The organism is Mycobacterium sp. IS-3022 (genome assembly GCF_001500065.1).
Lineage (GTDB): Bacteria > Actinomycetota > Actinomycetes > Mycobacteriales > Mycobacteriaceae > Mycobacterium.
In genome coordinates this window covers 1-56,167 of the sequence record NZ_LQIN01000006.1, presented here as the reverse complement: position 1 = coordinate 56,167, position 56,167 = coordinate 1, and the positions used below count along the sequence as shown (strand labels likewise).

At 68.0% G+C, this 56,167-nt stretch carries 56 protein-coding genes, 1 tRNA gene, 1 other RNA gene and 2 pseudogenes (1 of these 60 cut by a window edge); 31 read left to right on the top strand and 29 right to left on the bottom strand.

What is annotated here, in order from left to right:
• Both AU188_RS06805 and AU188_RS06800 read right to left on the bottom strand, forming a co-directional pair.
• Positions 1–1,356 carry the 5' portion of an alpha/beta hydrolase gene (locus AU188_RS06805; RefSeq protein ID WP_216636172.1) on the bottom strand. The gene continues 162 nt to the left of window position 1, outside the view, so 1,356 of the gene's 1,518 nt are visible here — the first part of the coding sequence; the start codon lies at positions 1,354–1,356; its stop codon lies beyond the left edge, outside the window.
• Between the two features lie 45 nt (positions 1,357–1,401).
• Entirely contained in the window at positions 1,402–2,793 is a 1,392-nt protein-coding gene (locus AU188_RS06800; protein ID WP_059162977.1) for a WS/DGAT/MGAT family O-acyltransferase, read from the bottom strand.
• Positions 2,794–2,953: 160 nt separating this feature from the next.
• Between AU188_RS06800 and panB the strand changes: the two genes are divergently transcribed.
• On the top strand, positions 2,954–3,817 hold the full coding sequence (gene panB / locus AU188_RS06795) for a 3-methyl-2-oxobutanoate hydroxymethyltransferase (RefSeq protein ID WP_059162976.1): 864 nt from the start codon (positions 2,954–2,956) through the stop codon (positions 3,815–3,817).
• 70 nt (positions 3,818–3,887) lie between these two features.
• Here the strand turns inward: panB and AU188_RS06790 are convergent, their stop codons facing one another.
• Positions 3,888–4,667, bottom strand: coding sequence for an enoyl-CoA hydratase/isomerase family protein (locus AU188_RS06790; RefSeq protein WP_059162975.1), 780 nt, complete (start codon positions 4,665–4,667; stop codon positions 3,888–3,890).
• Positions 4,668–4,741: 74 nt separating this feature from the next.
• On the opposite strand from AU188_RS06790, the gene AU188_RS06785 reads away from it, so the two are divergent.
• Positions 4,742–6,214: a CYTH and CHAD domain-containing protein gene (locus AU188_RS06785; RefSeq protein WP_059162974.1), complete on the top strand. Its 1,473-nt coding sequence runs from the start codon at positions 4,742–4,744 to the stop codon at positions 6,212–6,214.
• Between the two features lie 13 nt (positions 6,215–6,227).
• On the opposite strand, the gene rnpB is transcribed toward AU188_RS06785, so the two are convergent.
• An RNA gene (gene rnpB, locus AU188_RS07200) (RNase P RNA component class A) lies at positions 6,228–6,633 on the bottom strand.
• A 60-nt stretch (positions 6,634–6,693) separates the two neighbouring features.
• On the opposite strand from rnpB, the gene AU188_RS06780 reads away from it, so the two are divergent.
• The 6 genes and pseudogenes from AU188_RS06780 (at position 6,694) to AU188_RS06760 (ending at position 9,238) form a co-directional block, all read left to right on the top strand.
• Positions 6,694–7,149 carry a helix-turn-helix transcriptional regulator gene (locus AU188_RS06780; protein WP_059162973.1) on the top strand — a complete coding sequence of 152 codons (456 nt, stop codon included), beginning with the start codon at positions 6,694–6,696 and terminating at the stop codon, positions 7,147–7,149.
• 10 nt (positions 7,150–7,159) lie between these two features.
• The gene (locus tag AU188_RS06775; protein WP_059163047.1) at positions 7,160–7,597 is read left to right on the top strand and encodes a VOC family protein; all 438 of its coding nucleotides are present in this window, start codon (positions 7,160–7,162) and stop codon (positions 7,595–7,597) included.
• A 106-nt stretch (positions 7,598–7,703) separates the two neighbouring features.
• Complete coding sequence (locus tag AU188_RS06770) at positions 7,704–8,075, top strand: methyltransferase family protein (RefSeq protein WP_286137336.1); 372 nt, start codon at positions 7,704–7,706, stop codon at positions 8,073–8,075.
• 96 nt (positions 8,076–8,171) lie between these two features.
• A pseudogene (locus tag AU188_RS25945) lies at positions 8,172–8,300 on the top strand (DivIVA domain-containing protein); the annotation flags it as partial.
• A 15-nt stretch (positions 8,301–8,315) separates the two neighbouring features.
• Positions 8,316–8,441, top strand: a pseudogene (locus AU188_RS25700) (DivIVA domain-containing protein); the annotation flags it as partial.
• Positions 8,442–8,521: 80 nt separating this feature from the next.
• Positions 8,522–9,238, top strand: a complete 717-nt coding sequence (locus AU188_RS06760; protein WP_059162972.1) for a 2OG-Fe(II) oxygenase — start codon at positions 8,522–8,524, stop codon at positions 9,236–9,238.
• A gap of 3 nt (positions 9,239–9,241) precedes the next feature.
• Here the strand turns inward: AU188_RS06760 and AU188_RS06755 are convergent, their stop codons facing one another.
• Together AU188_RS06755 and AU188_RS06750 are read right to left on the bottom strand one after the other, a co-directional pair.
• Positions 9,242–9,868 carry a class I SAM-dependent methyltransferase gene (locus tag AU188_RS06755; RefSeq protein ID WP_059162971.1) on the bottom strand — a complete coding sequence of 209 codons (627 nt, stop codon included), beginning with the start codon at positions 9,866–9,868 and terminating at the stop codon, positions 9,242–9,244.
• Positions 9,855–10,811: an NAD(P)/FAD-dependent oxidoreductase gene (locus AU188_RS06750; RefSeq protein ID WP_059162970.1), complete on the bottom strand. Its 957-nt coding sequence runs from the start codon at positions 10,809–10,811 to the stop codon at positions 9,855–9,857. The genes AU188_RS06755 and AU188_RS06750 overlap by 14 nt, the downstream gene beginning before the upstream one ends.
• 46 nt (positions 10,812–10,857) lie before the next feature.
• Here AU188_RS06750 and AU188_RS06745 point away from each other — a divergent pair, with 46 nt between their 5' ends.
• Positions 10,858–11,439, top strand: a complete 582-nt coding sequence (locus AU188_RS06745) for a helix-turn-helix domain-containing protein (protein ID WP_059162969.1) — start codon at positions 10,858–10,860, stop codon at positions 11,437–11,439.
• Here AU188_RS06745 and AU188_RS06740 read toward each other — a convergent pair.
• The 4 genes from AU188_RS06740 to cobC are packed head-to-tail and all read right to left on the bottom strand — an operon-like array spanning position 11,421 to position 15,390.
• Positions 11,421–12,515, bottom strand: a complete 1,095-nt coding sequence (locus AU188_RS06740; protein ID WP_059162968.1) for a bifunctional RNase H/acid phosphatase — start codon at positions 12,513–12,515, stop codon at positions 11,421–11,423. The two genes, AU188_RS06745 and AU188_RS06740, sit on opposite strands and share 19 nt — an antisense overlap.
• Positions 12,512–13,249, bottom strand: a complete 738-nt coding sequence (locus AU188_RS06735; protein ID WP_059162967.1) for a zinc ribbon domain-containing protein — start codon at positions 13,247–13,249, stop codon at positions 12,512–12,514. Before AU188_RS06735 ends, AU188_RS06740 begins: the two co-directional genes overlap by 4 nt.
• A 3-nt stretch (positions 13,250–13,252) precedes the next feature.
• The gene (locus AU188_RS06730) at positions 13,253–14,371 is read right to left on the bottom strand and encodes a Nif3-like dinuclear metal center hexameric protein (RefSeq protein ID WP_059162966.1); all 1,119 of its coding nucleotides are present in this window, start codon (positions 14,369–14,371) and stop codon (positions 13,253–13,255) included.
• Complete coding sequence (gene cobC, locus AU188_RS06725) at positions 14,368–15,390, bottom strand: Rv2231c family histidinol phosphate aminotransferase CobC (protein WP_059162965.1); 1,023 nt, start codon at positions 15,388–15,390, stop codon at positions 14,368–14,370. The genes AU188_RS06730 and cobC overlap by 4 nt, the downstream gene beginning before the upstream one ends.
• Before the next feature lie 64 nt (positions 15,391–15,454).
• Here cobC and AU188_RS06720 point away from each other — a divergent pair, with 64 nt between their 5' ends.
• From AU188_RS06720 to AU188_RS06710, 3 genes are read left to right on the top strand one after another with little or no spacing between them, the layout of a single operon-like run.
• Positions 15,455–16,126, top strand: coding sequence for an HAD hydrolase-like protein (locus AU188_RS06720; protein WP_059163045.1), 672 nt, complete (start codon positions 15,455–15,457; stop codon positions 16,124–16,126).
• Positions 16,119–16,613 carry a low molecular weight protein-tyrosine-phosphatase gene (locus tag AU188_RS06715; protein WP_059162964.1) on the top strand — a complete coding sequence of 165 codons (495 nt, stop codon included), beginning with the start codon at positions 16,119–16,121 and terminating at the stop codon, positions 16,611–16,613. The genes AU188_RS06720 and AU188_RS06715 overlap by 8 nt, the downstream gene beginning before the upstream one ends.
• Entirely contained in the window at positions 16,613–17,440 is an 828-nt protein-coding gene (locus tag AU188_RS06710) for an SURF1 family cytochrome oxidase biogenesis protein (RefSeq protein ID WP_059162963.1), read from the top strand. Before AU188_RS06715 ends, AU188_RS06710 begins: the two co-directional genes overlap by 1 nt.
• Here the strand turns inward: AU188_RS06710 and AU188_RS06705 are convergent.
• On the bottom strand, positions 17,394–18,368 hold the full coding sequence (locus tag AU188_RS06705) for a cobalamin biosynthesis protein (RefSeq protein ID WP_059162962.1): 975 nt from the start codon (positions 18,366–18,368) through the stop codon (positions 17,394–17,396). The genes AU188_RS06710 and AU188_RS06705 overlap by 47 nt on opposite strands.
• Positions 18,369–18,424: 56 nt before the next feature.
• Entirely contained in the window at positions 18,425–18,733 is a 309-nt protein-coding gene (locus tag AU188_RS25245; protein WP_156426598.1) for a hypothetical protein, read from the bottom strand.
• A gap of 164 nt (positions 18,734–18,897) precedes the next feature.
• Between AU188_RS25245 and AU188_RS06700 the strand changes: the two genes are divergently transcribed.
• Both AU188_RS06700 and AU188_RS06695 read left to right on the top strand, forming a co-directional pair.
• On the top strand, positions 18,898–19,572 hold the full coding sequence (locus AU188_RS06700) for a winged helix-turn-helix transcriptional regulator (protein WP_059162961.1): 675 nt from the start codon (positions 18,898–18,900) through the stop codon (positions 19,570–19,572).
• A gap of 104 nt (positions 19,573–19,676) precedes the next feature.
• A complete protein-coding gene (locus AU188_RS06695; RefSeq protein ID WP_059162960.1) occupies positions 19,677–20,384 on the top strand; it encodes a GAF and ANTAR domain-containing protein in 708 nt (235 codons plus the stop codon).
• 36 nt (positions 20,385–20,420) lie between these two features.
• Here the strand turns inward: AU188_RS06695 and AU188_RS25695 are convergent, their stop codons facing one another.
• The 5 genes from AU188_RS25695 to AU188_RS06670 form a co-directional block, all read right to left on the bottom strand.
• A complete protein-coding gene (locus tag AU188_RS25695; protein ID WP_286137335.1) occupies positions 20,421–20,633 on the bottom strand; it encodes a hypothetical protein in 213 nt (70 codons plus the stop codon).
• Between the two features lie 272 nt (positions 20,634–20,905).
• Positions 20,906–20,980, bottom strand: a tRNA-Val gene (locus AU188_RS06685).
• A gap of 45 nt (positions 20,981–21,025) precedes the next feature.
• Positions 21,026–21,490, bottom strand: a complete 465-nt coding sequence (locus tag AU188_RS06680; protein WP_059162958.1) for a peroxiredoxin — start codon at positions 21,488–21,490, stop codon at positions 21,026–21,028.
• A complete protein-coding gene (locus tag AU188_RS06675; RefSeq protein WP_059162957.1) occupies positions 21,487–21,915 on the bottom strand; it encodes a DUF3052 domain-containing protein in 429 nt (142 codons plus the stop codon). The genes AU188_RS06680 and AU188_RS06675 overlap by 4 nt, the downstream gene beginning before the upstream one ends.
• A 129-nt stretch (positions 21,916–22,044) precedes the next feature.
• Positions 22,045–22,572, bottom strand: coding sequence for an Rv2240c family protein (locus AU188_RS06670; protein WP_172799417.1), 528 nt, complete (start codon positions 22,570–22,572; stop codon positions 22,045–22,047).
• Between the two features lie 223 nt (positions 22,573–22,795).
• Here AU188_RS06670 and aceE point away from each other — a divergent pair, with 223 nt between their 5' ends.
• The 7 genes from aceE to AU188_RS06635 all read left to right on the top strand — a co-directional run bounded on the left by aceE (position 22,796) and on the right by AU188_RS06635 (position 32,356).
• On the top strand, positions 22,796–25,585 hold the full coding sequence (gene aceE / locus AU188_RS06665) for a pyruvate dehydrogenase (acetyl-transferring), homodimeric type (protein WP_059163043.1): 2,790 nt from the start codon (positions 22,796–22,798) through the stop codon (positions 25,583–25,585).
• A gap of 56 nt (positions 25,586–25,641) precedes the next feature.
• Positions 25,642–26,952 (top strand): PucR family transcriptional regulator, encoded by a 1,311-nt coding sequence (locus AU188_RS06660; RefSeq protein WP_059162956.1) that lies wholly within the window; start codon positions 25,642–25,644, stop codon positions 26,950–26,952.
• 118 nt (positions 26,953–27,070) lie between these two features.
• Positions 27,071–27,988: an ACP S-malonyltransferase gene (locus AU188_RS06655; protein ID WP_172799416.1), complete on the top strand. Its 918-nt coding sequence runs from the start codon at positions 27,071–27,073 to the stop codon at positions 27,986–27,988.
• 64 nt (positions 27,989–28,052) lie between these two features.
• Positions 28,053–28,355 carry a meromycolate extension acyl carrier protein AcpM gene (gene acpM, locus AU188_RS06650; protein ID WP_059098849.1) on the top strand — a complete coding sequence of 101 codons (303 nt, stop codon included), beginning with the start codon at positions 28,053–28,055 and terminating at the stop codon, positions 28,353–28,355.
• Positions 28,352–29,602, top strand: coding sequence for a 3-oxoacyl-ACP synthase KasA (kasA, locus tag AU188_RS06645; RefSeq protein WP_059162954.1), 1,251 nt, complete (start codon positions 28,352–28,354; stop codon positions 29,600–29,602). Before acpM ends, kasA begins: the two co-directional genes overlap by 4 nt.
• 23 nt (positions 29,603–29,625) lie before the next feature.
• Complete coding sequence (gene kasB, locus AU188_RS06640; protein ID WP_059162953.1) at positions 29,626–30,897, top strand: 3-oxoacyl-ACP synthase KasB; 1,272 nt, start codon at positions 29,626–29,628, stop codon at positions 30,895–30,897.
• 37 nt (positions 30,898–30,934) lie between these two features.
• A complete protein-coding gene (locus AU188_RS06635; RefSeq protein ID WP_059098846.1) occupies positions 30,935–32,356 on the top strand; it encodes an acyl-CoA carboxylase subunit beta in 1,422 nt (473 codons plus the stop codon).
• Here AU188_RS06635 and AU188_RS06630 read toward each other — a convergent pair whose 3' ends face one another.
• On the bottom strand, positions 32,357–33,106 hold the full coding sequence (locus tag AU188_RS06630; protein ID WP_059162952.1) for an SDR family oxidoreductase: 750 nt from the start codon (positions 33,104–33,106) through the stop codon (positions 32,357–32,359).
• 87 nt (positions 33,107–33,193) lie between these two features.
• Here AU188_RS06630 and AU188_RS06625 point away from each other — a divergent pair, with 87 nt between their 5' ends.
• Positions 33,194–34,075 (top strand): LysR family transcriptional regulator, encoded by an 882-nt coding sequence (locus tag AU188_RS06625; RefSeq protein WP_059162951.1) that lies wholly within the window; start codon positions 33,194–33,196, stop codon positions 34,073–34,075.
• Positions 34,076–34,111: 36 nt separating this feature from the next.
• Here AU188_RS06625 and AU188_RS06620 read toward each other — a convergent pair whose 3' ends face one another.
• Both AU188_RS06620 and AU188_RS06615 read right to left on the bottom strand, forming a co-directional pair.
• Positions 34,112–35,653 carry a glycerol-3-phosphate dehydrogenase/oxidase gene (locus AU188_RS06620; protein ID WP_059162950.1) on the bottom strand — a complete coding sequence of 514 codons (1,542 nt, stop codon included), beginning with the start codon at positions 35,651–35,653 and terminating at the stop codon, positions 34,112–34,114.
• On the bottom strand, positions 35,650–36,228 hold the full coding sequence (locus tag AU188_RS06615) for a TetR/AcrR family transcriptional regulator (protein WP_059162949.1): 579 nt from the start codon (positions 36,226–36,228) through the stop codon (positions 35,650–35,652). Before AU188_RS06615 ends, AU188_RS06620 begins: the two co-directional genes overlap by 4 nt.
• Positions 36,229–36,287: 59 nt before the next feature.
• Here AU188_RS06615 and AU188_RS06610 point away from each other — a divergent pair, with 59 nt between their 5' ends.
• The gene (locus tag AU188_RS06610; RefSeq protein WP_059163042.1) at positions 36,288–37,868 is read left to right on the top strand and encodes an FAD-binding oxidoreductase; all 1,581 of its coding nucleotides are present in this window, start codon (positions 36,288–36,290) and stop codon (positions 37,866–37,868) included.
• A complete protein-coding gene (locus AU188_RS06605) occupies positions 37,865–38,785 on the top strand; it encodes a diacylglycerol kinase (RefSeq protein ID WP_059162948.1) in 921 nt (306 codons plus the stop codon). Before AU188_RS06610 ends, AU188_RS06605 begins: the two co-directional genes overlap by 4 nt.
• Before the next feature lie 79 nt (positions 38,786–38,864).
• On the opposite strand, the gene AU188_RS06600 is transcribed toward AU188_RS06605, so the two are convergent.
• The 4 genes from AU188_RS06600 to AU188_RS06585 form a co-directional block, all read right to left on the bottom strand.
• Positions 38,865–39,377 (bottom strand): DUF3145 domain-containing protein, encoded by a 513-nt coding sequence (locus AU188_RS06600; RefSeq protein WP_059162947.1) that lies wholly within the window; start codon positions 39,375–39,377, stop codon positions 38,865–38,867.
• Between the two features lie 107 nt (positions 39,378–39,484).
• Positions 39,485–40,309 carry a serine hydrolase domain-containing protein gene (locus tag AU188_RS06595; protein WP_059162946.1) on the bottom strand — a complete coding sequence of 275 codons (825 nt, stop codon included), beginning with the start codon at positions 40,307–40,309 and terminating at the stop codon, positions 39,485–39,487.
• Positions 40,310–40,320: 11 nt separating this feature from the next.
• Positions 40,321–41,268: a homocysteine S-methyltransferase family protein gene (locus tag AU188_RS06590; RefSeq protein WP_059162945.1), complete on the bottom strand. Its 948-nt coding sequence runs from the start codon at positions 41,266–41,268 to the stop codon at positions 40,321–40,323.
• Entirely contained in the window at positions 41,265–42,344 is a 1,080-nt protein-coding gene (locus tag AU188_RS06585) for a class I SAM-dependent methyltransferase (RefSeq protein ID WP_059162944.1), read from the bottom strand. The genes AU188_RS06590 and AU188_RS06585 overlap by 4 nt, the downstream gene beginning before the upstream one ends.
• A gap of 123 nt (positions 42,345–42,467) precedes the next feature.
• On the opposite strand from AU188_RS06585, the gene AU188_RS06580 reads away from it, so the two are divergent.
• Both AU188_RS06580 and AU188_RS06575 read left to right on the top strand, forming a co-directional pair.
• Positions 42,468–43,553, top strand: a complete 1,086-nt coding sequence (locus AU188_RS06580) for an S-(hydroxymethyl)mycothiol dehydrogenase (RefSeq protein WP_059162943.1) — start codon at positions 42,468–42,470, stop codon at positions 43,551–43,553.
• Positions 43,550–44,179: an MBL fold metallo-hydrolase gene (locus AU188_RS06575; RefSeq protein ID WP_059162942.1), complete on the top strand. Its 630-nt coding sequence runs from the start codon at positions 43,550–43,552 to the stop codon at positions 44,177–44,179. Before AU188_RS06580 ends, AU188_RS06575 begins: the two co-directional genes overlap by 4 nt.
• A gap of 46 nt (positions 44,180–44,225) precedes the next feature.
• Here AU188_RS06575 and AU188_RS06570 read toward each other — a convergent pair whose 3' ends face one another.
• Complete coding sequence (locus AU188_RS06570; protein ID WP_059162941.1) at positions 44,226–44,969, bottom strand: SHOCT domain-containing protein; 744 nt, start codon at positions 44,967–44,969, stop codon at positions 44,226–44,228.
• 137 nt (positions 44,970–45,106) lie between these two features.
• Here AU188_RS06570 and AU188_RS06565 point away from each other — a divergent pair, with 137 nt between their 5' ends.
• Positions 45,107–46,192: a class I SAM-dependent methyltransferase gene (locus AU188_RS06565; protein WP_059162940.1), complete on the top strand. Its 1,086-nt coding sequence runs from the start codon at positions 45,107–45,109 to the stop codon at positions 46,190–46,192.
• Between the two features lie 35 nt (positions 46,193–46,227).
• Here the strand turns inward: AU188_RS06565 and AU188_RS06560 are convergent, their stop codons facing one another.
• From AU188_RS06560 to AU188_RS06545, 4 genes are all read right to left on the bottom strand, one after another.
• A complete protein-coding gene (locus AU188_RS06560) occupies positions 46,228–48,024 on the bottom strand; it encodes an Hsp70 family protein (protein WP_059162939.1) in 1,797 nt (598 codons plus the stop codon).
• Positions 48,025–48,087: 63 nt separating this feature from the next.
• Positions 48,088–49,173: an NAD(P)H-dependent amine dehydrogenase family protein gene (locus tag AU188_RS06555; RefSeq protein WP_082686529.1), complete on the bottom strand. Its 1,086-nt coding sequence runs from the start codon at positions 49,171–49,173 to the stop codon at positions 48,088–48,090.
• 94 nt (positions 49,174–49,267) lie between these two features.
• Positions 49,268–50,341, bottom strand: a complete 1,074-nt coding sequence (locus AU188_RS06550) for a glycoside hydrolase family 183 protein (RefSeq protein WP_059163040.1) — start codon at positions 50,339–50,341, stop codon at positions 49,268–49,270.
• Positions 50,342–50,407: 66 nt separating this feature from the next.
• Entirely contained in the window at positions 50,408–50,923 is a 516-nt protein-coding gene (locus AU188_RS06545; protein WP_286137333.1) for a hypothetical protein, read from the bottom strand.
• A gap of 168 nt (positions 50,924–51,091) precedes the next feature.
• Between AU188_RS06545 and AU188_RS06540 the strand changes: the two genes are divergently transcribed.
• The 4 genes from AU188_RS06540 to AU188_RS06525 are packed head-to-tail and all read left to right on the top strand — an operon-like array spanning position 51,092 to position 56,089.
• Positions 51,092–52,633: an ABC transporter substrate-binding protein gene (locus tag AU188_RS06540; protein ID WP_059163039.1), complete on the top strand. Its 1,542-nt coding sequence runs from the start codon at positions 51,092–51,094 to the stop codon at positions 52,631–52,633.
• On the top strand, positions 52,630–53,598 hold the full coding sequence (locus AU188_RS06535) for an ABC transporter permease (protein WP_059162937.1): 969 nt from the start codon (positions 52,630–52,632) through the stop codon (positions 53,596–53,598). The genes AU188_RS06540 and AU188_RS06535 overlap by 4 nt, the downstream gene beginning before the upstream one ends.
• A complete protein-coding gene (locus tag AU188_RS06530; protein ID WP_059162936.1) occupies positions 53,595–54,476 on the top strand; it encodes an ABC transporter permease in 882 nt (293 codons plus the stop codon). Before AU188_RS06535 ends, AU188_RS06530 begins: the two co-directional genes overlap by 4 nt.
• The gene (locus tag AU188_RS06525; protein ID WP_059162935.1) at positions 54,473–56,089 is read left to right on the top strand and encodes a dipeptide ABC transporter ATP-binding protein; all 1,617 of its coding nucleotides are present in this window, start codon (positions 54,473–54,475) and stop codon (positions 56,087–56,089) included. Before AU188_RS06530 ends, AU188_RS06525 begins: the two co-directional genes overlap by 4 nt.
• The last annotated feature ends 78 nt before the right edge of the window (positions 56,090–56,167 follow it).

The following is a 56,167-nucleotide window of genomic DNA, read 5'->3' as shown; positions in this document are numbered from 1 at the left end:
GGCCTGATACGGCGTTGCAGGGTCGTTGGTCGTCGACACCACGAGTGTCGGCGCCAGCCCGCTCACCTCGATCTCGTGCGGTTTGCTGGTGGGCGGCACCGGCCAGAAGGCGCACGTGCTCAGCGGGGCGTGTCCGGTGAACTCGCCGTAGCTCATGAACGGCGCGGCCTCCCGGACCCGCCGGTCCTCCTCGACGGCCTTGGCGCGGTCGGTGACCGCGGGCTTGTCGACGCAGTTCACCGCGACTCGCGCGTCGGTGGAGTTGTTGTAGTGGCCCTGCTCGTCGCGGCCCATGTACAGGTCGGCCAGCGCGAGCATGGTGTCGCCGGTGCCCCTCTTCATTTCGCTCAGCGCCTGGGTGAGATGGCGCCATAGGTTCGGCGAGTACAGCGGCAGGATGGTGCCCACGATCGCGTCGGAATAGCTGAGGCCGCGCGGGTCCCGCGTCTCGAGCGGTTGCTCCACCAGCGGGTCGACCAGGCTGTGGTAGACGTCGGTGGCCTTGGCCGGGTCGGTGCCCAGCGGACACGTCGGGCTCTTCGCGCAGTCGGCGGCGTAGTCGTTGAACGCGGTCTGGAACGCGGCGGCCTGCCGGACGTTGGCCTCGATCGGATCGGCGTTGGGGTCCACCGCGCCGTCGAGCACCATCGCCCGCACCTTGTCGGGGTAGTTCTCCGCGTAGGTGGCACCGATCCGGGTGCCGTACGAATAGCCCAGGTAGGTCAGCTTCTCGTCGCCGAGCGCCTCTCGCATCGCCTCGAGATCCTTGGCCACGTCGACGGTTCCGACGTTGGCGAGGAACTCCTCGCCCATCTTGTCCACACAGCGTTGGACGAACGCCTTGGTCTCCTTCTCGATCTCGGCGACGCCCTCCGGTGAGTAGTCGACCTGAGGTTCGGCCCGCAACCGGTCGTTGTCGGCGTCCGAGTTGCACCACAGTGCCGGGGTGGAGTTGGCGACGCCGCGGGGATCGAAGCCGACCAGATCGAAACGCTGGCGCACCGACTCGGGCAGCGAGCCGACCAGGCTCGCAGCGGCTTCCACGCCGGACTCCCCCGGCCCGCCGGGATTGATGATCAGGGAGCCGATCTTGTCGCCGGTCGCCTTGAACCGGATCATCGCGATGCGGGCGACGTCACCGTCGGGCTTGTCGTAATCCACCGGCACCGACAGCATCCCGCACTCGGCGCCCGCCGGAACCCGCGACTCGTCGGTCTTCTCGGTCTGGCACGCCCGCCATTCGATCGGGGTACCGGGCGCAGGCACCGCGACGACGGCGCGGCCGTCGACCAGCTGGCTGCAACCGGTGGCCGCGAACAACACAGTGGCCGCGAGGACCCCGATCTTGGCGTTCATGGCTCCACATGCTGCCATGACCACCCATCGGCGCTGGCTAGGCCACTATCGCGTGGCGGCCAGCAACTCGTCGAGCGCCGCGGAGAAGTCGTCGGCCATGTCCCACAGATCGGGCAGCAACTCCGGGCACGCCACGATGCCGACGTTCAGCGACCCGGTCAACGACATGACGGTGATGTTCAGCCCCGAGCCGTGGAAGATCGGCCCCAGCGGGTACATCGCCTTGGCCTCGCAGCCCAAGTAGTACAGCGGTACCTGAGGGCCCGGGACGTTGGAGACGACGAGGTTGTGCACCGGCCTGGCGCCGCTCAACCGGCTCGCGGCGTAGACCCGCATCGCGACACCGAACACCGCGGGGGCGGCGAACTGTGTCCAGTCCTGCAGCAGGGTGGCCCCGATGGCCGAACTGTGTTGTTTGGCAACAGAATTCGCTTCGGCGATGGATTTGAGTCGGGCCGCCGGGTCGTCGATGTGCGTCTCCAGGCGTGAAAACATGCCCGACACCTGGTTGCGGCCCGGCCGATCGGACTTGTCGTGCACCGAGACCGGCACCATCGCGACGAGCGAGTTCTCCGGCAATTCCCCACGGTCGGCCAGGAACTTGCGCAGCACACCGGACACCAGCGCCATCACCACGTCGTTGAGCTTGACCCCGAAATGGTTCTTCACGGTCTTGACGTCCTCGAGATCGAGCTTCGTGAACGCGATGTTGCGGTGCCCGGTCACGTTGGTGTTGAACGCCGTCCTCGGCGCGACGAACGGGGGTGCCATCGAAAGCCCGGAGCGGGCGCGGCGGACGGTGTCGACCACCGACGACAGCGTCATCGGCAGCGCGTTGACCAGCTTCAGCGGCCGGGTCGCGAACTTGACCGCACCGGTGACCGCGATCTCCAGGGAGTTCGCGTCGCCGGGACCGTCGACCGGATCGGGCGGCGGTGCGTCCGGCTCGGTGCTGCACAACTGGGACATCAGGCTGGCGCCGGTGACCCCGTCGACCCCGGCGTGGTGCACCTTGGTCATCACGACGAGCCGCCCGCAGGCCTGCGGATCGGTGCCCTCGACGTTCTCGATCACCCACTTCTCCCACAGCGGACGGGTGCGGTCGAGCGGCAGCGATGCGAGGTGGCCGCAGATCTCGGCGAGCTCGCGGCGGCCACCCGGCGCCGGCAGGCCGATGCGGTGTAGATGGCGGTCGACGTCGAAGTCCTTGTCTTCCACCCACACCGGATGGTCGAGGTTGAAGCGGCTGTCGGCCAGCTTCTCGCGGAACTCCGGCATCGCCTTGATCCGCTGGTTGAGCGCATCCTTGAAACGATCGAAGGTGTAACCGCCGGGCATCGTCGAGGTGTCGAGTTCGAGTATCGAACACACATGCAGCGGCTGCTGCGCGGTTTCGAGGTACAGGAAACTGGCGTCGAGCCCGCTGAGCCGTTGCATGCGCCGATGTTATGCCCGCCGACGGCCGGTGTGAGGAAATCCACTCAACAGGGCTTTCACTGTCTAGCGCGCGAAGTGGCAGACTGGGGGCGTCAGACGAACCCGGGGACCGATTTCGGCCTCGAGGATTCGACCCGACTCACCCGCTTGGGGGACATCGATGTCTGAGCAGACCGTCTACGGCGCTGCCACCGATAAGCCGCGCACTACTCCTGAATCGTCCGCACCGCGGACCAAAGTACGAACGCTGCATCTGCACAAATGGAAGGCCGAAGGCCACAAGTGGGCGATGCTCACCGCCTACGACTACTCGACCGCGCGCATCTTCGACGACGCCGGCATCCCGGTGCTGTTGGTCGGCGATTCGGCCGCCAACGTCGTCTACGGCTATGACACGACCGTGCCCGTGAGCATCGACGAGCTCATCCCGCTGGTGCGCGGTGTGGTGCGCGGCGCCCCGCACGCGCTGGTCGTGGCCGACCTGCCGTTCGGCAGCTACGAAGCCGGCGCTGCACAGGCGCTTTCCACGGCCACCCGGTTCTTGAAGGAGACCGGTGCGCACGCGGTCAAGCTCGAGGGCGGCGAGCGCGTGGCAGATCAGATCGCGACGCTGACTGCGGCCGGCATCCCGGTCATGGCGCACATCGGGTTCACACCGCAGAGCGTCAACGGGCTGGGCGGGTTCCGCGTCCAGGGCCGCGGCGACGCCGCCGAGCAAACCATTCACGACGCCATCGCCGTGCAGGAAGCGGGCGCCTTCTCCGTCGTGATGGAGATGGTGCCGGCCGAACTGGCCACCCAGATCACCGGCAAGCTGACGATCCCCACCATCGGAATCGGCGCGGGCCCGAACTGCGACGCGCAGGTGCTGGTCTGGCAGGACATGGCTGGCATGACCAACGGCAAGACCGCCAAGTTCGTCAAGCGCTTCGGCGATGTCGGCGGTGAACTCCGCCGTGCCGCAGAGCAATATGCCGACGAGGTGGCGGGCGGGGTGTTTCCCGCCGACGAGCACTCGTTCTAGCTCCTTTGCGCGAACAGACGCGAACTGCCCACTTTCGGCGCGAAAACAGGGCACTTCGCGCCAGCTCGCGCTACTGAAACTCCGGCTTGCGCTTGGCCAGAAAGGCGTCGACGCCCTCGACGCCGTCGCTGGAAACCGCGCGTTCGGCGATGAGCCGGCTCTCGAATTCCATCTGCTCCTCGAGCCCGTTCTTGAACGTCCCGAGCAGCAGCTGCTTGATGCCGCCGTTGGAACCGGCTGCGGTGGCGGCCATTTGATCGGCGAGCTTCGCGGCCCGGTCGGCCAACTCCGCGTCGGGAACCACCTCCGTGACCAAACCCCACGCCGATGCCTCCTGCGCGGAGAGAGTGCGGTTGGTCAGCATGAGCTCCTTGGTCTTGGTGATCCCGATGAGCCGTGGCAGGTAATACGACGCGCTGCCGTCGGGGCTCAAGCCCACCCGGGTGTAGGCCATCGTGAACGACGCGGACTCTGCGGCCAGCACCAGATCGCCCGTCACGGCGATCGAGAACCCCGCGCCCGCGGCGGTACCGTTGACCGCGGTGATCAGGATCGCGTTCATCCGTGCGAACGTCGAGATCGCGCGGTGCAGATCGTCGGCGACGCCCTTGATGTGAGCGCCCCGGTCCGGCGCTGACGCGAACGACTTCAAATCTCCACCGGCGCAGAAGAACCGGCCCGACCCGGTGAGCACGACGACCTTGGTCGTGTCGGTATCGCATTTCTTGGCGGCGCCGGCCAGCTCACGAGTCATGGTGCCGTTCATGCCGTTTGCCGCGTCCGGCCGGTTCAGCGTGATACGGGCGATCGCACCGGTCTGCTCGAAGGTCAGCGTTTCGTAATCGGTCACAGGTGGACCCTATCTTTCTCATCCTCGGGACCCTTCCCCCGTGTTCACCCGCGTGTGGCAATCTGTCTCGCACCATGGGCAAATCCAACGACAAGTCATCGCGGCATCTCGAGGTCGAGCGCAAGTTCGATGTCGTCGATTCGACCGTGTCACCGTCATTCGACGGTTTGTCGTCGGTGGTGCGCGTAGAACGCGCACCGGTGCACCGGCTGGAAGCCGTGTACTTCGACACCCCGGACCACGCGCTGGCGGCACGACGCATCACGCTGCGCCGCCGCACCGGTGGCGCGGACGCCGGCTGGCATCTCAAACTTCCGGCCGGTCCCGATGCCCGCACCGAGGTCAGAGAGCCCCTCGGCGAAGAGGATGAGGTGCCCGCGACGCTGCGTGACGTCGTGCTGTCCATCGTGCGCGACCGCCCGCTGGGGCCGGTCGCGCGCATCTCGACGCGGCGCACCGTCGACCTGCTCTACGGTCCCGACGGGACGCCGACCGCGGAATTCTGCGACGACGAGGTGACCGCTGCGGCCGAGCCGGGCGGCCCCGAGCAGAGGTGGCGCGAATGGGAACTCGAGCTGACCGACGGCGCCGACCGTGAACTGCTCGACCGGTTGTCCAACCGACTGATCGACGCGCGGGCCGCACCCGCGGCCAGCGGTTCCAAACTGGCCCGTGTCCTGGCCGAGTCGTCTCAACCCGAGGCGGTCCCGCGACCGGCCGACCCGGTGCACCGGGCGGTGGCCGAACAGGTGGAGGAGCTGATCGAGTGGGACCGTGCGGTGCGCGCCGACGTCGACGACTCGGTGCACCAGATGCGGGTGACGACGCGCAAGATTCGCAGCCTTCTGCAGTCGTCACGGGAGGCGTTCGGCATCTCCGACGACGCCTGGATCCTCGACGAACTCCGGCAGCTCGCCGCGATCCTCGGCGTGGCGCGCGACGCGGAAGTGCTGGCCGAACGCTACGAGCAGGCGCTCGATGAGCTGTCCGAGGAACTGGTCCGCGGCCCGGTGCGGGAAAGGCTGGTCGACGGCGCCAACCGACGCTATGCGGCCGGGCTGCGCCGGTCGCTGATCGCGATGCGCTCGCAGCGCTACTTCCGGCTTCTCGACGCGCTCGAAGGCCTCGTCGCCGCCGAACCGGCGCCGCGGGACGAAGAGGAGCGCGGCCAGGCGACAATCGACGCGGCCTACAAGCGGGTCCGCAAAGCGGCCAAGGCCGCCGCCGAGGCGGACGCCGAAAAGGATGAAGCACTGCATCGAATCCGCAAGGGCGCCAAGCGTCTTCGCTACACCGCCGCAGCGACCGGCGCGGCCAAGGTGTCGGATCGGGCCAAAGCCGTTCAGTCGCTGCTCGGCGACCATCAGGACAGCGTGGTCAGCCGGACTCATCTGGCCCAGCAGGCCGAAGCCGCGCACGCCGCAGGCGAAGACACGTTCACTTACGGCCTGCTCTACCAGCAGGAGGTCGAGGTCGCCCAACGCGCGCGCGAGCAGTTGGACGGCGCGTTGACGAAGCTGGCCAAGGCGGTGCGCAAGGCGCGGTGAGCGGCCGGCGAGGCGGATGAGTTGGCCTGTAAGCCGGATTCTGTCCCTCACCACCGCAGCTGACCGCGGCGGCGAGGTGGCGACCATCCATCTGGACACACCGTCGCCGGGTGCCTCGAGCGGCCTACCCGCAGGCTCGGGCGAGCAACCCTCGAACGCCTGCGCGGCCGCAACCGGGTTGCGGCCTTCTTGGCCTTGCTTCGGGTGGGGTTTGCCTAGCCACTCCGGTCACCCGGAATGCTGGTGCGCTCTTACCGCACCGTTTCACCCTTACCACCGTCACCGGTGGCGGTCTGTTTTCTGTGGCACTTTCCCGCGAGTCACCTCGGATTGCCGTTAGCAATCACCCTGCTCTGTGAAGTCCGGACTTTCCTCGAAACCGAGGCGAACCTCGACTCCGCGGCCGCCCGGCCAACTCATCCGCGCATACAACGTACTGCCAGTCGCCGCTGTTCCGCGAGTTCGACATACTTGTGCCCATGGCGCAGCTTCCTCCGGCGCGCTATCTCATGCGCGCCAAAGACCTGGTCGACGCGCGCTATGCCGAGCCCATCACCGTCGACGACCTGGCCGCCGCGGCCGGCTTGTCGCGGGCGCATTTCAGCCGGATGTTCACCCGAACCTTCGGCGAATCGCCGCATTCCTATCTGCAGACCCGGCGGCTGGAGCGGGCGGCGGCTCTGTTGCGGTACACGGACCGCTCGGTGGCCGATATCTGTGTGATGGTCGGGCTGGCCAGCGTCGGATCGTTCACCACCTCATTCGCCCGGGTGTACGGCAAGCCGCCGGCGGCCTACCGCGCCAGCCTGCCGCCGGCGGCCGTGCACGCCCGGGTGCCCAGCTGCATTCTCAAACGCGACACCCGCCAGCCCGCCGACAGTCGGGTCCGCAAGACAGCACACGGGGAGAAGACGGGCCCGCGACCGGCGTCGTAGCGTCGTGCTCATGTTGAGAATCGCGAGCGCCCAGATATGGGTTCACGACCAGGATGTGGCATTGAAGTTCTGGACCGAAAAGGTCGGAATGGAAGTGCGCCAGGATGTTTCGCTTCCCGATGGGAACACGCCGTTCCGGTGGCTGACGGTCGGCCCGCCAGGGCAGGACGACTTTTCGCTGGTCTTGATGGCCGTCCCCGGCGCGCCGGTGATGGACGAAGCCACCCGCCAGCAGGTGCTCGATCTCACCGCGAAGGGGTTCGCCGGCACGGTGTTCCTCACCACCGACGACTGCCGTCGCTCCTTCGAGGACCTGAGAACTCGCGGGGTGGAGTTCACCGAGGAGCCGCACCAGATGCCGTACGGCATTGATTCCGGCTTCCGCGACCCGTCCGGCAACAGCGTGCGGCTCACCCAATTGACGGACTTCCCCGCCCATACTGGCTGAGTGCGAAAACCGGCCGCCGCGATCAGCTCTGCGGCGTTCTTCGTGGTCGCACCCGGCAGCTTCGTCGGGCTCGGCCCGTGGCTGATCACCCGTTTCGGGGTGGCGTGTGGCACTGGGCGGCGTGTTGATCGTCGTCGGCCTGATCCCGCCCATCCACGCGTTCATCGAATTCGTAAGAGCCGGTGGCACTCCGATGCCCGTCGCGCCAACCGAACGACTGGTCGTGACGGGCTTCAACCGGTTCGTCCGCAACCCGATGTATGCCGGTCTCATCACGGCCATCCTCGGCCAGGCGGTGCTGTTCGCGAGCATGTGGCTCGTCGTCTACGCCGCGATCGCATGGGCCGTCACGGCGTCGTTCGTGCGCTGGTACGAAGAACCGACCCTGGTTCGCACCTATGGGCAGCAGTACGAGACCTACCGCGACAACGTGCCCGCGTGGCTTCCCCGGCTGACGCCGTGGACGCCACGGGCCTAGCGGTGGGACGATTCTCGAGTGGACCAGGATGACCCGGAGCACAGGATTTCCGAGTTGGAGCGCCAGCTGGCTGAGCCGCGCGTCGCCGCCGAGCCCATTGCCGGCCAGGACCGACTCACCGCCGAGCAGGTACACGATGTCGCGTTCTCCAAGCCGCCTGTCTTCAAGCGGGGCTACGACGAGGACGAGGTCGACGCCTTCTTGGAGCGTGTCGAGGCAACGCTGCGGGAGCCGACCGCCGTGGGTCGCCTCACTGCCGCCGATGTCCACGATGTGGCGTTCTCGAAGCCGCCGATCGGCAAGCGGCGATACAACGAGGACGAGGTCGATGCCTTTCTCGACCTCGTCAAGGTCGAGTTGATCCGTCGCGAGTAGGACCGGCACCACCGACTCCACCAATGGATGGATCCGTCTCACGAATCCACGATCCCGCGCGTCTACTCAATATGGCCGAGACCAAATGGCGAACTCGCGTGGACTCCGGCGACTGGGAGACCATCGCCGCTGACCTCGACGCAACCGGCGGCGCCCTGCTTCCCCGGCTGCTCACAAACGGTGAAGCTGCGGCGATCAGAAGCCTCTATCCCGCCGACGACATGTTCCGCGCGACCATCGACATGGCTCGATATCGCTTCGGGCAGGGCGAATACCGCTACTTCCGCCGGCCCTACCCCGAACCGGTCGAAGCGCTCAGGCAGGCGCTGTACCCGCGGCTGCTCCCGATCGCCCGCGACTGGTGGAGCAAGTTGGGCCGACCGGCCCCGTGGCCGGACAACCTCGACGACTGGATCGACCAGTGCCACGCCGCCGGCCAGACGAAATCAACGGCGCTCCTGCTCAAGTACGGCCCGGGCGACTGGAATGCTCTGCACCGAGACCTCTACGGCGACTTGGTGTTTCCGCTACAGGTCGTGATCAACCTCAGCGAACCGGGCGTCGACCACACCGGCGGGGAGTTCATGCTGGTCGAACAACGCGCCCGCGCCCAGTCCCGCGGCACCGCGACGCTGCTGCCGCACGGACACGGATACGCCTTCACCACGCGCGAGCGGCCCGTGCGGTCGACCCGCGGATGGTCCGCCGCGCCGGTCCGCCACGGTGTGTCGGTGGTGCGCTCGGGTGAGCGGTACACCCTTGGGCTGATCTTCCACGACGCGGCGTGACCGCTAGCGCCGACGCAACATGATCACGTTGTCGACCCACGTCGCTGTCTCGCCGTCCGGCGTCGTCACCTCTCGCGTCGGCGTGTCGATCCGAGCCGGCTCCCATTCGGCCTCGGGCAGATTCAGCTCCGCGACGACTTCGTCGGGCGGTGTGAACAGGTGGTGGTGGTCATCGAGCTGCGACGCCCACGGCGGCGGCCCGCTGTGATCGACGATCAGTAGAAGCCCGCCCGGTCGGACGGCCCGCGCGGCCGCTTGGAAGATCGCCGTCCGGTCGAGCGGAAAAGTGGAGTGCAGGAACTGCGCGTTCACCAGATCGAAGTCACCCTCCGGGAAGCTTTCCGACAGGTCGTGCTGTTGGAAGTCGATCCGGTCACCCACCCCACGCGCGGCCGCGTCTTCGGCGGCGCGTCGCAGCGCGGTGTCGGAGATGTCGACGGCGACCACCTTCCATCGGTGTTCGGCCAGCCACATCGCGTCACCGCCCTCGCCGCTGCCGAGATCCAGTGCGACGCCGGGCTTCAGGCCCGACGCAACGTCGACGAGACGAATGTTCGCCCGCCCGCTCCAGATGCGGTCCTGTTCGCTGTAGCGCTCTTCCCAATGCTGTTTGGCGTCAGGCGTTGACATGTCGGCTCCCTTCCGGAACATCAACTGGGTGATCGTCCTCGATCAGGCTCTGCACCACGGCGGCGGCCGCTGCCGAACCTCCCGCGACCGCGGCGGCCACCTGCGGCATCTGCACGCTGAGGTCACCGGCGGCGAAAACGCCCGACGCACTGGTGCGGTAGAGCGCATCGACGTAAACGGGATTCTGCGCAATCGGCGTCGGGTCGCCCTGCGCAGCGCCGAGTTGCTCGGCGAGCGACGAACGTTGATGCAGCGTCGTCGCGACCAGCAGACCCGTCCGGGCAAGGCGACTCCCGTCGGCGAACACCACGGCCTCCAAATCCCCGTCCCGCGCGGCGAGTTCGGCGACCGCCCCCTCATCGATCGAGATGCCCGCGGCGATCAGCCGACGCCGCTGCCCGTCGTCGAGATCGGCGGGCCCGTCGGTGAGCAGGACCACGTCGTCGCTCCACATGCGCAACAGCAGCGCCGAATGCACCGCACGCTCCCCACGCGCCAGAACGCCAAGCGGCTGGTCGCGAACCTCCCAGCCATGGCAGAACGGGCAGTGGAACACCGACCGGCCCCACAGCTCCGCCAGCCCCGGAAGCTCGGGGATCCGATACTCCATGCCGGTGGCCAACAGCACCCGCCGGGTCCGCTCGATCCGGCCGTCCGCGGTGCGCAGCTCGAAGCCTCCCCCGATGCGTTCACCGCTGACGACGTCACCGGACCGCACCTCGACGCTCGGATACGCCGATAGTTCCCGGCGCCCCAGTGCGTACAGCTGCGCCGGTGGCCGACCGTCGTGCCCCAGCAGTCCACCGATACCGTGCGCGGCCAGGTTGCTCTGCGCGCCGGAATCGATCACCAGCGTGCGCCGCCGAGCCCGGCCCAGCACCAGTCCGGCGCTCAGTCCAGCCGCACCGCCACCGACCACGACGCAATCCCAATCTGTGTCCATGCGTCCACCTTGCATCCACGCTTACGAGATGCCAAGCTTTCTTGCCATGCAGGCAAAAGCAGAAGAGAGCGTCGACGCGAAGGTGCGGCGCAGGCTGCGCGAACTACGCATGCAGCGCGGCCTGACCCTCGAAGAGGTAGCGGGCCGGTCGAACATCGACGTGTCGACGCTGAGCCGACTCGAATCCGGTAAGCGCCGCCTCGCTCTGGACCACCTGCCGAGGTTGGCCGCCGCGCTGTCGGTGAGCACCGACGAACTACTCCGCGCACCGGAAGCCGAGGATCCCCGGGTGCGCAGCGGATCTCACACCGCACACGGAATCACGTACTGGCCACTGACGCGCCAGGCCGCGGGCGGTCTGCACGCGTACAAGATCAGAATCAGCGCCCGGCGCCGCACCCCGCCCGCCGAACTGCCGGTGCATGAGGGCCAGGACTGGATGTACGTGCTGTCCGGTCAGCTCAGGCTGGTCCTCGGTGATCGCGACTTCACGGTCAAACCTGGTGAGGCGGTTGAGTTTTCCACCTGGACCCCGCACTGGTTCGGGGTGGTCGACGGGCCGGTTGAGGCGATCACGATCTTCGGGCCGCACGGCGAGCGGCTCCACCTTCACGACTCGTCAAGGTAGGCGGTCTGGTTGACCAGCCGCACCGAGGCGGCACCGTCGGGATAGAACTCCACGATCGAGAGCGACGCCAGGTCGAGATGAATCCGGTAGAGGATGCTCGCGCCGCCGTCGAGCGCCATGCGCAGAAGCGTCTTGATCGGCGTCACGTGCGAGACCACCAACACGGTGTCCCCGGCATGTTCGGCGATGATCCGGGCCCTCGCCCTGCCGACCCGCTCGGCGGCGGCGTCGAAACTCTCGCCCTGCGGCGGTGCCGTGGACGTGTCCCGCAGCCAGCGCCGGTGCAGCTCGGGATCCCGCTCGGCGGCTTCGGCGAACGTCAGCCCCTCCCACGCTCCGAAGTCGGTCTCGATCAGGTCGTCGTCGACGGACACGTCCAGGCCGAGCGCCTTGGCCGCCGCCGTCGCGGTGTCATACGCGCGCTGCAGCGGCGAGGTGATGACGGCGGCGATACCGCCTTTGCGCCCCAGATATTGCGCGGCCGCTTCGGCCTGGCGTCGCCCGAGGTCGGTCAGCGCCGGGTTGCCGCGGCCCGAATACCGCCGATGCACGGACAATTCGGTCTGACCGTGCCGCAGCAGCAGAAACCGGGTCGGTGCGCCCCGCGCCCCGGTCCACGCCACCGGGTTGGGAGCCTGCTGCGGCGTGGCGTGCGCTGGGCCGGTGAGTGATTCGGCCGAGGCGTCCATCGCCTCGTTCGCCAACCGGTCGGCGTGGCTGTTCTGCGCCCGCGGGACCCACGTGTACGTGACCCGGTCGAAGCGCGCGGCGAGGTCGCGGGCCTGCCGGTGCAGGGGGGCGAGGTCGGGATGCTTGACCTTCCAGCGCCCCGCCATCTGCTCCACCACGAGCTTGGAGTCCATGTACACGTCAACCTCGTTCGCGCCCAGACTGGCCGCCTCGCCGAGTCCGGCGATCAGTCCGCGATATTCGGCGACGTTGTTGGTGGCGCGGCCGATCGCCTCCTTGCTCTCGGCGAGCACCGCGGTACGGTCCGCCGACCAGACCACAGAGCCATAGCCGGCCGGCCCGGGATTGCCCCGCGAACCCCCGTCCGCTTCGACGACGACCCTCATGCGCCGAACCCCTTGACCCGCAACAGGATCGCTCCGCACTCCGGGCACCGCAGCACATCGTCCTCGGCTGCGGCCGAAATCCGCGCCAGCTCGCCCTTGTCGATCTCGATCCGGCACGCTCCGCATCGGCGGCCCTGCAACTGCCCGGCGCCCGCACCGCCGCGGGCACGCTGTCTTTCGTAGAGCGCAACGAGGTCGGAGTCGAGCGCGGCGACCAGTTCGTCGCGGCGCGACATGGCCTGATGCCGCTGCCCGTCGAGTTCGGTGCGCGCCTCGTCGCACGCCGTCTGCGCGGCGCCCAGGTCGTTCTGCAGCTCATCGATGTTGGCCAGCGCGGTCTGCTGCTCGCTCTGCAGTTCCTCGCGACGCTCCATCACCTCCAGCTGCGAGTCCTCCAGCGCCGCCTGCCTGCGCTCGAGGGTGTCGAGTTCGTGCTGCAACTCGGTGAGCTGTTTGGCATCGACCGTGCCGCCTGCGAGAAGCGCGCGATCGCGCTCCTCGCGCTGACGCACGGCGTCGATCTCCGATTCGTACTTGGCGACCTGCGCGTCCAGGTCCTCGATGGCGATCTGCAATGCAGCCAACCGGTCGTTGGCCTCGCGGTGCGCGGCCTGCACCTCCTCCAGCCGCTGCCGTTCGGCCAGATGTTTGGCGCGGTGCTCCAGACGGCTCAACTGGGCGTCGATTTCGGCCAGCTCGAGTAACGACTGTTGTTGAGCTACTTCAGCTTTCATGCCTCATCTCTCGACGTTCCATGGGTCGGTGCGCACGTCGGAGACCCGCACGGTCAGCGCATCGCCGAAGTGTGTGCGCAGCAGGTCGGCGGCCTGGCGGCACCACGGATACTCACTGGCCCAGTGCGCGACGTCGATCAGCGCCACTTCGGAGGCGCGTCGGTGTTCGTCGGCCGGATGGTGCCGCAGGTCCGACGTCACATACGCATCCACGCCGCGGCGGGCGACGGCGCCGAGCAGCGAGTCCCCCGCTCCGCCACACACCGCGACCCGCGACACCGTCGCCGCCGGGTCGCCCGACGCGCGCACCCCCCACGACGTTGCGGGCAGGGCGTCGCGCACGCGGGAAACGAACGCCGACAACGACTCCGGGCGGGCCAGCACGCCGACTCGTCCCAGCCCGACATTCCCGGGGATCGGTGCCAGCGCGAAGATGTCGAAGGCGGGCTCCTCGTAGGGATGTGCTTCGCGCATCGCGGCGAGCACGCGCGCCCGCAATCGAGCGGGGGCGATGACCTCCACGCGGTCCTCGGAGACCTGTTCGACCGCACCGAGGGTGCCGATCGCCGGCGACGCGCCGTCGTGGGGCAGGAACTGTCCGGTGCCGGTCGTGGTCCAGCAGCAGTGCGAATAGTCGCCGATGCGGCCGGCGCCGGCGGCGAACATGGCTTCCCGCAGCGCCTCCGAGTTCTCTCCGGGCACGAAAACGACCCACTTGTCCAAATCGGATCCCGCGCCGGCCGGGTCGAGCACCTCCTCGACGGCCAGGCCCAGCGTCTCGGCGAGCGCATCGGAGACGCCAGGCGATGCCGAGTCGGCGTTGGTGTGCGCCGTGAACAACGCCCGGCCGGTCCGGATCATCTGGTGGATCAGGGCGCCCTTGGCGGTGCTGGCCGCGACCGTGTCGACCCCGCGCAGCAGCAGCGGATGGTGCGCCAGCAACAGCCCGCGATCGGGCACCTCGGCGGCGACCGCGGCGGTCGCGTCGACGGCGACGGTGACCGTCTCGACGGTTTCCAACGGGTCGCCGCAGACCAGGCCCACCGAGTCCCAGTCCTGTGCCAGCTCCGGCGGATACGCCGCATCGAGCACGTCGATGATGTCGGCCAGCCGCGCGCTCACCGCAGCACCTCGGCCATCGCCTCGACGAGCACCGGCCACTCCGGGCGCACGGCGGCCCGAAGGAACCGGCCGTCCAGCCCGACGAAGGTGTCGCAGCGGCGCACGGCAATGCCTCTGCCGTCCAGGTGTTTTCGCATCAACTCGGCATCCGGCACACAGAACAGGACGAAGGGCGCCGAACCGTTGACGACATGCACGCCGATGCTAGTCAACCCCGCCACCATCTCGGCGCGCACCTCGACCAGGCGGCGGGCGCCGCGGTCGGCCTCCGCCACCGCTTCGGGTGCGCAGCAGGCGGCGATGGCCTCCAGTTGCAGTGTGCCGACCGGCCAGTGCGGCCGTCGCGCCGTCAACCGTGCCAGCACATCGGCCGGGCCCAGCGCGTACCCGGCCCGCAGCCCCGGCAACGCCCACGTCTTGGTCAGGCTGCGCAGCACCACCACGTCGGGCAGCGCCTCGGCAGCCAGTGACATCGGCTCGCCGGGAATCGCGTCGGCGAACGCCTCGTCGACCACGACGGTGCGCCCGGGCCGACGCAACGCCAGCACCTCCTCACGCCCGTGCAGAACGCCCGTGGGATTCGTCGGGTTGCCGAGCACGACGAGGTCCGCGTCCTCGGGCACCGCGCCCGCAACGAGGGTGTACGGCGGTTCGAGCACCACATGGTCGAACGGCACCCCGGCCGCCGACAGCGCCGCCTCCGGTTCGGTGAACGACGGCGCGATCAGGGCGGCCCGTCGCGGCCGCAGCTCGGCCAGCAGCGCGAACCCCTCGGCGGCCCCGGCAAGCAGCGCCACCTCGGCCACGTCGCGCATGTGCCGGTCGGCGACCGCCGCAAGCGCCCGTTCCACATCGGCCTGGCTCGGGTACCGGGCGAGGTCGGGCAACCGGGAGGCGAGCCGGTCGACCAGCCACGACGGCGGCGCGTCGGCGCGGACATTGACGGCGAAGTCCAGCATCCCGGGCTCCGCGGCCTGGTCGCCGTGGTAGCGCGCGGCTGCACGCAAAGGTCTCGCCACATCACGACACTAGTGCGCCGCCCGCCGGGGTTCTGCGATCGGGGAGAATGGACCCGTGACCGACATGCTGGCCTCCACCGCTCTGGCGACCCGCCCCCAACTGGTGATCTTCGACCTCGACGGCACCCTGACCGACTCGGCGCAGGGAATCGTCTCGAGTTTCCGCCATGCGCTCGGGTCGGTCGGCGCCGCGGTACCCGACGGAGATCTGGCCACCATGATCGTCGGCCCGCCGATGCATCACACGCTGCGCCGTCTCGGACTCGGCGACCAGACCGACGCCGCCATCGCGGCGTACCGCGCGGACTACGTCGCCCGCGGCTGGGCGATGAACCGCGTCTTCGACGGCATTCCCGCGCTCCTCTGCGACCTGCGCGCGGCCGGCGTCCGGCTGGCGGTGGCCACCTCCAAGGCCGAGCCGACGGCACAGCGAATCCTCGCCCACTTCGGCCTCGCCGATTGTTTCGAGGTGATCGCCGGCGCCAGTGTCGACGGCTCGCGTGCGACCAAGGTCGACGTGGTCGCACATGCGCTCGCTCAACTGGGCGGTCTGCCCGAACGCAAACTGATGGTCGGCGACCGCTCCCACGACGTCGAGGGCGCCGCCGCGCACGGCATCGACACCGTGGTCGTCGGATGGGGTTACGGAACGGGCGATTTCGACGATCCCGCCGCCGCCCAAGGGGTGGCGCACGTCGCGACGGTGGCTGATCTCCGTGAGGTGCTCGGTGTCTGAACCGCTGCACGTGACGTTCATCTGCTCGGGAAACATCTGCCGGTCCCCGATGGCGGAGAAGATGTTCGCCCACCAGATAGGCGAACGCGGCCTGGGTCACGCCGTCCGGGTGTCCAGCGCCGGCACCGGCGGCTGGCACGCCGGTGAGCCCGCCGACCGCCGGGCCAGCCACGTGCTGCGTGAGCACGGCTATCCGACCGCCCACCGGGCCGCCCAGGTCGACGACGACCACATGTCCGCCGATCTGGTGATCGCACTGGGCCGCAACCACGTCCGGATACTCAAGGATCTGGGCGTGCCCACCGAACGGATCCGGATGCTTCGGTCGTTCGACCCGCGGTCGGGCGCCCACCCCCTCGACGTCGACGATCCGTACTACGGCGACCACGCCGACTTCGAGGCCGTCTTCACGGTCATCGAAGCGTCGTTGCCGGGTGTGCACGCCTGGGTCGACGAACATCTTGCCGGCCGGGGGCTTGCGAGCTGATGCGCCGGTGGACATTCTTGTTGCGGCCGTCATGGCTGGCGCTGTTCGTCGTGGTGGTCGCGTTCGCCTATCTGTGCTTCACCGTGCTCGCGCCGTGGCAGCTGGGCAAGAACACCAAGACCTCACGGGAGAACGCGCAGATCGCGAACTCGCTGAAGGCCGAGCCGGTTCCAGTGGAAACGCTTCTGCCGCAACAGGATTCCGCGGCACCCGATGCGCAGTGGCGCCGCGTCACCGCCAGCGGGCGCTACCTGCCGGAGGGCCAGGTACTCGCTCGGCTGCGAATGGTGGAGGGCGAACCGGCGTTCGAGGTATTGGTGCCCTTCGCCGTCGACGGCGGGCCGACCGTTCTCGTCGACCGCGGATACGTCCGGCCGGTGGAAGCCTCCGGGGTGCCCGAGATTCCGCCCGTGCCCGACGACACGGTGACCATCGCCGCGCGGTTACGCGACTCCGAGTCGGTGGCGCAGGGCAAGGAACCGTTCCGCCGGGACGGCATCCAACAGGTCTACTCGATCAACACCGAACAGATCTCGGCGATCACCGGGGTGCCGCTGGCCGGTTCGTATCTGCAGCTCGAGGCGGAGCAGCCGGGCGGGCTCGGCGCGATACCGCTGCCGCATCTGGACGCCGGACCGTTCCTGTCGTACGGAATCCAGTGGATAGCATTCGGCATCATCGCGCCGATCGGGTTGGGCTACTTCGTCTACGCCGAGGTGCGCCAGCGCAGGCGGGAGAAGGCCGCCCAGGAGGCGGCGCACGCTGCGCCCGACGCGCCGCTCACGGCGGAGGACAAGCTCGCCGACCGCTACGGCCGACGACGCTGAACGCCAGCGCCGCACCGGCAGCGGCGATTTGGACGGCCCGGGACAACCGCACCGCCCGCCGCAGATCGGCCACCCGCGGCGGTGGACCGTCGCCGAGTGTGGGTCGGATCTCCCGCCGGTCGGCGTACCGGGTAGGCCCGCCGATCCGCACCCCGAGCGCGCCGGCGAAGGCGGCTTCCGCCACGCCGGCGTTCGGGCTGGGATGACGGCCGGCGTCGCGCCGCCATGCGCGCAGCGCCGCCACGGGAGAGCCGCCGACAACGGGCGCGCACGCAGCCACCAGGACCGCGGTCGCACGCGCGGCCAGGTAGTTCGCGACGTCGTCGAAACGTGCTGCCGCCCAACCGAACCGCAGATAGCGAGCGGACCGGTGGCCGATCATCGCGTCGAGGGTGTTCGCGCCGCGGTAGATCAGCACCGCGGGTACGCCGCCGATGGCGGTCCAGAGCAGAGGTGCCACGTGCGCGTCCGAGGTGTTCTCGGCGACCGATTCCACCGCCGCCCGGGTGAGCCCGGCCTCGTCGAGCACCGACGGATCGCGGCCGCACAATGCCGGCAGCAGCCGTCGCGCAGCTGCGACGTCGCCACTGTCCAGGTGCCCGGCCATCCGGCTTCCGGCGCGGGAAAGCGAGGTCCCGCCCAGCGCGACGAACACCGTCGCCGCCGTCGTCATCGCGACCGGAACCGCGCCCCGGCGCCGGGCGGCGTGGTCTGCCGCCACCCCGAGCACCGCCAGCACGCCGAGCAGCGCGGCGGTGTGCAGCAATCCCGCCGTACGTGTGTCCGCGTACGTGCGACGCTCCAAAGCCGCTGCGGCGCTGCCGAAGACGGCCACCGGATGGCCGCGCCGCGGGTCACCGAACACGGCGTCGGCGACACAACCGGCTGCGATCCCCGCCACGCGTGCAGGTGAGGCCGGTGCAAACACCCCGCGAGCGTCTCACAAGGTGATTTGTTCGGATGTGTGAGGTCGGACCTTCGCCGCTAGTGACACACCCAGGCCGTGTCGATGCTGAATCGGTAGCACACCTGGGTGGGTTGGCCGGCGCTGCTGAACCAATGCTGCGACTGGGAACCGTCGTCAAGCGTGTACTTGCAGCTGTAGTAGCGGTCCCTGGGTTTGAACTGTCCTTGTGCCCGTTCGAACACCCCATCGGAACTGGCGCAATTCTGGGCGAGTTGGTCCTCAGTGGTCCGCGGTGGCCTGGCGTCAGCCTCCGATGCCGCGGAGAGTACTGCGCCGGCGGCAAGGGCGACGACTGCGGCAACTGACGGTATCGACCTGGCGCTCATCTTCATCTCCTCAGTTGGGATTGGGTCCTGAGATGAGCGTCGCCCGGCCGCCGTCGGCCAACCAGTAGCAAATCTGTACTGGACTGCTTGGACCCTGTACCGATGCCTGGCCGCGTGCCACCCTATATGAAGCGGATCCGTCCGCGAGGTGAGGAGCAGCGGAAATGTCGTCTTATGGCCAGTTCTGTCCCGTGGCCAAGGCCATGGAGTTGCTCGACGAACGGTGGACAATGCTGGTTGTCCGCGAATTACTCTCGGGGAGCACTCATTTCAACGATCTGCGCTGCGGAGTGCCCAGGATGTCGCCGACGTTGTTATCCAAGCGCCTGCAGACCCTGACGCGTGCCGGGGTCGTTCAGCGCATCGATGACGATGGCCACCCGTCCTACGTGCTCACGCAGTGCGGTCGCGAACTCATCGACGTGGTGACCGCCCTTGGCTCTTGGAGTCTGCGCTGGATCGGCGATCTCGGCGATCAGGACCTCGACCCACACCTGCTGATGTGGGACATCCGCCGCACCGTGCCTGCCGATCGATGGCCCGCGGGCCGCACGGTGGTGGCCTTCCGCCTCTCCGGCGTCGCGCCGAAGGCCGCGTCATGGTGGTTGATCGTCGCCGACGGCCGCGCCGACATCTGCGATTTCGATCCCGGCTACGACGTCGCCGCAATGATATCCACGAGTTTGCGTACGCTCACTCAGGTTTGGCGCGGCGACCTGGCGTGGTCATACGCCCTCCGCAACGGCTCGATCACCATCGACGGCCCGTCGCTGATCCGGCGTTCAATTCCGAACTGGATCGGGCAGTCGACACTGGCGACCGTACCTCGCCCGGCGTGACCCCGAGGCGGGTGCAGACCGGCATCGAAGCCCCGATCCCCCGCTCGGACAGACATTCTCCAAACGTCGATGTCGGGACCGTTGCCGTGGCCTACAGTCGGCCTGTGGCCACACAGCCACCCGTACAGGACCATCTCGCGCGGGTACTCGGCGACCTCGCAGTCGAGCTACAGGGTCAGTTGGATGCCGAGTCGACTCTGCGCGAAATCATTCGCAGTTCAGTGGATGTTGTGCCCGGTGCTCGATGGGGCGGCGTCTCGCTGATAGAGGCCGACAAAGTCGAATCGCGGGTCCCCACCGATCACATCGTGGCCGAGCTGGACGCATTGCAGTCCAAGTTCGATGAGGGTCCCTGCCTGAGTGCCCTGCGGGAACATCACACGGTCAAGATCGACAACATGGCAGCCGATGATCGCTGGCCACGGTTTGCAAAGGCGGCGACAGAACGGGGTGTCCGCAGCTTGTTGTCCTTCCGGCTCTTCGTCCGGCGTGGCAGCCTCGGAGCGCTCAACCTCTACGGCGGCGAAACCGACGTGTTCGATGATGACTCCGAGGCCATCGGGGAAGTGCTGGCTCAACACGCGTCCGTTGCGCTCGCCGCCGCCATTGCCGAATCACAGCTTCACCGAGCGATAGACAGCCGCGATGTCATCGGCCAGGCCAAAGGGCTTCTGATGCAACGTAACAACGTGGACGGGTTGCACGCGTTCCGGATGCTCACAAAGGCGTCACAAGAGACCAACGTCAAGCTCATCGATGTCGCTCGATGGCTGGTCGAAACCCACGAATCGGGACTCAAACGGTCTGAATAGCAGGGCGAGCGCTGCTCTTCGGCGGTTGTATGTGACCTAACGACGCCGTTCACTTCGAGCCGACTCGCGCTCGATCTCAGCCTGCTCACGCCGCGCACTTGCCCTGACCCGCTCGGCTTGTTGTTCGGCGCGGTCGAGGCGTTCGCGTTCCCGCTCCGCAGCGGTACCTTCGCGCTCGTCGGCAGACGTTTCGCGGTCATCCGCGACTCGCTCGCGTTCGTCGGCGATCTGATCTCGCTTGTCAGCCATACGATCTCGTTCGTCAGCAAGCCACTCGCGCTGCGCAACCGTGTCCTCACGCTGCGTGACCGCCAACTCACGGTCGTGGAGCCCGGCCTCGGCTGCTTCGCGATCAAACCCGCTCGGCACATCCGCCGAATCCTTCGAACCCATGACTGCTGCTGCCTTCGCTTACCTCTGAACGATCGCGGTTGGGTACGGAAGTCAGCGTACGCCGGGGGTTGTCCGTATGCCGCTGCCCGTTGGGACCCTGGGCACTTGGCGGTTCCGGCATGCCCCCGTGGTGGGCGCGGACGGTATCGAACCGCCGACCGCTGGTGTGTAAAACCAGAGCTCTACCACTGAGCTACGCGCCCTTGCAGGGCAAGCTACACGGCGATGACCTGCGACGGGAAATCAGCTCAGCCGGACCGCACCGCCGCCAGCGCGTCCGTCCACAGCGCCTGATCGCGGGCCTCGCCGGGCTGCTTCATCTCGGCGAACCGGACGATTCCGGTGCGATCCACGACGAACGTGCCGCGGTTGGCGATGCCAGCGTCCTCGTTGAACACCCCGTAGGCCGCCGCGACGGCCCCGTGCGGCCAGAAGTCGGACAACACGGGGAACGTGAAGCCGCTCTGCGTCGCCCACACCTTGTGGGTGGGCGGCGGCCCCACGGAGATGGCCAACGTCGCAATGTCGTCGTTCTCGTACTCGGGCAGCCGGTCGCGGATCTCGTCGAGCTCACCCTGACAGATGCCGGTGAACGCCAGCGGGAAGAACACCAAGAGCACGTTCTTCGTGCTCCGGAAGTCGCTGAGCGTGACGGGCTGACCGTTCTGGTCCTTGAGCGTGAAGTCGGGCGCCTCGGTACCAACCTCGATCACGAGCGTCTCCCCGCCGCCTTGCTCTTCGGTTGCACCAGCCGGCTGGCGATCCAGTCGCCGAGGTTCGCCGAGGAGGTCTGCATCAGCCCGGCCGTGGGAGCCGACTCGGCGATCTCGGCCGGTTGGACGTGGCCGGGCTGGCCCGTCTTCGGGGTGACCACCCAGATCACGCCGTCGTCGGCCAGCGGGGTGATGGCGTCCATCAGCGCATCCACCAGGTCCCCGTCGTCGTCGCGCCACCAGAGCAGCACCACGTCGATGACCTCGTCGGCGTCCTCGTCGAGCAGCTCGCTACCGCACGCCTCCTCGATGTCGGCTCGGATGTCGTCGTCGACGTCTTCGTCCCAGCCCAGTTCCTGTACAACCTGATCTTTTTGGATGCCCAGTCTGTGGGCGTAGTTCGGGGCGTCATCCGCCGCGACCACCGTCGGTCCTCCTTCAGCCGGCTCGGGCGCATGTTGCGCTCGGCATTGTCGTGGGGCCTGTCTTGGGCCCTATCGTCGCACGCCGGGGTCTGCCCGCACGTGCCTGGCGGCAAGGTTTGTCAATATCGGTCAGTATGCGGCGTCACAGAGGTTGAGCGCGGCGGTCTTGGTGTCGTTGAGCCGGGTGATCGCCGCGTTGAACTCATCGGGCCCGTAGTTACCGGCGATCGCGGTGGCCACGCCCCTGGCGGCGTCGACCCACCCGTTGAGCGCGTCCCTGAGTTCGGGGCTGAGCGCGTCGGAGATGCTGCGTGCGACCATGTCGGCGCTGTGGTTCAGGGCGTCGATCGCCGGGCCCGCCTTGGCCGGCACGTCGGCGGCGTTCTGGTTGAACGCATCGACGTACGCGTTGACCGCGGTGATCGCATCGACGCTGGTGGAACTGAGCGTCTCGCACGAGGAGTGGATCGCCTCCTTGGTGATGGAGGACTGTCGTTCCGACTCCCGGGCGCTGGAACTGGCGGCCGACTCCTCCAACGAAGCCGACACCGACGCCCGGTACACCGGCGCCTCGGCGGAGTCCACCTGCGCGGTGCCCTCGGTGACGCTGCTGCATCCCACGACGACCATGGCGGCGGTGGCCGAGATGCCGACCATCAGTGCGCCGATCTGCAGCGGTTTTTTCACCAGCGCACCGATCACCACGGCTGCAGACGTTACCGGTTCGGTCGTGCGATCGTCGGTTGGTTCCTCTCACCACCCCCACCTGCGCGGGTGGGGCAGGATGGGAGAAGGATGGAATCCGCCGCCCACGCGCAAGCGCAGAAAACATCTGCGTCGAGTGCGTGAGCACCTGAAACCGCCTACCAAGGAGCGGAAGTTGACCACCGAGTTCGTGCGCCAGGACCTGGCCCAAAACTCCTCCACCGCAGCTGAACACGACCGGGTGCGGGTGATCCGTGAGGGTGTCGCGTCGTATCTGCCCGATATCGATCCCGAAGAGACCAGCGAATGGCTGGAATCGTTCGACCAGCTGCTGGAACGGTCCGGGCCCGCACGGGCGCGCTACCTCATGCTGCGCTTGTTGGAGCGCTCCGGCGAACAGCGCGTGGCCATTCCGGCGCTGACGTCGACGGACTACGTGAACACGATCCCCACCGAGCTGGAACCGTGGTTCCCCGGCGACGAGGATGTCGAGCGTCGCTACCGAACCTGGATCCGGTGGAACGCCGCGATCATGGTGCACCGCGCGCAGCGGCCGGGAGTCGGTGTGGGCGGCCATATTTCGACGTACGCGTCGTCGGCAGCCCTGTATGAGGTCGGCTTCAACCACTTCTTCCGCGGCAAGTCGCATCCGGGCGGGGGCGACCAGGTGTTCATCCAGGGTCACGCGTCGCCGGGCATCTACGCGCGCGCATACCTGGAGGGCCGGCTGTCCGCCGAGCAACTCGACGGCTTCCGTCAGGAGCACAGCCACCCCGGCGGCGGGCTGCCGTCGTATCCGCATCCGCGGCTGATGCCCGACTTCTGGGAGTTCCCCACCGTCTCGATGGGGCTGGGCCCGATGAACGCCATCTATCAGGCCCGGTTCAACCACTATCTTCACGACCGCGGCATCAGGGACACCTCCGACCAGCACGTCTGGGCGTTCCTGGGCGACGGCGAGATGGACGAGCCCGAGAGCCGCGGCCTGGCACACGTCGCGGCGCTGGAGGCCCTGGACAACCTCACGTTCGTCGTCAACTGCAACCTGCAGCGCCTCGACGGGCCGGTGCGCGGCAACGGCAAGATCATCCAGGAACTCGAGTCGTTCTTCCGCGGCGCGGGCTGGAACGTCATCAAGGTGGTGTGGGGCCGCGAGTGGGACGCCCTGTTGCACGCCGACCGCGACGGCGCACTGGTCAACCTGATGAACACCACACCCGACGGCGATTACCAGACGTACCGGGCCAACGACGGCGCCTACGTGCGCGACCACTTCTTCGGCCGCGACCCCCGCACCAAGGCCCTGGTCGAGAAGATGTCGGACTCGGAGATCTGGAACCTCAAGCGAGGCGGACACGACTACCGCAAGGTCTACGCCGCCTACCGCGCCGCCGTCGAGCACAAGGGCCAGCCGACGGTGATCCTGGCCAAGACCATCAAGGGCTATTCGCTGGGCGCGCACTTCCAGGGCCGCAACGCCACCCATCAGATGAAAAAGCTTGCGCTGGAGGACCTCAAGTACTTCCGCGATGCGCAGCGCATCCCGATCAGCGACGCGCAGCTCGAGGAGAATCCGTACCTGCCGCCGTACTACCACCCCGGCCCGGAGGCACCGGAGATTCGCTACATGCTCGACCGCAGGCGTGCCCTCGGCGGGTTCCTGCCCGAGCGTCGCACCAAATCCAAGGCGCTCACCCTGCCCGGCCGCGACACCTACAAGGCGCTGAAGAAGGGTTCGGGCAAGCAGGAGGTGGCCACCACGATGGCCACGGTGCGGACGTTCAAGGAACTGTTGCGCGACAAGGAGATCGGCTGGCGAATCGTCCCCATCATCCCGGACGAGGCGCGCACGTTCGGCATGGACTCCTGGTTCCCCAACCTCAAGATCTACAACCGCAACGGCCAGCTCTACACCTCGGTCGACGCCGAACTGATGCTCGCCTACAAGGAAAGCGAAGTCGGCCAGATCCTGCACGAGGGCATCAACGAAGCCGGCTCCTCGGGCAGCTTCATCGCGGCCGGCACGGCGTACGCGACCCACAACGAACCGATGATCCCGGTCTACATCTTCTATTCGATGTTCGGGTTCCAGCGCACCGGCGACAACCTGTGGGCGGCCGCCGACCAGATGACGCGCGGATTCCTCCTCGGCGCCACCGCGGGACGCACCACGCTGGTCGGCGAGGGTCTGCAGCACGCCGACGGGCACTCGCTACTGCTGGCGGCGAGCAACCCCGCCGTCGTCGCCTACGACCCGGCGTTCGCGTACGAGATCGCCTACATCATCGAGAGCGGCCTGCACCGCATGTACGGCGAGAATCCAGAGAACGTCTACTTCTACATGACCATCTACAACGAGCCCTACGTTCAGCCCCCGGAACCGGAGGACCTCGACGTCGAGGGCCTGCTGCGCGGGATCTACCGCTACCGGCCGGCACCCGAGAAGCGGTCGAACGCGGCGCAGATCCTGGTGTCGGGGGTCGCCATGCCGTCGGCGCTGAAGGCCGCCGAGATGCTCGCCGACGAATGGGATGTCGCGGCCGACGTGTGGTCGGTGACCAGTTGGGGCGAACTGAACCGCGACGGCGTGGAGATCGAGAGACAACGGCTGCGCCATCCGGACCGGCCGGCGGGCACGCCCTACATCACCAAGACCCTGGCCGAGGCGCAGGGCCCGGTGATCGCGGTGTCGGACTGGATGCGCGGGGTGCCCGAGCAGATCCGGGCGTGGGTGCCGGGCACCTACATCACTCTGGGCACCGACGGATTCGGCTTCTCCGACACCCGGCCCGCCGCTCGGCGGTACTACAACACCGACGCCGAGTCGATCGCCGTGGCCGTGTTGGAGGGGTTGGCCCGCGACGGCAACATCGATCAGGCCGTCGCGGTCGAGGCGGCGGCCAAGTACGAGATCGATGACGTGATGGCGGCGCCCGAGCAGACCTCGGACCCTGGGGTCGCCTAGGCCACGGCCCCAGCGCGTTGGAGGGTTCCTCCATCTCAGTGGCGTAGCCTTTATGGATGCCCGACAACAGGTTCGTGCCGCCGAAGTCGACGGTCGAGGTTCTCGAGACCGTGCCCGACTCGGTGCTGCGCCGACTGCAGCAGTACTCGGGCCGGCTGGCCACCGAGGCGGTGCGGGCGATGGAAGAGCGGTTGCCGTTCTTCGCCGAACTGGAGGCATCGCAGCGCTCCAGCGTGCAGTTGGTCGTGCAGACCGCGGTGGTCAACTTCGTCGAGTGGATGCGTGACCCGCAGAGCAATGTCAGCTACACCGCCCAGGCCTTCGAAGTCGTCCCGCAGGATCTGCGGCGACGCATCGCACTGCGGCAGTCGGTCGAGATGGTCCGCATCACCATGGAGTTCTTCGAAGAGGTGGTGCCGCTGCTGGCCCGCTCGGAGGAGCAGCTGACCGCGCTGACCGCGGGCATCCTGAGATACAGCCGCGATCTCGCGTTCGCCGCCGCCAGCGCCTACGCCGATCAAGCCGAGGCACGCGGCGCGTGGGACACCAGGATGGAAGCCAACGTCGTCGATGCCGTGGTGCGCGGTGACACGGGCCCGGAGTTGCAGTCACAGGCCGCCGCGCTGAACTGGGATGCCACGGCGCCCGCCACGGTGATCGTCGGCCTGCCGCAGCCCGACCGGGTCGATCTGGCCAGCGACGACGTACACGACGTCGTGAAGCGCAACGGCCGCGCGGCGCTGTCGGACGTGCACGGCAACTGGCTGGTCGCGATCGTGTCGGGAGCGCTCTCCCCGACCGACCGGTTCCTGACCGAGATTCTGGCGGTGTTCGCCGACGGGCCGGTGGTGGTCGGTTCCACCGCCACGACGCTGGCGAACGCTCACCGCAGCGCGACCGAGGCCATTGCGGGCATGAACGCCGTGGCGGGCTGGAGCGGGGCGCCGCGGCCGGTGCCTGCGCGTGAACTCCTGCCGGAACGTGCGCTGCTGGGCGACGTGACGGCGATTGCGGCGTTGGAAACGGAGGTGATGCGGCCGCTGGCCGACGCCGGACCCGCGTTGACCGAGACGCTCGACGCCTATCTGGATTCCGGCGGCGCCATCGAGGCGTGCGCACGCAAATTGTTCGTTCATCCAAATACCGTCCGCTACCGGCTTCGGCGAATCGCCGACTTCACGGGCCGCGATCCCACCGTTCCGCGCGACGCCTACGTGCTGCGGGTGGCCGCAACGGTCGGTCGTCTCGGCCGCCAGCCATACCAAACGAGCACAGCAAACATGATCACTTCGCTGCGCCCAGCTCAGCCCGCGGAAGCGGTGGACATACAACAGCCGAGCAGCGAGATCGCGGGCGGATATCGGTAGCGTCGCATCACAGGCAGTTTTGTGGGGTCTCCACAAAAACATAAGACGAGGTTCATAATCTCTTACACCGCGCAAACCCGTCTTCACAGTGTTTTCTTAATTCGTGCCTCAAAAAAGCGTGCTTGCACTCCTCGCGCCCGGACAGGGCTCCCAGACACCCGGCATGCTCGCCGCGTGGCTGGAGCTGCCCGGTGCCGCCGAGCGGCTCGCAGCCTGGTCCGAGATCAGCGGGCTGGACCTGACCCGGCTGGGCACCACCGCGACCGCCGAGGAGATCACCGACACCGCGGTGACTCAGCCGCTCGTCGTGGCGGCCACTCTGCTGGCTCACGAGGAGCTGACCCGGCGCGGCCTGATCGCAGGGCGTGCAGACCAGGAAGTCGTCGTGGCGGGCCACTCAGTCGGTGAGATCGCCGCCTACGCGATCGCCGGCGTGCTGTCGGCCGACGACGCGGTCAAGCTGGCCGCCACCCGTGGTGCCGAGATGGCCAAGGCGTGCGCGGTCGAGCCGACCGGCATGGCCGCGGTGCTCGGCGGTGAGGAAGCCGACGTACTCGCCCGCCTGGAGGCGCTCGACCTGGTGCCCGCCAACCGCAACGCCGCGGGACAGATCGTCGCCGCCGGCGCGGTCGCCGCGCTGGACAAGCTCGTCGAGGATCCGCCGGAGAAGGCGCGGGTGCGAAAGCTGGCCACCGCGGGCGCTTTCCACACCCACTACATGGCCTCGGCGCTGGACGGGTACGCCGCCGCCGCCGAAGGTGTAACGATCTCCGAGCCCACCGCGAAGCTGTTGTCGAACGCCGACGGTCGGCCGGTAGCCTCGGCCACCGACGCCATGAGCAAGCTGGTGGCGCAGATGACCCGGCCGGTGCGCTGGGATCTGTGCACCGAGTCGATGCGCGAACTCGGTGTGACCGCGATCGTCGAGTTCCCGCCCGCCGGGACGCTCGCGGGCATCGCGAAAAGAGAACTTCGGGGGGTGCCGACGCACGCCGTCAAGTCCCCCGCTGATCTGGACGGGCTCTCGGAGCTTTAGCCAGTACAACCACATATCGAACGTCATTCCAACGAAGTAACAACCCCAATTAGAAGGAGCCATTGTGGCCGCCAGTCAGGATGAAATCATCGCCGGTCTCGCCGAGATCATCGAAGAGGTCACCGGTATCGAGCCTTCCGAGGTCACCCCGGAGAAGTCGTTCGTCGACGACCTGGACATCGACTCGCTGTCGATGGTCGAGATCGCCGTGCAGACCGAGGACAAGTACGGCGTGAAGATCCCCGACGAGGACCTCGCCGGTCTGCGCACCGTCGGTGACGTCGTCACCTACATCCAGAAGCTCGAGGAAGAGAACCCCGAAGCCGCCGCGGCCATCCGCGCGCAGATCGAAGCCGATCGCGCATGAGTAGACCTTCCACTGCTAACGGCGGTTTCCCCAACGTCGTCGTGACCGCCGTCACGGCGACCACGTCGATCGCGGCGGACATCGAGAGCACGTGGAAGGGGCTGCTGGCCGGCGAAAGCGGCATCCGCGTCCTCGAGGACGAGTTCGTCACCAAGTGGGACCTGCCGGTCCGCATCGGTGGGCACCTCGTCGACGCGATCGACGACCATATGACGCGACTGGACATGCGGCGGATGTCGTATGTCCAGCGCATGGCCAAGTACCTCAGTGGCCAGCTCTGGGAGACCGCGGGTACGCCTGAGGTCGATCCGGATCGCTTCGCCGTGGTCGTCGGCACCGGTCTGGGTGGCGGCGAGAAGATCGTCGAGACCTACGACGCGATGAACGAGGGCGGCCCCCGCAAGGTGTCGCCGCTCGCCGTGCAGATGATCATGCCGAACGGTGCGGCCGCGGTGATCGGTTTGCAGCTGGGCGCCAGGGCCGGGGTCATCACCCCGGTCTCGGCGTGTTCGTCGGGTTCGGAGGCCATCGCTCATGGCTGGCGCCAGATCGTGATGGGCGACGCGGATATCGCCGTCGTCGGCGGCGTCGAGGGCGGAATCGAGGCGCTGCCGATCGCGGCGTTCTCGATGATGCGCGCGATGTCGACCAACAACGAGGATCCCGCGGGTGCGTCCCGGCCGTTCGACAAGAACCGCGACGGGTTCGTCTTCGGCGAGGCCGGTGCGCTCATGGTCATCGAGACCGAGGAGCACGCCAAGGCCCGCGGCGCCAAGCCGTTGGCCCGCCTGCTGGGTGCGGGCATCACCTCCGATGCCTTCCACATGGTGGCGCCCGCGTCCGACGGCCTGCGTGCGGGCCAGGCGATGAAGCGTGCGATGGAGACCGCGGGCCTGGAGCCCAAGGACATCGACCACGTCAACGCCCACGCCACCGCGACCTCGATCGGCGACGTCGCCGAGGCCAATGCGATCCGGTCGGCCGGCGTCGAGCACGCGGCGGTCTACGCGCCGAAGTCGGCGCTCGGCCACTCCATCGGTGCGGTCGGCGCGCTGGAGTCGGCATTGACCGTGCTCTCGCTGCGTGACGGCGTCATCCCCCCGACGCTGAACTACGAGACCCCCGATCCTGAGATCGATCTCGATGTGGTCGCGGGCGAGCCTCGTTACGGCGACTTCCAGTACGCCATCAACAACTCGTTCGGCTTCGGTGGACACAATGTCGCCCTGGCCTTCGGGCGCTACTGAGCGGAAGGGACTTTCGGGCAGTAATGGCAGGGTTGACGCGTTCAACTCGGCTCTCTACGGGGGCCGGTTTCCCTAACGTGGTCGTCACGGGTATCGCCATGACGACCGCCCTGGCAACCAGCGCGGACGACACCTGGAAGAAGCTGCTGGACGGTCAGAGCGGCATCCGCAAGCTCGAGGATCCGTTCGTCGAAGAGTATGACCTGCCGGTTCGCATCGGCGGTCATCTCCTCGAGGACTTCGACCACGAGATGACGCGGGTGGAGCTGCGCCGATTGTCGTATCTGCAGAAGATGTCGACGGTGCTGGGCCGCCGGGTGTGGGAGAACGCCGGCACCCCCGAGGTGGATCCCAAGCGGCTGATGGTGTCGATCGGCACCGGCATGGGTTCCACCGAGGAGCTGGTGTTCAGCTATGACGGCATGCGTGCCAACGGGCTGAAAGCGGTTTCGCCGCTGGCCGTGCAGATGTACATGCCCAACGCCGCAGCCGCGGCGGTGGGACTGGAACGCAAGGCTCGCGCCGGGGTGGTCACTCCGGTGTCGGCCTGCGCGTCGGGGTCGGAGGGCATCGCGCACGCGTGGCGCAACATCGTGCTCGGCGAGGCCGACGTCGCGATCTGCGGTGGTGTGGAGACCAAGATCGAGGCGGTGCCGATCGCCGGCTTCGCCCAGATGCGAATCGTGTTGTCCACCACCAACGATGACCCGGCCGGTGCGTGCCGGCCGTTCGACAAGGACCGTAACGGGTTCGTCTTCGGCGAAGGCGGCGCCCTGATGGTCATCGAGATCGAAGAGCACGCCAAGGCCCGCGGCGCGAACATTCTCGCGCGGATCATGGGCGCCAGCATCACCTCGGACGGCTACCACATCGTGGCGCCCGATCCGAACGGTGAGCAGGCCGGTCACGCGATGACGCGTGCGATCGAACTCGCCGGCCTGCAGCCCACCGACATCGACCACGTCAACGCGCATGCCACCGGCACCAGCGTGGGCGACGTGGCCGAAGGCAAGGCGATCAACAACGCGATGGGCAGCCACCGGCCGGCGGTGTACGCGCCCAAGGCGGCGCTCGGCCACTCGGTCGGTGCGGTCGGCGCGGTGGAGTCCATCCTGACCGTGATGGCGTTGCGCGACGGCATCATTCCGCCGACGCTGAACCTGCGCAACCTGGATCCGGAGATCGATCTGGACGTGGTCGCCGGGGAGCCACGGTCGGGCAATTACCAATACGCGATCAACAACTCGTTCGGATTCGGTGGGCACAACGTCGCGCTCGCGTTCGGGAAGTACTGACACTCCCCGAAGGATCCTGCGCTACAGGAGGTTTTAGATGACGACCATGGCCCCCGAGGCAGTCGGCGAATCGCTGGATCCCCGCGACCCGCTGCTGCGGCTGAGCACCTTCTTCGACGACGGCAGCGTCGAGCTGCTGCACGAGCGGGACCGCTCGGGCGTGCTCGCCGCGGCCGGAACCGTCAACGGCGTGCGCACAATCGCGTTCTGCACGGACGGCACCGTCATGGGTGGGGCCATGGGCGTCGAGGGCTGTGCCCACATCGTCAACGCCTACGACCAGGCCATCGAGGAGCAGAGCCCGATCGTCGGGATCTGGCATTCGGGTGGCGCGCGGCTCGCGGAGGGCGTAAAGGCGCTGCACGCGGTCGGTTTGGTGTTCGAGGCGATGATCCGGGCGTCCGGATACGTTCCGCAGATCTCGGTCGTCGTCGGCTTCGCCGCCGGCGGCGCGGCCTACGGTCCGGCGCTGACCGACGTGATCGTGATGGCGCCCGAAAGCCGGGTCTTCGTCACCGGTCCCGACGTGGTCCGCAGTGTGACCGGCGAGGACGTCGACATGGCGAGCTTGGGTGGGCCGGACACCCACCACAAGAAGTCCGGCGTATGCCACATCGTCGCCGACGACGAACTCGACGCCTACGAGCGCGGCCGTCGGTTGGTCGGATTGTTCTGCCAGCAGGGCCATTTCGACCGCGCCAAGGCCGAGGCCGGTGACACCGACCTGCACGCGCTGCTGCCGGAATCGGCGCGCCGCGCATACGACGTGCACCCGCTCGTCGAAGCCCTGTTGGACGAAGGTGTGCCGTTCGAGGAGTTTCAGGGCAAGTGGGCCCCGTCGATCGTCATCGGGCTGGGTCGGTTGTCCGGTCGCACCGTCGGCGTCATCGCGAACAACCCGCTGCGCCTCGGCGGCTGCTTGAACTCCGAAAGTGCGGAAAAGGCAGCGAGATTCGTTCGGCTGTGCGACGCGTTCGGCATTCCGATCGTCAACATCGTCGACGTCCCCGGGTACCTGCCCGGCGTGGATCAGGAGTGGGGCGGCGTCGTGCGGCGCGGGGCCAAGCTGCTGCACGCATTCGGCGAGTGCTCGGTCCCGCGCGTCACGCTGGTGACGCGGAAGATCTACGGCGGTGCCTACATTGCGATGAACTCGCGGTCCCTGGGCGCGACGAAGGTGTACGCCTGGCCCGACGCCGAGGTCGCGGTCATGGGCGCCAAGGCTGCGGTCGGCATCCTGCACAAGAAGAAGTTGGCCGCTGCTCCGGAGGACGAGCGCGAGGCGTTGCACGAGCAGTTGGCCGCCGAGCACGAGAAGATCGCCGGCGGAGTCGATTCCGCGATCGACATCGGCGTCGTCGACGAGAAGATCGATCCGGCGCACACCCGGTCGAAGCTGACGCAGGCGCTAGCCGAGGCGCCGGCGCGCCGCGGCCGCCACAAGAACATCCCGCTGTAGTCAGCGGGTGGTGTAGCCGCCGTTGGCGAAAATCGTCTGCCCGGTGATCCAGTGGCCCTCATCGGCGAGGAACACCACGAACGGCGCGATGTCCTCGATGTAGGTGAGCCGGCCACCCATGGCCTGCGACTTGTGGAACTCGACGCGCTCGGGCGTCTCCTGCCCGTAGAAGAAGGGCGTGTCCATCGGGCCGGGCCCGACGTTGTTGACGTTGATGCCGCGCGACATGAACTCCTTGGCGGCCGCCCGGGTGAAGTGTTCGACCGGGCTCTTGGCTCCGGCGTACGTCGAATAACCGTCGGTGAACGCCGCGAGCAGTGCGGTGACGATGGTGGTCACGGATCCACCGTCGGCGAGCTTGCGGCCTGCCTGTTGCAAGAAGAAGTACGCGGCCTTGGAGTTGATGTCGAACATCGAATCGTATTCGTCTTCAGTCGTTTCCACGATGGGCTTGCGCAATACTTTGCCGACGGTGTTGACCGCGATGTCCACGCTGCCGAAGGCGTCGATCGCCGCGTCGAACAGATTCTCGACGTTGCCCGGAACCGTCAGGTCACCCTGGACCTTGATGGCCTTGACGCCCGATCCTTCGACCTGGGCGACGGTCTTGTCGGCATCGGACTCGGTGGCGGGGCTGTTGTAGTGGACCGCCACATTGACGCCGCGTTCTCCCAGCGTGGTGCTGATCAGGCCGCCGAGATTCTTCGCTCCGGCGGCGACGATTGCTGACTTGCCTGCGAGGTTGCTCATAATGGCGACCGTAGCGAGAAAACCGACAAATCAGAAACGCATAAATCCGCACTATTGACAAACAACAGTTGTGGATAGGCTGTTCGCATGGCACGCGCCATTCCAGACCTTCGCCGTCTGCGACACTTCATCGCCGTCGCCGACGCCGGCGGGTTCACCCGCGCCGCCGAAGCGTTGCATCTCAGTCAGCAAGCGTTGAGCAGTTCGGTACAACAGCTGGAAAAGGAGCTGGACGCAAAGCTTTTCGAGCGGGTCGGGCGGCAGGTATCGCTCACACGCGCCGGTCGGTTGCTGCTCGCGGAGGGCCAGACGCTACTCGCCGCCGCGCACACCGTCGCCGACCACGTGCACCGCGCCGCGGCGGACACCGAGGCGGTCTTCGTTGTGGGCCACACTCCGGCGTTGAGCGGCGCCGAGGTCTACACGCTGATGGAGTCTGCGATCGCGGCGTTCGCCGAAACGTCGTTCACCTTCCGGCAGATGTTTCCCGATGTCCTGGTCGCCGAGGTGCTCGACGGCTCGGTACACCTCGGCCTGCGCCGCGGTGTCGTGCCGCCGAGCAACCTGGCAGGCGCGGTGATCGGCTACGACCGCGTCCGCGTGGCCGTTCCCGCCGACCATCGGCTCGCGACCCGCCGGAAAGTGGACATTCACGACCTCGTATCGGAACGGATTGCGCTCTGGGCCCCTCCGGGTGCCTCCTATTACAGCGATTTTCTGATGAGCGCGTGCCGACGAGCGGGTTTCGAACCGGGCTATGTCGTCAGTCGTGTGCAAGGAGCCGCCACCGTCGCGGCGCCGCTGACCACCGGGGCGGTCGGGTTCGTCACGGCACCCGCGGGGCCGGCGATGGGCGGTCGGGTGACGGTCGTCGACCTGGTACCCGTGCTGCACGTTCCGGTTCAAGCGCTCTGGCAACGGCATACGTCGTCGGCGGTGCGGGATGCGGTGGTGACTCCGGGCAAGTGAATCCGCTCGGCGACCACCGACCAGTGCCGGGCGTGGTCAAAGTTGAGATTTCGCCAGCATTTCCTGCGCGACGCCCACGACCCGTTCCCGGTCAGACTCCACCAGGCCGATGCGGGTGCGGCGGTCGACTATGTCGTCGACGGTCAACGCGCCCTCGTAGGTCACCGCGTACTCGAACTCCGCGCGGATCACGTCGATTCCCTCGGCGACGGGTTCGGTCGGCCGATCGCAACTCGCCGCCGCGATCACGTTCGGTGCCTCTGCACCGAAGCGTGAGAGCAACGAGCCCGGCATCTCCGGTGGATGACGAAGGGTGGCAACAGGATTCGACGGCGCGCCGACCAGCGGCAGATTGCGGGTGCGGCAGCGCGACGCTGTCAGGCCCCGCAAAGCGATGGACTGGTCGAGCACATCCTCGGCCATGTGCCGGTATTCGGTGAGCTTGCCGCCGATGACGCTGATGACGCCCGACGGTGATTCCACCACCGCGTGATCGCGCGACACGTCGGCCGTGCGGCCGCTACCGGTGTCGATGAGCGGTCGCAGGCCCGCGTAGGCGCCGATCACATCCGACGGCGTCAATGCCACGTCCAACGCGGTGTTCACGGTGTCCAGCAGGAACGAGATTTCGTCCGGCGAGGGTTGCGGCACATCGGGTATGGGCCCCGGCGCGTCCTCGTCGGTCAGCCCGAGGTAAACCCGACCCAACTGCTCGGGCATAGCGAACACGAAGCGGTTTATCTCGCCGGGGATCGGGATCGTCAGCGCCGCAACGGGGTTACCGAACGCTGCCGCATCGAACACCAGATGCGTTCCGCGGCTGGGCCGCAGCTTGATCGACGGGTCCACCTGCCCTGCCCACACCCCGGAGGCGTTGATCACCGCGCGCACGGTGACGTCGAAGGACTCGCCGGTGAGCTGGTCGGTCAGCGTCACCGAGGTACCGGTGGCCGACGACGCCGCGACGCGTGTCAGGACGCGGGCGCCGTGCTGCGCGGCGGTGCGCGCCACGGCGGTGACCAGGCGGGCGTCGTCGATCAACTGCCCGTCGTATGCGAGCAACGCACCGTCGAGGCCGTCGCGCCGCACCGTGGGCGCCAGTTCGACGGCGCGGCGCGCATCGATCCGCCGCGATCGGGGCAGCGCCGAAGCCGGTGTGCCCGCCAGTTTGCGCAGGCCGTCGCCGGCCGCGAAGCCGACGCGCACCAGCGCACGCGACGCCGCATTCATCGACGGAAGCAGCGGAACCAGCTGCGGCATGGCCTTGACGAGATGAGGGGCGTTGCGGGTCATGAGGATTCCGCGTTCGACGGCGCTGCGCCGAGCGATGCCGACATTGCCCGTCGCCAGGTATCGCAGCCCGCCGTGCACCAGCTTCGAGCTCCACCGGCTGGTGCCGAACGCCAGGTCGTGCTTTTCCACCAGCGCGACGCTCAGCCCGCGGGTGGCGGCGTCCAGCGCGATGCCGGCGCCGGTGATACCGCCGCCGATCACCAGGACATCGACGCGCTCCCCGTCGGCGAGTGCCGCCAGTTCGGCAGTGCGGCGCGCGGCGTTCAACGCCGTTGAGGCGCTCACGGTGCGAGGTATCCGTTCAGGGCGCGGGCCAATTCGACGTTGAGCGAATCGCGGTCCAACAGCTTTTCGACCATCTGCGCCGACTGGATGGTGGACTGCGTGATGAGCAGGCACATGGCGCCGATCTGGCGTGGGTCACCCGGCCGGACGCTGCCGTCGGCCTGGCCCGCCTTGATCGCGTCGGCCAGTGCGTCGATCAGAATCTGCTGGCTGGTACCGAGGCGTTCGGCGATGTAGACCATCGCCAGGCTCGGGGCGTTGCGGATGACCGACTGAACGATCTCGTCATTCTGCAGACGATCCGCGACGAGCACGACACGGTCGACCATCGCCTCGCGCCCGGCACCACGATCCGGGATGGCCTCCAGCACACCGGTGATCCGGGCCGTCAGGAGTTCGGCGGTCACCGAGCGGGTGTCGGGCCAACGCCGGTAGATGGTGGGCCGGCTGACCCGCGCACGCCGCGCGATCTCCGTCATGGTCGTCCGTTCGACGCCGTAGGCGAGGATGCACGCCGCCGCGGCGTCGAGGATCCGCTCCTCGATACTCTTTTCAGAGTTACGGATTGACGACATGTGTAATACTGTAACTCATGACGAGTCCGGATGCCCAACAGACCGCACTGCTGCCACCGATGAAGTGGAACGCGTGGGGCGACCCAGCGGAGGCCAAACCACTGTCCGACGGCATCCGCGCTCTGCTCGAACAAGCGCTCGGCGTGCAGGACTCCGCGATGCCCGAACTGCGGGCCGACGATGTCCGGGTGCGGCCGTCGTCGCTGTCCGACGCTGACCGCGATGCGCTGACGGGCATCGTCGGGTCGGACTACTGCCGGGTCGACGACCAGGGCCGGCTGCTGCGGGCGGGCGGCAAGTCCACGCTGGATCTGTTGCGCCGCAAAGACACCGGCGTACAGGAAGCACCCGACGCCGTGCTGCTACCGGGCAGCGAAGAAGAGGTCGCCGCAATCCTGCACTTCTGCAGTGACCACCGGATCGCCGTCGTCCCGTTCGGCGGCGGCACCAGCGTCGTCGGCGGCCTGGACCCCCTCCGCGGCGATTTCAGCGCGGTGGTCTCGCTGGATCTGCGCCGCCTGAACCAACTCCACTTCCTCGACGAGGTGTCCGGAGAAGCCGGACTCGGCGCGGGGATGACGGGACCCGACGCCGAACGCCTGCTGGGCGAACGCGGCTTCTCCCTCGGCCACTTTCCGCAGAGTTTCCAGTTCGCCACCATCGGCGGCTTCGCTGCGACCCGATCGTCGGGTCAGGACTCCGCGGGCTACGGGCGGTTCAACGACATGGTCCGTGGCCTGCGGGCGGTGACGCCGGTCGGCGTGCTGGACCTCGGGCGCGCCCCGGAGTCGGCGGCTGGACCCGATCTGCGGCAGCTGCTCATCGGTTCGGAGGGCGTGCTGGGCGTCATCACCCGCGTGCGGGTGCGGGTCCACCCGGTCCCTACTGCGACACGTTACGAGGCGTGGTCGTTTCCGGATTTCGCCACCGGCGCCGACGCGCTGCGCGCCGTCGTCCAGACCGGCACCGGTCCGACGGTGATCCGGCTGTCCGACGAGGCCGAGACCGGGGTGAACCTTGCGACCACCGAGAGCATCGGCGAGAAGCAGCTCACCGGAGGCTGTTTGGCGATCACGGTGTTCGAGGGCACCGAAGCGCACGTCGCCAGCAGGCATTCGGAGACGCGCGCGGTGTTGGAGGCCGCCGGCGGCACGTCGCTCGGCGAGGAACCCGCGCGGGCCTGGGAGCACGGCCGGTTCGGGGCGCCGTATCTGCGTGACGCGCTGCTGTCTGCGGGCGCGCTGTGTGAAACGCTGGAAACCGCGACGAACTGGTCGAACGTGCCGGCGCTGAAAGTGGCCGTCACCGAAGCGTTGACGAACGCGCTGGCCGAATCCGGCACACCCGCGCTGGTGCTGTGCCACATTTCGCATGTGTATCCCACCGGCGCGTCGCTGTACTTCACCGTCGTCGCGGGGCAGCGGGGTAATCCGATCGAGCAGTGGCGTAAGGCGAAGGCCGCCGCATCGGATGCGATGATGCGCACCGGGGCGACCATCACCCACCACCACGCGGTCGGCGCCGACCACCGGCCGTGGATGCGTGACGAAATCGGGGACCTCGGCGTCGAGATCCTGCGAGCCGTCAAGGACAAGCTCGACCCGGCTGGAATCCTCAACCCCGGCAAGCTGATTCCATGACGATTCAGGGTCGCGTCACGATGCTGACCAACCCCGCATCGGGGCACGGCAGCTCGCCGCACGCGGCCGAACGCGCTGTCGCACAGTTTCATCGGCGCGGCGTGGACGTCGTCGCGATCGCAGGCACCGACGCCGAGCATGCGCGGCGACTCGTCGAGGGTGCACTCGAACGCGGTATGGATGCGCTTGTCGTCGTCGGCGGTGACGGCATCGTCTCGCTTGCGCTGCAGGTGTTGGCGCAGACCGAGATTCCGCTCGGCATCATTCCGGCGGGCACTGGCAACGATCATGCGCGCGAGTTCAGAATCCCCACATGCGATCCCGAGGCCGCGGCCGACGTGGTGGTCGACGGGAGCGCCGCAACGATCGACCTGGGGCGCATCCGCGGCGCGGACGGCACCGACAAGTGGTTCGGCACGGTGATGGCCGCAGGCTTCGATTCGCTGGTCACCGACCGCACCAACCGGATGCGTTGGCCGCACGGCCGGATGCGATACAACCTCGCGATGGTGGCCGAGCTGTCGAAGTTGCGGCTGTTGCCTTTTCGGCTGACGTTCGACGGCGAGGAGGTGACGACGGAGTTGACGCTGGCCGCCTTCGGCAACACCCGCAGCTACGGCGGCGGCATGCGCATCTGCCCCAACGCCGACCCCACCGACGGTCAACTCGACGTGACGATGGTTGCCTCGGCTTCGCGCACCAGGCTGATCCGGCTGTTCCCCACCGTTTTCAAGGGCACGCACGTGGCTCTCGATGAGGTTCGCACAGCGCGGGCGAAGACGATCACGGTCGACTCGCCCGGCATCAACGCTTATGCCGACGGCGAGTACGTGTGCCCGCTACCGGTCGAGGTGACGGCCGTGCCCGCCGCGCTGAGCATCCTGACGCCCCGGCCTCCTGGCGCGAGCCGAATGTGACGCCGCGCCGAACGTGAAACCAGATCGAAAAATCCGCCGACTTTTCGATCTGAGCGCACGCTCGGCGGCTGAAGCAGACTTACCCGACTCCGCGGCTCAGCCAGCTCACCTCCGCGCCCGCACCGCCGTCCCGGTACGGCTCGAGCGCCTCATCCCACGCGGTGCCCAGCACCGAGTCCAGCTCGGCGGCCAGCGTGTCGGCGCCGGAAGCCATCAGCGCCCGCAGCCGCATCTCACCGACCACGACGTCTCCGTTGGCGCTCATCGACCCGCTCCACAACCCGAGCTGAGGCGTGTGACACCAGCGGTGGCCGTCGAGGCCGGGGCTGGGATCCTCGGTCACCTCGAACCGCAGCACCGACCACGAGCGCAGCGCACTGGCCAGCGCGGCGCCGGTACCCACCGGACCCACCCAGTTGGTGACCGCGCGCAGCTGTCCCGGCATGGCCGGCTGGGGAGTCCACTTGAGGTTTGCTCTCGCCTGAAGGGTCGACGACAGCGCCCACTCGACATGCGGGCACACCGCGGCGGGCGAGGCGTGGATGTAGACCACGCCCGTCGTCGCGTCGGCGAACTGGTTCGACGCACGCATAGCTGCTCCTTCGGCTCCACGAGGGACGTCTTCCCCAAGCGGCCTCGCGGATCCGAATTACAGCTGTGTCGTGCGTGTCTATTGTGCCCTGTGAGACGCCTGTTGCGCTAGTCTGTGCCGAATTCTCTCAGGACTTCGTCAGACAACTCCCGCCACGGCTCGTACGCCCAGTCCCCGAAATCCCGGTCGGTCAGCACGACCAGCGCCAGATCGGCCTGCGGATCGACCCACAAAAACGTCCCTGACTGGCCAAAATGCCCGAAAGTGCGGCCCGAGTTCCCGGTGCCCGTCCAGTGCCGTGACTTGCCGTCGCGGATCTCGAAGCCCAACCCCCAGTCGTTGGGCCGCTGCACGCCGAAGCCCGGTAACACACCGTCCAGGCCGCCGAACTGCACCGAGATCGCCTCGGCGTGCAGCTGCGCCGACACCGTGACCGGCCGCAGCAGGTCGCCGGCGAACGCCGCCAGATCGGCAACCGTCGACGTCGCGCCGTACCCCGCGGCGGCCGCTCCCCCGTCGAGTGCACTGTCGGCCATCGCGAGCGGTTCGAACACCGCTTCGGTCAGATACCGCCCGAATTCGATCCCGGTGGCCTTCTCGAGCGTCTCGGCGAGCACCCCGAACCCGTAGTTGGAGTAGACGCGGCGCGTGCCCGGCTCGGACATCGTCTTTTCCGAGTGCATGGAGTAACCGGACGCGTGCGCGAGCAGATGACGGACGGTGGCGCCCGGCGGCCCCGCCTCGGTGTCGAGGTCGACCGCACCCTCTTCGACACCGACCTGCACCGCGCGGGCGGCCAGCAGCTTGGTGACCGACGCCAACGCGAACCGGTGTCGTACCTCGCCGTGCTCGGCCAGCACGCCCGACGGGCCCACCACGGCGGCGGCGGCATTGGAAACGGGCCAGTCCGCTACGGCATCGAGCGCGCTCATCACAGCGGAGCTTAACCGGCGGGTCGTGCCACCCACGCCGCGGCGATCGCGGCCACGTGCCGCGCGTCGGTGCCGCAGCATCCACCCAGCACGGTGACGGCGGGCAACCGTTCCCGCAACGCGGCATGTCGGGCCGCGAGGTCGTCCGGGTCACCCTCGTCGAGTTCGGTGGCCTCATCGAGTTCGGCATGACTCTTTGCCGATGCGTTCGCGCGCAACCCAAGCAACCGCTGCCGCCACGCCCCGTCGTGATCGAGTGCATGCGCGAAATGCGTCGGGTGCGCGCAGTTGACCATGAAGTACGCTGCCGCGCGGCTGGTCTCGGCGTCGACCCGGCCGATCGCCTCGTGCAGCGATTCTCCCGTCGGCAGCCGTCCATCGGTCTCCACCGTGAACGACACCGCCGCGGGTATCCCCGCCGCCGTCGCGGCCCGCACGATGCCGATCGCCTCTTCGGCGTTGGTCATCGTGATCGCGGTGACCTGGTCGGCCGAGGTATCGGCGAACGTGCCGATCTGAACGGCGTGGTATCGCTCGGCCTCGTCGACAGTCATCGCCTCGCCCGGGTCGTAGCCGTCGCCGCGCGGGCCGACGCATCCACTCACCACCGCGGTGATGCCGTCGGCCACCGCGTGCGCGCGGACTTCCTCAGCCAGCGCCACCGCGGCGCGATTGACCGCATCGAGACGGTCCGCCGAGTAGCCCAGTTGGTCAGCCCAGTCGGGGTTCGCGCGCCACGTCGCGGTCTCCACCACGAAACCGGCCCGGTGCTCGCGCGCAATCGCGACATACCCCTCGTAGTACCGGCGCAGCCGCGCGCGCGACTGCGGCTTCTCGACCAACGGGAACGCCGCAAACGCCGGCAGGTCCAGTCCATCGTGGAAGACGAGCTCCGTTTCCAGCCCACCGTCGGTGATGAACAAGCGGCCGTCGAGCTGCGGAAGCCGCTGGCGCGTCACGATTTCCGCGCGATGTAGTAGTTGTTGATCGGATCCGACTCGATCTCGCGCATCTGGACGTCGTCGAACCCCGCGTCGGCGAGCATCGACGTGGCGAGTTGGTGACCCCAGCAGGTGCCCAGCCCGGCGCCGTCGAGGCCGAGTGACACGCTCATACAGTGCATCGTCGAGACGGTGTAGAGGTACGTGGAGAACGGCTCGCCGACGTTGTCCTCCAGCCGGCTCGACGCCTTGATGTCGACCATGAGCAGGGTGCCGCCGGGCCGTAGCGCGCGGTGGATGTTCGCCAGCACCGCAGCCGGAGCGGCCTGGTCGTGAATGGCGTCGAAAACCGTGATCAGGTCGTAGCTTTCGGGCATGTCGAGTTCGGCCACGTCGGCGGCGACGAAGGTGGCGTTGGTCAGGCCGAGCCGAGCCGCCTCCGCGCGCCCGACGCCCAGCCCCTCGTCGGAGAAGTCGACTCCGGTGAACCGGCTCGCCGGGAAGGCCTGCGCCATCACGTTGATGGCATGCCCACTGCCGCAGCCGATGTCGGCTACGTCGGCACCTTCACGCAACAACTGCGGAAGCCCGTCGGCCATCGGCAGGATGACGTCGACGAGCGCGGCGTCGAACACCTCACCGCTCTCCTCGGCCATCAGCGTGTGAAAACGCGGATACTCGCTGTAGGACAGCCCGCCGCCGGTTCGGAAGCAGCCGATGATCTTCTGTTCGACCTCGGCCAGCAACGGGATGAACTGCGCCACCCGCGCGAGGTTGTCCGGGCCGGCGGCCCGGGTGAGCACCGCGGCGCGGTGGCGCGGCAGCGTGTAGGTGTCCGTCGCGGCGTCGTAGTCGACGACCCGAGATGCGACGACTCCGCCGAGCCATTCGCGTACGTAGCGTTCGTTGAGCCCGGCGGCGTCGGCGATTTGGGCGCTGGTTGCCGGCGGTAGCCCGGCCAGCGTGTCCCACAACGAGGTCTGGTGTCCGATGGACAACAGGATGGCGAGGCTCGCGCTGTCGATCGCGTCGACCATCCGCCCGGCGAATTCTTCGGTGGAGTCGGCGATGGTGTTGTTGTCGAGTGTGGTCATAATCCGATCAACGGTAGGCGCGCCACGTCGGTTCAATGCACCGATTCGTCAGCACGGCGTCACGCCACGATCGGGACCTCGGCCCGATCCGGACATCCGGGAGTCACCCATTAGGTTGGACGCATGAGCCAGACGGTGCGCGGTGTGATCTCACGCAAGAAGGGCGAGCCAGTAGAGGTCGTGGACGTCGTGATTCCCGACCCCGGTCCGGGCGAGGTGGTGGTCGACGTCACCGCGTGCGGGGTGTGCCATACCGACCTGACGTATCGCGAGGGCGGGATCAACGACGAGTTCCCGTTCCTGCTCGGACACGAGGCGGCCGGGACCGTCGAATCGGTCGGCACCGGTGTGACCAACGTCGAACCCGGCGACTTCGTGATCCTGAACTGGCGCGCCGTGTGCGGCCAGTGCCGGGCCTGCAAGCGCGGCCGTCCGCATCTGTGCTTCGACACCCACAACGCCGCGCAGAAGATGACTCTCACCGACGGCACGGAGTTGACGCCTGCTCTGGGCATCGGCGCGTTCGCCGAGAAGACTCTGGTGCACGAGGGCCAGTGCACCAAGGTCGACCCCGAGGCCGACCCCGCGGTGGCCGGACTGCTGGGCTGCGGCGTGATGGCCGGTCTGGGTGCGGCGGTCAACACCGGCGCGGTGGGCCGCGACGACACCGTCGCGGTCATCGGCTGCGGCGGCGTCGGCGATGCGGCGATCGCCGGTGCGCGACTGGTCGGCGCCAAGCGCATCATCGCCGTCGACACCGACAACAAGAAGCTCGACTGGGCCCGCGATTTCGGCGCCACCCACACCGTGAACGCGCGTGAACTGGACCCGGTGCAGACAATTCAGGACCTCACCGACGGCTTCGGCGCCGACGTGGTGATCGACGCGGTCGGCCGACCGGAGACCTGGAAGCAGGCGTTCTACGCCCGCGACCTGGCGGGAACCGTTGTGCTGGTGGGTGTTCCGACGCCGGACATGACGCTGGAGCTGCCGCTGATCGACTTTTTCTCCCGTGGAGGCTCACTCAAGTCGTCGTGGTACGGCGATTGTCTACCCGAACGGGACTTCCCCACCTTGATCAGCCTCTACCTGCAGGGGCGGCTGCCGCTGGAGCGGTTCGTCACCGAACGCATCGGCATCGACGACGTCGAGGAGGCTTTCCACAAGATGCACGGCGGCTCCGTGCTGCGTTCGGTGGTGATCCTGTGAACGGCGGGCCGATCGGGCGGGTGGTCACCCACGGCACCTTCGAACTCGACGGCGGTAGTTGGGAAGTCGACAACAACATCTGGGTCGTCGGCGACGACTCCGAGGTGGTGGTGTTCGACGCGGCACACGACGCGGGCCCGATCGTCAACGCCGTCGGCGGCAGACACGTCGTGGCGGTCGTCTGCACGCACGGGCACAACGATCACGTGACCGTCGCGCCCGAACTCGGCCAGGCGCTTGACGCCCCGGTGCTGTTGCATCCGGCTGACGATGTGCTGTGGCGAATGACGCATCCCGACAGCGACTTTCGCACCGCGGCCGACGGTGACACCCTGCGGGTGGCCGGCACCGAGTTGCGCGCTCTGCACACCCCTGGCCACTCGCCCGGGTCGGTGTGCTGGCATGCGCCCGAGTTGAATGCGGTGTTCTCCGGTGACACCTTGTTTCAGGGCGGGCCTGGTGCGACGGGGCGTTCCTTCTCGGACTTCCCGACCATCCTCGAGTCGATCTCGGGCCGGCTCGGCAAGTTGCCCGGCGATACCGTCGTCTACACCGGCCACGGCGATTCCACCACCATCGGCGACGAGATCGTGCACTACGACGAGTGGGTGGCCCGCGGCAGCTGAGCTGCCTATCGGCTCGGGCCAGTGGTCCCCTCGCTGGCCGGGGGCCCTAGTCCTCGAGGATGCGGCGCTTCTCGGCCTGGAACTCCGCCTCGGTGAGCGCACCCGAATCCCTAAGTGCGGCCAGCTGCTTCAACTGCTCGAGCCGCACCCCTTGGTCGTTCGGCTGATAGCCGGAGGTCGGTGTCGACACCGCATGCAGCGTCGGCGGTCCGTCGGCGCTGAGCATCTCGTGCGGCGCAAGCGGTCGCGCCGCCTTGCCGGCGCGCGCCGACCAGACCATGGCGGCGATGAGTTCGAGCACCCCGAGCGCGATCAGGCCGCCGAACACCCAGAGCAGCCAGCTGTAGGCACTGCCGTGGCCGAAAGCCAGCCGAGGGTTGATGTACCCGGCCACATCGCCGTCCGTCGCGACGCGGTAGGTGCCCGCTTCGGCCACCTCGATCAGCCACACCCGCACGTGCGTGTCACTGTTGACTGTTGTTGTCCCGCCGATGTTTTCGGTCACCACCGGGTCGGCGACGCCATCGGGCGACTCGATGTCGATGCTGATCTCGGGGATGGGGAAGCCGCTCGTCGGCTGACCGGTGATCATGGTGTGGAAGCTGACGGTCACCTCGCCGGCCGGCAACTCGATGCTGCCCGTTCCCGGGATCGGCACCTCACCGTATGCGTCGAACTCGTCGAGCACGAACGCGTTGAGTACCAGCGTGACGATGAACCCGACGACGGACACCAGCAGGGTCAGCACGGAGACGACGACAGCGATGCGCGGGGCGACCCTTCCGCTCATGGCCCGAGTGTGACACGGCCGGGCCGCGTGCGGTGGCCTTGATGGGATCAGTCGACACCTTCGGCGGCGTCAATTCCGAACGGGGACTACCGTCGTAAGCGACCGAATCAGTTGTCCGCCACGTCCGGGAGGTCGCGTTGCCCGAGTCCAGCATCGTCGTGCGGCCCGAGCCGATGGAGAGCGGGTCCTACACCGCCGGCTCGCGGCTGCAGGCCGCCGGACTGCAGGCCGCGATCAAGCTCTTCGAGGAAGCCGCCGCCGCGGTGCCGGTCCCGCGCCTTCCGCAGCCGTTCGTCATCGCCGACTACGGCGCCTCCACCGGTCACAACTCGCTGCTGCCGATCTGCGCGGCAATAGCGGTGCTGCGCAAGCGGACCCGCACCGACCACTCCACGCTCGTCGTGCACACCGACGTCCCGGAGAATGACTTCACCGCATTGTTCCGGACGCTCGCCGAGGATCCGGATACCTATCTGAGCAAGGACGCGGCGACCTTCGCCTCGGCGATCGGTCGGTCGTTCTACTCGCAGATCATGCCGTCCAGCAGCGTCAATCTGGGTTGGAGTTCGTGGGCGGTGCATTGGCTCAGCCGTGTCCCGGCGCCGATCCCCGATCATGTCCACGTCGCGTACAGCCGCGACGAGAGCGTGCGCGCCGCCTATGCCAGGCAGGCCGCCCAGGACTGGCAGGAGTTCATCGCGTTTCGCGGCCGCGAGTTGCGTCGCGGCGGTCGTCTGGTGGTGATGACGACGGCGGTCGACGACGACGGCGAGTCCGGATACCGCCCGGTGCTCGGCGCATTGGTCGACACGATCGACGAGCTCGCCGCCGATCGGCTGTTGAGCACCGACGAGGTGTACCGGATGGGCATCCCGATCGTCGGCCGCAGTGAGTCGGACTTCCTGGCGCCGTTCGCGCCGAAAGGCCGCTTCGAACAACTCGAGATCGAGCACCTCGAGGTCTTCGACGCCGGGGACCGCTTCTGGCAGCAGTACCAAGTCGACGGCAACGCAGACGCTTTCGGAGCGCAGTGGGCGTCCTTTTGCCGGGCCGCGGTGTTCCCGACGCTGGTGAGTGCACTCGACGGTGGCACCGAGCCGAGGTCGGCGGAGATCTTCGACCGTCTCGAGGCGGGCGTTGCGGCCCGGCTCGCCGCGGCGCCCGAGAAGACCCAGATTCCGATGGCGCACCTGGTGTTGACGAAACGACCCAGGGCCCACTGACCGCGGCTCGTCGGGTAGCCCATTGGCCGGTGGAGCTACGGCGCGGGTTGCCCGGGCAGTTGCGGGGCCGGCACCCAGGGCAGTCCCGGGATGGTCGGATACGGCGCGGTTGGGGTCCACGCCGGCGGCTGCGTCGTCGGTGGCGGCTGCGTCGTCGGCGGTGGCGGCTGCGTGGTCGGTGGCGGCGCGGACGTAGGTGGTGGGGGCGCGGACGTGGTCGGTGGCGGCGCGGACGTCGGCGGCGGCTCGGGTGACGGCGGCGCCTCGGTGATGGTCCGCGTCTGCGGCGGAGGCGGCTGGTAGACGGTCTGCGGCGGCGCCTGCGTCGCAGGTCCCGGTTCGGCAGAACCAGGCGGCGGCGTCGCGGGTCGCGGCGTGGCCGTGACGGGAGGCGCTGTGGTCGATGCCGGCATGGGAGCGGTCTCGTCGCCTTTCATCACCCAGAACACCGCGGCCGCCAGCGCAGCCAGCACCACGAGGACGCCCGCAGCGAGCGGAACGGCCGGGTTTCGGTACCACGGCGTTCGTCGAGGCGGCAGGTCGTCCCAGGACTCGTCGCCGAACTGCAGCTGTGGTCGCACGCCGCCGGCGCCCGCGGGCTCCGACGCATAGTCGTACGGGTCGGTGGCCGCCACCTCGGGCACGTCGTCGGCGTCCGACCACGCCAACGCGCCGAAGGTGCTCGACTGCGGCGACATCTCGTCGGCCGCCGCATCGGCCTCGGGCGCCATGGCGGTCGCCGCGCCGGCCGCAGCGGCCGCCCCGGGCGCCGCGGCCATCGCGGTCATGCCCTCTTCGACGGTGCCCCGGACGGCCGCCAGCCCGCCGCCCACCGCCGCGGTCAACTCGGGCTGGGCCGTCGTGATGACCGGCACCCGGAATCGCTCCGACAGCGTCGTGGTCACGACCGGGATCCGCGCCCCGCCGCCTACCGATGCGACCGCCGCAAGTTCCCGAACATCGTTGCGCTCCAACGTGTCCTGAAGCACGTCGGCGAACGCGGTGACCGGTACGCGCAGCAGCTCGTCGAGTTCGGTGCGGGTCAGTCGCACGTCGCTTCGGTGCCCGGGCAGGTCGGCCACCAGCGTGGTGAACGCCGCGGTGGACAGCCGCTCCTTGGCGCCGCGGCACTGCGCGCGCAACCGCGACAGCGATCCGATCGCCGAGGTGCCGGACAGGTCGATGGTGCCGGCCCTGGCCAGGTCTTCGAGGACGTGGGTCAGCAGTGCCTGGTCCACCAGGTCACCGGACAGTTCGGGATGACGCACGGTGTCGGCGACGGGCGAGTACCCGTTGCCGGCGTCGACCAGGGTGATGCTGGTGCCGGTGCCGCCGAAATCGCAGAGCGCGATGACGCCGCGCGCGGGCAGGCCAGGCTCGTTCTGCAGCGCGGTCAGCGCCGCGACACTGTCGGAGACGACGGGCGCAGGCTGCGGACGGTGGAACTCGGGGATCGCGGCCAGCGCGCCCCGCAGCGCGTCGACCGAGGCGCGCCGCCAATGTGCCGGATGCGTCACCGCCACCGGGCCGACCGGCCGGCGCCCACCCCCGAGCGCGTACAGCATCGCCCGCAGCGCGTCCGCGAGCACGGCATCGGCGCGGTGACTCGACCCGTCGGCGGCGACGATGCCGACCGGATCGCCGACGCGGTCCACGAAATCGGTCAGGATGAGGCCACGCTCGTTGAGGTTGCGGTTCTCCTCAGGCACGCCGACCTCCGGGGGCCGGTGTGCGAAACGCGTCAACACCGGCGACCGCGTCAGCGCGGACCGGCCCAGCACGACGGCCGCCAGGTTGGTGGCGCCAACCGACAGCCCGACCCCGTCAGCCATCACTCCTCGTCTCGATGAAAAACCCCATTGGGTTCCATCTCAGCAGATCGGGTTGGCGTTACTTCACCGGATGGTGCCTGCACCGGGAATCAACGGTAGGTCGAGCGCCGTCACCCAGCCCGGCGACAGTTCGTTGACCGCGGGCACCGCGTTGAGCGCGCGCAGGCCTGTCGCCAGGCAACCGGCCGCGGCCGCATCGCGCCCGGAGCCGTCGGTGAACCGGAACGCGGTCTCCTGGAAGATGCTGGGAGTGCCCTCGATGTCGACGCGGTACACGTCGTTCTCGTTGCCCGAGGGCCAGTCGGGCGCCGCGTCGCTGCCGATCCGGTTCACATGCTCGAGTTGGATCCGGGTCTCGCCCCGGTACACGCCATTGATCGTGAACCGCACGGCGGCGACGTTGCCGGGCGCGATGGTTCCCTTGGCGGTTTTGCGTTCGGTCGGCGTCACCCACTTGTCCCATGTCGTGGTGATCTCGTCGAGCATGATGCCCGCTGCGTGCGCAATCATCGGAACCGTTGCGCCCCAGGCGAACACGAGGATATCGGGATTCTCCAGCAGCGGCCGGTACTCGGGCGGCTTGCCGATGCCCATCTCGCGGTCGTAGTCGCCGGAGTAGTTGGTGTAGTCGAGCAACTCCGAGGCGCGCACCTTGTGCACCTGCGAGCACAGGCCCATCAGTGTCATCGGGAACAGGTCGTTGGCGAACCCGGGGTCGATGCCGGTGGTGAAGCACGACGACTCGCCGAGCTCGCACGCCGCGGTGACGGGCTCGATCCAATTCGGCGGGTTCAGGTGCATGGTCGGCCAGATCCACGGCGTCATCGCGGTCGAGCAGACATCGATTCCGGCCCGCAGGAAACGGGTGATCAGCGCGATGTTGTCCTCGGCGTGGTTGGCCGTCGGACCGTAATGCACCAACGCATCGGGTTTCAAGGCGATCAACGCGTCGACGTCGTCGGTCGCGGTGATCCCGAGCGGAGCCCCCAGACCGCAGATCTCGCCGACGTCGCGGCCCACTTTCTCCGGGTCGCTCACCCCGACACCGGCCAATTCGAACAACGGGTGCGCGACGATTTCGGGGATCACCATCTTGCCCACGAAACCGGTGCCCCAGACCACTACGCGTTTGGCGCCAGCTTCCTTCACCACAGCTCGACGGTCCCCTTCCACTCGGCCACGGCCTACACCCTAGGTGCGCGCGTGGCGTTTCAGTCGCGAACAGACGCAAATGGCCTCGAAATCAAAGGTTTTCGGGGCCATCTGCGTCTGCTCGCGCTCGACCGGAGGTGTCCCGGAGCCCGGCTTTGAATTGCATTGCGCGATAGGGCCAGCCGGTCGCGGTGTTCCACTGTGACACCACCAGGCCGACGCCGCCGTCGATGTCGAAGCGCGACCCTGGCAGCAGGTAGCCGCCGTAGAGCTGGGCGACACGGCTGCCGAAATGGTCCTCTTCGTCCCACGCCGATCCGACGACCGGCATCTGGATCGGCGTGGTGTGCATGTTCGCCACGGGCGAGGCCACCACCCGGTAGCCGAGTGCATATTTCGACGCGAGAAAGCCACCCAGCACCCACTTGTCCGGCCCGATCCGACGAAACGCCAGCTCGCCCCACCTCTCACCGGCGGGCGTGACGGGTGTCGCGGAAGTTCCCCACGTCCACCGGCCACGCCTGAAGCCCCAACCCTGATAGCGGGTCCGGTCCCCGATGTGTTCGGGACGCATCCGCATCAAGACGATGCCCTTGTCGCGCTGAAAGCCGGTGGCCGCCACGTAAACCCAGCCGTCGTCAGGATCGAAATCCCATGCCCAGCACTGTGCGTGCCCGCCGTGCAGGTCGGCGGGGAACTTGGCCTTCTCGCCCAAGTGCGTCCAGGTGACACCGCTGTCGGGCGAGCGCCAGATCTCCGTCCGGACGACCGTGCCGAAGCCGCGGTTGACGATCACGTGCAGGTACATCGAATCGCCGACGGTCAGTAAGTCCGACGGGATCACGGTGCTGATGCCGCTGCGCCGCCAACCGGTGGCCGCATCGTCGTGCACGTAGTGCCACAGCTGCCTCGCGTAGTCGGGATCGCTGCCGCCTGCGCGCTCGTAGACGATCTCATGGTCGGCGTCGCCGGTGCCGATCAACACGACCGGCGAGCGCCAATCACCCTCCCCTACCTTTCGACCCGAGAACGTGTCGCCGAAGACCGACACCAGCTTGCCGTTCGGCGCGATCGCCGAGGCGCCGAGATCGGTGCAGGTGACGCCCCATCGGTCGGTGATCCCCGGACCGGTGAGGTCGACGGCCTTGCCGTTGAGAAGCGGCAGTCGGGACCGTCGAGTGGGGCGGAGGCCATGGCCGGCTGCCCGGCCGATCGACGGGTTGTCGGGCACCTAGAAGCAGCGTCGCAGGCCGCCGGGCTCACAGATCAGCGGATACGGCGTGACGGGGGTGCCCAGCGGCTCCTTGAACGACAGGGTCAGCGGCATCTCGACCATTGCGGGCTGCTCACCGCATACCGCGCCGTGGATGACCTTGAGGGTGCCGGCGAGCGTGCTCCCGTTGAAGGAGTAGATCATCGTCTGGGGCGCCTTACTGCCGTCCGCGCATTTACGGAACGAGTCATTGGGGTTCGCCTCGAATGTCCACTGGCCGCCGACCTGGACGGCTTCGGCGCCGCCGCGGCCTGCCGGGAAGACCTTCAGCCGACACCCGACGGGAAGGATCAGGGGCTCGCGCAGGTCGCCGACGGTCGGGACGCAGATCGGGTAGATCTCCCAGGTGGTTTCGGCCTGCCCGGCGATGCGGACGTTGTAGACCCCCTCGGGAGTGTCCGGCGACTTGACGTCCCCCTGACCGTGCGCAATACCCTGCGCGCCGAACAGCACGCCGACAACGAGCGCGGCCACGCCCAGAGTCCGTGTGATCGTGTTCCTCAACGTGGTCCCTTTCCCGGCGTCAGCGGTGTACTGAGTATTTCAGTGTGCACATCGGCCCGTCACGGCTTTCCCCGGTCCCGGGTTTCGCCGACCAGCGCCGACGGGTAAAGACGCGGCACGAGGGTCGGGATGGTGGCAATGAAACGACTGGTGGCGGTGGCCCCAGCAGTGGTCTTAGCAGTGGTTTGCGCCATCGTCATCGCCGTGTCGGGGTGTTCCACCGGGCAACGGGTCGACCTCGGCGACTCGTCGAACCACCTCATCGCCGCCATCGCCGGCGAGCCCGACCAACTGGACCCGCACAAGACCAGTGCGTACTTCTCCTTCGAGGTGCTCGAGAACGTCTTCGACACCCTCGTCGAACCGGACGCCGACCTCGAGATGCGGCCCGCGCTGGCCGAGTCGTGGGACGTCAGCCCCGACCAGCTGTCGTGGACGTTTCACCTCCGCCCCGGGGTGACATTCCACGACGGCAGCCCGTTGAGCGCCGACGACGTCGTGTTCTCCTATCGACGCATCATCGACGAACAGCTGGCCAACGTCGACAAGTTCAGCGCCGTCACCGACGTGCAGGCCGTCGATCCGCTGACCGTCGTGATCCGCGTCGAACACCCCACGCCGAACCTGTTGACCAACATCGGCGGCTTCAAGGGCATGGCGATCGTGCAGCGCCGCAACGTCGAGAGCGGTCAGATCGCCACCCACCCGATCGGCACGGGGCCGTTCGCGTTCCAGTCCCAGAAGAGCGGTGACTCCATCACGCTCAAGGCCAACCCGTCGTACTGGGGTGGCCCACCGAAGGTGCCGGGGGTGACGTTCCGCTTCATCTCCGAACCGTCGACCGCGCTGTCGGCGTTGCAGGCCGGTGAGATCGACTGGACCGACTCCATCCCGACCCAACGGGTGACGCAGCTGCGCGACGACGACACGCTGCACCTGGCGGTGACCCCGAGCAACGACTACTGGTATCTCGCGCTCAACCAGGCCCACAAGCCGTGGGACGACGTGCGGGCGCGCCGGGCCGTCGCCTACGGCATCGACCGCGACGCGATCGTCGCGGCGACCAGCTACGGCACCGCGGTCGCGAACCAACTCGCGATTCCCGAGGGCAACCCCTGGTACACCGAGTACACGCGTTACCGCTACGACCCCGACACCGCCAACCGGCTGCTCGACGAGGCGGGTGTCGGCGACGTCGACCTCGACATGCTGGTCACCAGCGAGTACCCCGAGACCATCACCGCGGCCCAGGTGATCGCCGACAACCTTGCGCCGCTTGGTATCACGGTCAAGATCCGCACGGTCGACTTCGCCACCTGGCTCGACGAGCAGAACTCCGGCCACTTCGACATGCTGATGATGGGCTGGCTCGGCAACATCGACCCGGACGACTTCTACTACGCCCAGCACCACACCAACGGCACCAGCAACGCCCAGAAGTTCTCCAACGCCGAGGTGGACCGCCTGCTCGACGCCGGCCGGGTGGAAACGAATCGCGAAGCACGCGAAGACATCTACCGCCGAGCCGCCACGATCATCGCCGATCAGGTGAGCTACATCTACCTCTACAACCCGTCGGTGATTCAGGCCTGGGTGACGAACCTGTCCGGATACGAGGCCCGCCGCGACGGCGCTGTCCGGTTCCGCACGGCAAGCCTCGCCCAGGCCGAAACGCCATGACTGCCTTGCTTTCTCATCCGATCACACGGTTCCTGGCGCGCCGGTTGGCGTACTCGGCGGTGGTGCTGCTCGGGGTGCTCGTCGTGAGTTTCGCGTTGGTGCACCTCGTGCCGGGCGACCCGGTGCGCATCGCGCTAGGCACGCGCTACACACCGCAGGCCTACGAGGCGCTGCGGTCGGCGAGCGGCTTGGACCGACCGATCATCGGCCAGTTCTTCGGCTACCTCGGTTCCGCGTTGACCGGCGATCTCGGCGTCAGCTTCCGCAACGGCGATCCGGTGACGGAGATCCTGCTCGAACGCCTGCCCGCGACGGTGTCGCTGGCCGCGGTGGGCATCGTGATCGCGCTGCTGATCGCCGTTCCCGCTGGCATCTGGTCGGCGCTGCACGAGGGCAGGCTCAGCGACGCGATCGTGCGGATCGGCAGCCAGTTCGGCGTCTCGATCCCGGATTTCTGGATGGGCATTCTGCTGATCGCCTTGTTCTCGTCAACACTGCACTGGCTGCCCACCTCCGGCTACCGGCCGCTGGTCGAGGACCCGACCGGGTGGTTGCGCCACTTGGTCTTGCCCGCGGTGACCATCGGCCTGGTCGCGGGGGCCATCATGACGCGGTATGTGCGCTCGGCGGTGCTGGAGGTCGCGGCGATGGGCTACGTGCGCACCGCGCGGTCGAAAGGACTTGCGCCGCGGGTGGTCACGCTGCGCCACACCGTGCGCAACGCGTTGATCCCCGTACTGACCATCACCGGTATCCAACTCGCCACCATCCTTTCCGGTGTGATCGTCGTCGAAGTGGTGTTCGCCTGGCCCGGACTGGGTCGACTCGTCTACAACGCGGTCGCGGCGCGCGACTATCCCGTCATCCAGGGCACGGTGCTGCTCATCGCGGCGCTGTTCCTGCTCGTCAACCTCATCGTGGATGTGCTCTACGCCGTCGTCGACCCGAGGATCCGGCTCTCATGACCCCTCCCGCCGAGCAGGGCAGCAGGATGTCGTCGCTGCGACTCCTGCTGGGCAACCCGGTCACCGTGGTCAGTGCCGGTCTGTTGATAGTGATCGCGTTCGTCGCGGTCACCGCGAATTGGATTGCGCCGTATGGGATCAACGACGTCGACGTGCCGAATGCGCTGCAGGCACCCAGTGGCACGCACTGGTTCGGCACCGACGAACTGGGCCGCGACGTGTTCTCCCGGGTGCTGGTGGCGACGCAGTCGTCGATGCGCGTCGCCGTGGTGAGCGTGGCGTTCGCCGTGGTGGTGGGCGTGGCGATCGGCGTGGTCTCGGGCTATCGCGGCGGTTGGCTGGACACGGTGTTCATGCGCGTTGTCGAGGTGATGTTCGCGTTCCCGGTGCTGTTGCTCGCGTTGGCGGTGGTGGCGATCCTGGGGCCCGGGGTGACGACGACGATCCTGGCGATCGGCATCGTCTACACGCCGATCTTCGCGCGCGTCGCGCGGGCCAGCACGATGAGCGTGCGTGTCGAACCGTTCGTCTCGGTGTCGCGCAGCATGGGCACCGGCCACCTGTACATCCTCGGCCGCCACATTCTGCCGAACATCGCCGGACCACTGGTGGTGCAGACCTCGCTGTCGCTGGCGTTCGCAATCCTTTCGGAGGCGGCGCTGTCGTTCCTCGGGTTGGGCATCCAACCGCCGCAGCCGTCGCTGGGCCGAATGATCTTCGACTCCCAGGGTTTCGTGACCATGGCGTGGTGGATGGCGGTGTTCCCCGGCGCCGCGATATTCGTCGCCGTACTGGCCTTCAACCTGCTCGGCGACGGCCTGCGCGACGTCCTCGACCCGAAACAGCGCACCATGATCGAGGCCCGGAGGAAGCAGTGAGCGAACCGGTGTTGAACGTGCGCGATCTGCGGGTCGGTGTCGGCAGGCGCCCGATCGTGCACGGAGTCTCGTTCGACGTGCACCGGGGACAGACACTCGGCATCGTCGGCGAATCGGGCTCAGGCAAGTCGATGACCGTGCTAGCCGCGACAGGGCTGCTCGACGCCCCCGGCTCGACCGTTTCCGGAACAAGCACGCTCACTACGGATTCCGGCCGGACGCAGCTCGTCGGCGCACCGAGCCGGATTCTGCGCAGCGTACACGGCGGCCAGATCGGCTTCGTGTTCCAGGATCCGGGCACGTCGCTGAACCCGCTGTTGACGCTCGAGCGGCAGATCACCGAATCGCTCGAGACGCACCGCCGGATGAACCGGCAGCAGGCACGGGGCCGGGCCCTGGAGTTGTTGGAGGCGGTCGGCCTGCCCGATCCGCCGTCGCGGCTGCGCGCCTATCCGCATCAGCTCTCGGGCGGGCAGAAGCAGCGCGTGATGATCGCGATCGCGATGGCGTGCGATCCGGTACTGCTGATCGCCGACGAACCGACGACCGCGCTCGACGTCACCACCCAGGCCCAGATCGTCGAGGTGGTGGCCGACCTGCAACGCGACTTCGGCACGGCGGTGGTGTGGATCAGCCACGACCTCGGCGTGATCGGTCAGGTGGCCGACGACGTCACGGTGCTGCGCGGCGGCGAAGCCGTCGAGCAGGCGCCGATCGCCGACGTCTTCGAGCGTCCTGCGCACGAGTACACCCGTGAACTGCTCGCCGCCCGGCCGCTGATCGGGCGGCCCGGCCCGCCGGCGGTGGCCGATGCGCCGGTGCTGCTGGACGTCAACGGCCTCGACGTGCGGTTCGCGGTCCGCACGCCGGTCGGCACGTCGACCGTGCACGCCGTCAAGGAGTTGTCGTTTCAGATCCGGCGAGGCACCACGCTTGGTCTGGTCGGCGAGTCGGGATCGGGCAAGTCGACCGTGGCGGCAGCGCTCACCGGGTTGCTGGGGCCCGATGCCGGCACCGCGACGCTCGACGGGGCCGACGTCTTCGGCGTCCGCGGCTCTGCCGAGAAGGCGCTGCGCCGGCGGATCGGCCTGGTGTTCCAGGATCCGTTCTCGTCGGTGAACCCGCGTGCCCGCGTCGGCGCCGCGATCGGCGAACCGCTGATTGTGCACCGCCTCGCGAAAGGCCGGCGTGCCCGCGCGGCCAGGGTGGCCGAACTGCTCGAACTGGTCGGCCTGCCAGCGTCATTCGCCTCGCGTTACCCCCACGAACTGTCGGGGGGTGAGCGCCAACGGGTGAGCATCGCCCGTGCGCTGGCGGGTGAGCCGGAGCTGCTGATCCTCGACGAAGCCACTGCGGCGCTGGATGTCTCGGTGCAGGCGCGGGTACTCGACCTGCTGGCCGGGCTGCAGCGCGACCTCGACTTGACGTACTTGTTCATCGCGCACGACCTCGCGATCGTGCAGCAGGTCAGCCACGACGTGCTGGTGATGCGCGACGGCGCCGCGGTCGAGTACCGTCCCGCCGCGGAACTGTTCGCGTCGCCGCAGGACGACTACACCCGCAAGTTGTTGGCGGCGGTACCGCCGGAGCGCCCGCGAGTCTCGTGCGACTAGCTGTACTCGGCAGGGACGTTGTTGACGGTTTGGCTGTGAGAAGGGAGGACCTCCGGGCTTAGTGGAGATGTCTACGTC

Coding starts and splice junctions, on each gene's coding strand:
- AU188_RS06800 (WP_059162977.1), bottom strand. CDS start 2,793: ATGCAACGGCTCAGCGGGCTCGACGCCAGTTTCCTGTACCTCGAAACC.
- panB (WP_059162976.1), top strand. CDS start 2,954: ATGTCTGAGCAGACCGTCTACGGCGCTGCCACCGATAAGCCGCGCACT.
- AU188_RS06785 (WP_059162974.1), top strand. CDS start 4,742: ATGGGCAAATCCAACGACAAGTCATCGCGGCATCTCGAGGTCGAGCGC.
- AU188_RS06780 (WP_059162973.1), top strand. CDS start 6,694: ATGGCGCAGCTTCCTCCGGCGCGCTATCTCATGCGCGCCAAAGACCTG.
- AU188_RS06775 (WP_059163047.1), top strand. CDS start 7,160: ATGTTGAGAATCGCGAGCGCCCAGATATGGGTTCACGACCAGGATGTG.
- AU188_RS06760 (WP_059162972.1), top strand. CDS start 8,522: ATGGCCGAGACCAAATGGCGAACTCGCGTGGACTCCGGCGACTGGGAG.
- AU188_RS06755 (WP_059162971.1), bottom strand. CDS start 9,868: ATGTCAACGCCTGACGCCAAACAGCATTGGGAAGAGCGCTACAGCGAA.
- AU188_RS06750 (WP_059162970.1), bottom strand. CDS start 10,811: ATGGACACAGATTGGGATTGCGTCGTGGTCGGTGGCGGTGCGGCTGGA.
- AU188_RS06745 (WP_059162969.1), top strand. CDS start 10,858: ATGCAGGCAAAAGCAGAAGAGAGCGTCGACGCGAAGGTGCGGCGCAGG.
- AU188_RS06740 (WP_059162968.1), bottom strand. CDS start 12,515: ATGAGGGTCGTCGTCGAAGCGGACGGGGGTTCGCGGGGCAATCCCGGG.
- AU188_RS06735 (WP_059162967.1), bottom strand. CDS start 13,249: ATGAAAGCTGAAGTAGCTCAACAACAGTCGTTACTCGAGCTGGCCGAA.
- AU188_RS06720 (WP_059163045.1), top strand. CDS start 15,455: ATGCTGGCCTCCACCGCTCTGGCGACCCGCCCCCAACTGGTGATCTTC.
- AU188_RS06710 (WP_059162963.1), top strand. CDS start 16,613: ATGCGCCGGTGGACATTCTTGTTGCGGCCGTCATGGCTGGCGCTGTTC.
- AU188_RS25245 (WP_156426598.1), bottom strand. CDS start 18,733: ATGAGCGCCAGGTCGATACCGTCAGTTGCCGCAGTCGTCGCCCTTGCC.
- AU188_RS06700 (WP_059162961.1), top strand. CDS start 18,898: ATGTCGTCTTATGGCCAGTTCTGTCCCGTGGCCAAGGCCATGGAGTTG.
- AU188_RS25695 (WP_286137335.1), bottom strand. CDS start 20,633: ATGGCTGACAAGCGAGATCAGATCGCCGACGAACGCGAGCGAGTCGCG.
- AU188_RS06670 (WP_172799417.1), bottom strand. CDS start 22,572: ATGGTCGGCATCTCGGCCACCGCCGCCATGGTCGTCGTGGGATGCAGC.
- AU188_RS06660 (WP_059162956.1), top strand. CDS start 25,642: ATGCCCGACAACAGGTTCGTGCCGCCGAAGTCGACGGTCGAGGTTCTC.
- kasA (WP_059162954.1), top strand. CDS start 28,352: ATGAGTAGACCTTCCACTGCTAACGGCGGTTTCCCCAACGTCGTCGTG.
- kasB (WP_059162953.1), top strand. CDS start 29,626: ATGGCAGGGTTGACGCGTTCAACTCGGCTCTCTACGGGGGCCGGTTTC.
- AU188_RS06635 (WP_059098846.1), top strand. CDS start 30,935: ATGACGACCATGGCCCCCGAGGCAGTCGGCGAATCGCTGGATCCCCGC.
- AU188_RS06630 (WP_059162952.1), bottom strand. CDS start 33,106: ATGAGCAACCTCGCAGGCAAGTCAGCAATCGTCGCCGCCGGAGCGAAG.
- AU188_RS06625 (WP_059162951.1), top strand. CDS start 33,194: ATGGCACGCGCCATTCCAGACCTTCGCCGTCTGCGACACTTCATCGCC.
- AU188_RS06615 (WP_059162949.1), bottom strand. CDS start 36,228: ATGTCGTCAATCCGTAACTCTGAAAAGAGTATCGAGGAGCGGATCCTC.
- AU188_RS06610 (WP_059163042.1), top strand. CDS start 36,288: ATGAAGTGGAACGCGTGGGGCGACCCAGCGGAGGCCAAACCACTGTCC.
- AU188_RS06605 (WP_059162948.1), top strand. CDS start 37,865: ATGACGATTCAGGGTCGCGTCACGATGCTGACCAACCCCGCATCGGGG.
- AU188_RS06600 (WP_059162947.1), bottom strand. CDS start 39,377: ATGCGTGCGTCGAACCAGTTCGCCGACGCGACGACGGGCGTGGTCTAC.
- AU188_RS06595 (WP_059162946.1), bottom strand. CDS start 40,309: ATGAGCGCGCTCGATGCCGTAGCGGACTGGCCCGTTTCCAATGCCGCC.
- AU188_RS06585 (WP_059162944.1), bottom strand. CDS start 42,344: ATGACCACACTCGACAACAACACCATCGCCGACTCCACCGAAGAATTC.
- AU188_RS06580 (WP_059162943.1), top strand. CDS start 42,468: ATGAGCCAGACGGTGCGCGGTGTGATCTCACGCAAGAAGGGCGAGCCA.
- AU188_RS06570 (WP_059162941.1), bottom strand. CDS start 44,969: ATGAGCGGAAGGGTCGCCCCGCGCATCGCTGTCGTCGTCTCCGTGCTG.
- AU188_RS06560 (WP_059162939.1), bottom strand. CDS start 48,024: ATGGCTGACGGGGTCGGGCTGTCGGTTGGCGCCACCAACCTGGCGGCC.
- AU188_RS06540 (WP_059163039.1), top strand. CDS start 51,092: ATGAAACGACTGGTGGCGGTGGCCCCAGCAGTGGTCTTAGCAGTGGTT.
- AU188_RS06535 (WP_059162937.1), top strand. CDS start 52,630: ATGACTGCCTTGCTTTCTCATCCGATCACACGGTTCCTGGCGCGCCGG.
- AU188_RS06530 (WP_059162936.1), top strand. CDS start 53,595: ATGACCCCTCCCGCCGAGCAGGGCAGCAGGATGTCGTCGCTGCGACTC.